This window comes from Microcoleus sp. Pol1C5 (genome assembly GCF_036701115.1).
In the GTDB taxonomy this organism is placed as follows: Bacteria; Cyanobacteriota; Cyanobacteriia; order Cyanobacteriales; family Microcoleaceae; genus Microcoleus.
On sequence record NZ_JAUBQE010000051.1, the window covers coordinates 1 to 57,671 of the forward strand.

Annotated in this window: 51 protein-coding genes, 1 tRNA gene and 3 pseudogenes; 25 read left to right on the forward strand and 30 right to left on the reverse strand. The window is 46.2% G+C overall.

Going from position 1 to position 57,671, the window contains the following annotated elements; genetic code table 11:
* Positions 1 to 62: 62 nt before the first annotated feature.
* The 3 genes and pseudogenes from QUA23_RS24120 to petB form a co-directional block, all read right to left on the reverse strand.
* Positions 63 to 725: pseudogene (locus QUA23_RS24120) on the reverse strand (transposase); the annotation flags it as partial.
* A gap of 256 nt (positions 726 to 981) precedes the next feature.
* Complete coding sequence (gene petD / locus QUA23_RS24125) at positions 982 to 1,464, reverse strand: cytochrome b6-f complex subunit IV (RefSeq protein ID WP_333074653.1); 483 nt, start codon at positions 1,462 to 1,464, stop codon at positions 982 to 984.
* Positions 1,465 to 1,646: 182 nt separating this feature from the next.
* A complete protein-coding gene (gene petB, locus QUA23_RS24130) occupies positions 1,647 to 2,315 on the reverse strand; it encodes a cytochrome b6 (protein WP_172190423.1) in 669 nt (222 codons plus the stop codon).
* Between the two features lie 585 nt (positions 2,316 to 2,900).
* Here petB and ctpA point away from each other — a divergent pair.
* Positions 2,901 to 4,139: a carboxyl-terminal processing protease CtpA gene (gene ctpA / locus QUA23_RS24135; RefSeq protein WP_333074857.1), complete on the forward strand. Its 1,239-nt coding sequence runs from the start codon at positions 2,901 to 2,903 to the stop codon at positions 4,137 to 4,139.
* A 224-nt stretch (positions 4,140 to 4,363) separates the two neighbouring features.
* On the opposite strand, the gene QUA23_RS24140 is transcribed toward ctpA, so the two are convergent.
* Entirely contained in the window at positions 4,364 to 4,780 is a 417-nt protein-coding gene (locus tag QUA23_RS24140) for a slr1601 family putative cell division protein (RefSeq protein ID WP_333074655.1), read from the reverse strand.
* Positions 4,781 to 5,065: 285 nt separating this feature from the next.
* Positions 5,066 to 5,161 carry a photosystem I reaction center subunit XII gene (psaM, locus tag QUA23_RS24145; protein ID WP_015174804.1) on the reverse strand — a complete coding sequence of 32 codons (96 nt, stop codon included), beginning with the start codon at positions 5,159 to 5,161 and terminating at the stop codon, positions 5,066 to 5,068.
* 337 nt (positions 5,162 to 5,498) lie between these two features.
* Between psaM and QUA23_RS24150 the strand changes: the two genes are divergently transcribed.
* Positions 5,499 to 6,269: a TerC family protein gene (locus QUA23_RS24150; RefSeq protein WP_333074657.1), complete on the forward strand. Its 771-nt coding sequence runs from the start codon at positions 5,499 to 5,501 to the stop codon at positions 6,267 to 6,269.
* Between the two features lie 148 nt (positions 6,270 to 6,417).
* Positions 6,418 to 6,525, forward strand: a pseudogene (locus QUA23_RS24155) (Uma2 family endonuclease); the annotation flags it as partial.
* A 230-nt stretch (positions 6,526 to 6,755) separates the two neighbouring features.
* On the opposite strand, the gene QUA23_RS24160 reads toward QUA23_RS24155, so the two are convergent.
* Positions 6,756 to 7,844: an ABC transporter ATP-binding protein gene (locus QUA23_RS24160; RefSeq protein WP_333074659.1), complete on the reverse strand. Its 1,089-nt coding sequence runs from the start codon at positions 7,842 to 7,844 to the stop codon at positions 6,756 to 6,758.
* 126 nt (positions 7,845 to 7,970) lie between these two features.
* On the opposite strand from QUA23_RS24160, the gene QUA23_RS24165 reads away from it, so the two are divergent.
* Both QUA23_RS24165 and QUA23_RS24170 read left to right on the forward strand, forming a co-directional pair.
* A complete protein-coding gene (locus QUA23_RS24165; protein ID WP_333074661.1) occupies positions 7,971 to 9,692 on the forward strand; it encodes an iron ABC transporter permease in 1,722 nt (573 codons plus the stop codon).
* Between the two features lie 29 nt (positions 9,693 to 9,721).
* A complete protein-coding gene (locus tag QUA23_RS24170; protein WP_333074663.1) occupies positions 9,722 to 10,243 on the forward strand; it encodes a pentapeptide repeat-containing protein in 522 nt (173 codons plus the stop codon).
* A gap of 65 nt (positions 10,244 to 10,308) precedes the next feature.
* On the opposite strand, the gene QUA23_RS24175 is transcribed toward QUA23_RS24170, so the two are convergent.
* Positions 10,309 to 11,418 carry a Fe(3+) ABC transporter substrate-binding protein gene (locus QUA23_RS24175; protein ID WP_333074664.1) on the reverse strand — a complete coding sequence of 370 codons (1,110 nt, stop codon included), beginning with the start codon at positions 11,416 to 11,418 and terminating at the stop codon, positions 10,309 to 10,311.
* A gap of 717 nt (positions 11,419 to 12,135) precedes the next feature.
* Complete coding sequence (gene glgA / locus QUA23_RS24180; protein WP_333074665.1) at positions 12,136 to 13,611, reverse strand: glycogen synthase GlgA; 1,476 nt, start codon at positions 13,609 to 13,611, stop codon at positions 12,136 to 12,138.
* 541 nt (positions 13,612 to 14,152) lie between these two features.
* On the opposite strand from glgA, the gene QUA23_RS24185 reads away from it, so the two are divergent.
* The 3 genes from QUA23_RS24185 to QUA23_RS24195 are packed head-to-tail and all read left to right on the forward strand — an operon-like array spanning position 14,153 to position 18,326.
* Positions 14,153 to 14,833 (forward strand): sigma-70 family RNA polymerase sigma factor, encoded by a 681-nt coding sequence (locus QUA23_RS24185; RefSeq protein WP_333074667.1) that lies wholly within the window; start codon positions 14,153 to 14,155, stop codon positions 14,831 to 14,833.
* A 51-nt stretch (positions 14,834 to 14,884) separates the two neighbouring features.
* Positions 14,885 to 15,877: a DUF1822 family protein gene (locus QUA23_RS24190; RefSeq protein ID WP_333074669.1), complete on the forward strand. Its 993-nt coding sequence runs from the start codon at positions 14,885 to 14,887 to the stop codon at positions 15,875 to 15,877.
* Positions 15,878 to 15,935: 58 nt separating this feature from the next.
* Positions 15,936 to 18,326, forward strand: coding sequence for a CHASE2 domain-containing protein (locus tag QUA23_RS24195; RefSeq protein WP_333074671.1), 2,391 nt, complete (start codon positions 15,936 to 15,938; stop codon positions 18,324 to 18,326).
* Between the two features lie 488 nt (positions 18,327 to 18,814).
* Here QUA23_RS24195 and QUA23_RS24200 read toward each other — a convergent pair whose 3' ends face one another.
* From QUA23_RS24200 to QUA23_RS24225, 6 genes are all read right to left on the reverse strand, one after another.
* Complete coding sequence (locus QUA23_RS24200; protein ID WP_333074673.1) at positions 18,815 to 19,558, reverse strand: hypothetical protein; 744 nt, start codon at positions 19,556 to 19,558, stop codon at positions 18,815 to 18,817.
* A 148-nt stretch (positions 19,559 to 19,706) separates the two neighbouring features.
* Positions 19,707 to 20,435 carry a response regulator transcription factor gene (locus QUA23_RS24205; RefSeq protein WP_333074675.1) on the reverse strand — a complete coding sequence of 243 codons (729 nt, stop codon included), beginning with the start codon at positions 20,433 to 20,435 and terminating at the stop codon, positions 19,707 to 19,709.
* Between the two features lie 234 nt (positions 20,436 to 20,669).
* Positions 20,670 to 21,398 (reverse strand): response regulator transcription factor, encoded by a 729-nt coding sequence (locus tag QUA23_RS24210; RefSeq protein WP_333074677.1) that lies wholly within the window; start codon positions 21,396 to 21,398, stop codon positions 20,670 to 20,672.
* Positions 21,399 to 21,675: 277 nt separating this feature from the next.
* Positions 21,676 to 25,038 (reverse strand): CHAT domain-containing protein, encoded by a 3,363-nt coding sequence (locus QUA23_RS24215; protein ID WP_333074679.1) that lies wholly within the window; start codon positions 25,036 to 25,038, stop codon positions 21,676 to 21,678.
* 113 nt (positions 25,039 to 25,151) lie between these two features.
* Complete coding sequence (locus QUA23_RS24220; protein WP_333074681.1) at positions 25,152 to 25,958, reverse strand: DUF928 domain-containing protein; 807 nt, start codon at positions 25,956 to 25,958, stop codon at positions 25,152 to 25,154.
* Between the two features lie 177 nt (positions 25,959 to 26,135).
* A complete protein-coding gene (locus QUA23_RS24225; protein WP_333074682.1) occupies positions 26,136 to 26,864 on the reverse strand; it encodes an AIM24 family protein in 729 nt (242 codons plus the stop codon).
* A gap of 180 nt (positions 26,865 to 27,044) precedes the next feature.
* Here QUA23_RS24225 and QUA23_RS24230 point away from each other — a divergent pair, with 180 nt between their 5' ends.
* Positions 27,045 to 28,541: a glycosyl hydrolase family 57 gene (locus QUA23_RS24230; protein WP_333074684.1), complete on the forward strand. Its 1,497-nt coding sequence runs from the start codon at positions 27,045 to 27,047 to the stop codon at positions 28,539 to 28,541.
* 143 nt (positions 28,542 to 28,684) lie between these two features.
* Here QUA23_RS24230 and QUA23_RS24235 read toward each other — a convergent pair whose 3' ends face one another.
* A complete protein-coding gene (locus tag QUA23_RS24235; protein WP_333050161.1) occupies positions 28,685 to 28,984 on the reverse strand; it encodes a hypothetical protein in 300 nt (99 codons plus the stop codon).
* Positions 28,985 to 29,033: 49 nt separating this feature from the next.
* A complete protein-coding gene (locus QUA23_RS24240; protein ID WP_333074685.1) occupies positions 29,034 to 29,645 on the reverse strand; it encodes a DNA-3-methyladenine glycosylase in 612 nt (203 codons plus the stop codon).
* A 20-nt stretch (positions 29,646 to 29,665) separates the two neighbouring features.
* Here QUA23_RS24240 and QUA23_RS24245 point away from each other — a divergent pair, with 20 nt between their 5' ends.
* On the forward strand, positions 29,666 to 29,788 hold the full coding sequence (locus QUA23_RS24245; protein WP_006633228.1) for a hypothetical protein: 123 nt from the start codon (positions 29,666 to 29,668) through the stop codon (positions 29,786 to 29,788).
* 100 nt (positions 29,789 to 29,888) lie between these two features.
* On the opposite strand, the gene QUA23_RS24250 is transcribed toward QUA23_RS24245, so the two are convergent.
* Positions 29,889 to 30,407: a pentapeptide repeat-containing protein gene (locus QUA23_RS24250; RefSeq protein ID WP_333074687.1), complete on the reverse strand. Its 519-nt coding sequence runs from the start codon at positions 30,405 to 30,407 to the stop codon at positions 29,889 to 29,891.
* A 503-nt stretch (positions 30,408 to 30,910) separates the two neighbouring features.
* Here QUA23_RS24250 and QUA23_RS24255 point away from each other — a divergent pair.
* Both QUA23_RS24255 and QUA23_RS24260 read left to right on the forward strand, forming a co-directional pair.
* On the forward strand, positions 30,911 to 31,414 hold the full coding sequence (locus tag QUA23_RS24255; RefSeq protein ID WP_333074689.1) for a hypothetical protein: 504 nt from the start codon (positions 30,911 to 30,913) through the stop codon (positions 31,412 to 31,414).
* A 108-nt stretch (positions 31,415 to 31,522) separates the two neighbouring features.
* Positions 31,523 to 31,960 (forward strand): translation initiation factor, encoded by a 438-nt coding sequence (locus tag QUA23_RS24260; protein ID WP_333074690.1) that lies wholly within the window; start codon positions 31,523 to 31,525, stop codon positions 31,958 to 31,960.
* Between the two features lie 88 nt (positions 31,961 to 32,048).
* Here the strand turns inward: QUA23_RS24260 and QUA23_RS24265 are convergent.
* Positions 32,049 to 32,133 (reverse strand) — tRNA-Ser (locus QUA23_RS24265).
* Between the two features lie 34 nt (positions 32,134 to 32,167).
* On the reverse strand, positions 32,168 to 33,085 hold the full coding sequence (locus QUA23_RS24270; RefSeq protein WP_333074692.1) for a TIGR04168 family protein: 918 nt from the start codon (positions 33,083 to 33,085) through the stop codon (positions 32,168 to 32,170).
* A gap of 211 nt (positions 33,086 to 33,296) precedes the next feature.
* Between QUA23_RS24270 and nadA the strand changes: the two genes are divergently transcribed.
* The 8 genes from nadA to QUA23_RS24310 all read left to right on the forward strand — a co-directional run bounded on the left by nadA (position 33,297) and on the right by QUA23_RS24310 (position 39,821).
* The gene (gene nadA / locus QUA23_RS24275; RefSeq protein WP_333074694.1) at positions 33,297 to 34,265 is read left to right on the forward strand and encodes a quinolinate synthase NadA; all 969 of its coding nucleotides are present in this window, start codon (positions 33,297 to 33,299) and stop codon (positions 34,263 to 34,265) included.
* A gap of 174 nt (positions 34,266 to 34,439) precedes the next feature.
* Entirely contained in the window at positions 34,440 to 35,057 is a 618-nt protein-coding gene (locus QUA23_RS24280) for a TIGR04282 family arsenosugar biosynthesis glycosyltransferase (RefSeq protein ID WP_333074695.1), read from the forward strand.
* 427 nt (positions 35,058 to 35,484) lie between these two features.
* Positions 35,485 to 36,201 carry a TIGR04283 family arsenosugar biosynthesis glycosyltransferase gene (locus QUA23_RS24285; protein ID WP_333074696.1) on the forward strand — a complete coding sequence of 239 codons (717 nt, stop codon included), beginning with the start codon at positions 35,485 to 35,487 and terminating at the stop codon, positions 36,199 to 36,201.
* A 114-nt stretch (positions 36,202 to 36,315) separates the two neighbouring features.
* Positions 36,316 to 36,825, forward strand: coding sequence for a photosystem I reaction center protein subunit XI (locus QUA23_RS24290; RefSeq protein WP_333050145.1), 510 nt, complete (start codon positions 36,316 to 36,318; stop codon positions 36,823 to 36,825).
* Positions 36,826 to 36,882: 57 nt separating this feature from the next.
* The gene (locus QUA23_RS24295; RefSeq protein WP_293127047.1) at positions 36,883 to 36,999 is read left to right on the forward strand and encodes a photosystem I reaction center subunit VIII; all 117 of its coding nucleotides are present in this window, start codon (positions 36,883 to 36,885) and stop codon (positions 36,997 to 36,999) included.
* 337 nt (positions 37,000 to 37,336) lie between these two features.
* Entirely contained in the window at positions 37,337 to 37,891 is a 555-nt protein-coding gene (locus QUA23_RS24300) for a hypothetical protein (protein WP_333074697.1), read from the forward strand.
* A 138-nt stretch (positions 37,892 to 38,029) separates the two neighbouring features.
* Positions 38,030 to 38,917 carry a hypothetical protein gene (locus tag QUA23_RS24305; RefSeq protein WP_333074698.1) on the forward strand — a complete coding sequence of 296 codons (888 nt, stop codon included), beginning with the start codon at positions 38,030 to 38,032 and terminating at the stop codon, positions 38,915 to 38,917.
* 187 nt (positions 38,918 to 39,104) lie between these two features.
* Positions 39,105 to 39,821, forward strand: coding sequence for a DUF2996 domain-containing protein (locus QUA23_RS24310; RefSeq protein WP_333074699.1), 717 nt, complete (start codon positions 39,105 to 39,107; stop codon positions 39,819 to 39,821).
* A gap of 180 nt (positions 39,822 to 40,001) precedes the next feature.
* Here QUA23_RS24310 and QUA23_RS24315 read toward each other — a convergent pair whose 3' ends face one another.
* Together QUA23_RS24315 and QUA23_RS24320 are read right to left on the reverse strand one after the other, a co-directional pair.
* Positions 40,002 to 40,823, reverse strand: coding sequence for an alpha/beta hydrolase (locus QUA23_RS24315; RefSeq protein WP_333074701.1), 822 nt, complete (start codon positions 40,821 to 40,823; stop codon positions 40,002 to 40,004).
* Between the two features lie 78 nt (positions 40,824 to 40,901).
* Positions 40,902 to 41,627, reverse strand: a complete 726-nt coding sequence (locus QUA23_RS24320) for a lysophospholipid acyltransferase family protein (RefSeq protein ID WP_333074702.1) — start codon at positions 41,625 to 41,627, stop codon at positions 40,902 to 40,904.
* Positions 41,628 to 42,044: 417 nt separating this feature from the next.
* On the opposite strand from QUA23_RS24320, the gene QUA23_RS24325 reads away from it, so the two are divergent.
* The 4 genes from QUA23_RS24325 (at position 42,045) to QUA23_RS24340 (ending at position 45,188) form a co-directional block, all read left to right on the forward strand.
* Complete coding sequence (locus tag QUA23_RS24325) at positions 42,045 to 42,359, forward strand: hypothetical protein (protein ID WP_333074703.1); 315 nt, start codon at positions 42,045 to 42,047, stop codon at positions 42,357 to 42,359.
* A gap of 129 nt (positions 42,360 to 42,488) precedes the next feature.
* Entirely contained in the window at positions 42,489 to 44,216 is a 1,728-nt protein-coding gene (locus QUA23_RS24330) for a succinate dehydrogenase/fumarate reductase flavoprotein subunit (RefSeq protein WP_333074704.1), read from the forward strand.
* Positions 44,217 to 44,682: 466 nt separating this feature from the next.
* Positions 44,683 to 44,907 (forward strand): hypothetical protein, encoded by a 225-nt coding sequence (locus tag QUA23_RS24335; RefSeq protein ID WP_096831014.1) that lies wholly within the window; start codon positions 44,683 to 44,685, stop codon positions 44,905 to 44,907.
* Complete coding sequence (locus tag QUA23_RS24340) at positions 44,907 to 45,188, forward strand: type II toxin-antitoxin system mRNA interferase toxin, RelE/StbE family (protein WP_333074705.1); 282 nt, start codon at positions 44,907 to 44,909, stop codon at positions 45,186 to 45,188. The genes QUA23_RS24335 and QUA23_RS24340 overlap by 1 nt, the downstream gene beginning before the upstream one ends.
* Positions 45,189 to 45,217: 29 nt before the next feature.
* On the opposite strand, the gene QUA23_RS24345 is transcribed toward QUA23_RS24340, so the two are convergent.
* Positions 45,218 to 46,108, reverse strand: a complete 891-nt coding sequence (locus QUA23_RS24345) for a Uma2 family endonuclease (RefSeq protein WP_333074707.1) — start codon at positions 46,106 to 46,108, stop codon at positions 45,218 to 45,220.
* A 257-nt stretch (positions 46,109 to 46,365) separates the two neighbouring features.
* A complete protein-coding gene (locus QUA23_RS24350; RefSeq protein ID WP_333074708.1) occupies positions 46,366 to 47,274 on the reverse strand; it encodes a tetratricopeptide repeat protein in 909 nt (302 codons plus the stop codon).
* A gap of 581 nt (positions 47,275 to 47,855) precedes the next feature.
* Here QUA23_RS24350 and QUA23_RS24355 point away from each other — a divergent pair.
* The gene (locus QUA23_RS24355; RefSeq protein ID WP_333074709.1) at positions 47,856 to 49,106 is read left to right on the forward strand and encodes a hypothetical protein; all 1,251 of its coding nucleotides are present in this window, start codon (positions 47,856 to 47,858) and stop codon (positions 49,104 to 49,106) included.
* Between the two features lie 59 nt (positions 49,107 to 49,165).
* On the opposite strand, the gene QUA23_RS24360 is transcribed toward QUA23_RS24355, so the two are convergent.
* The 7 genes and pseudogenes from QUA23_RS24360 to QUA23_RS24390 form a co-directional block, all read right to left on the reverse strand.
* On the reverse strand, positions 49,166 to 50,290 hold the full coding sequence (locus QUA23_RS24360) for a DNA cytosine methyltransferase (RefSeq protein WP_333074710.1): 1,125 nt from the start codon (positions 50,288 to 50,290) through the stop codon (positions 49,166 to 49,168).
* A complete protein-coding gene (locus tag QUA23_RS24365) occupies positions 50,287 to 51,012 on the reverse strand; it encodes an MAE_28990/MAE_18760 family HEPN-like nuclease (protein ID WP_333074711.1) in 726 nt (241 codons plus the stop codon). The genes QUA23_RS24360 and QUA23_RS24365 overlap by 4 nt, the downstream gene beginning before the upstream one ends.
* Before the next feature lie 2 nt (positions 51,013 to 51,014).
* Positions 51,015 to 52,085: a DUF262 domain-containing protein gene (locus QUA23_RS24370; RefSeq protein ID WP_333074713.1), complete on the reverse strand. Its 1,071-nt coding sequence runs from the start codon at positions 52,083 to 52,085 to the stop codon at positions 51,015 to 51,017.
* Positions 52,086 to 52,146: 61 nt separating this feature from the next.
* Complete coding sequence (locus tag QUA23_RS24375) at positions 52,147 to 52,293, reverse strand: hypothetical protein (RefSeq protein ID WP_445243521.1); 147 nt, start codon at positions 52,291 to 52,293, stop codon at positions 52,147 to 52,149.
* Positions 52,294 to 54,286: 1,993 nt separating this feature from the next.
* Complete coding sequence (locus QUA23_RS24380) at positions 54,287 to 54,538, reverse strand: hypothetical protein (RefSeq protein ID WP_333074714.1); 252 nt, start codon at positions 54,536 to 54,538, stop codon at positions 54,287 to 54,289.
* A complete protein-coding gene (locus tag QUA23_RS24385) occupies positions 54,525 to 55,676 on the reverse strand; it encodes a GTP-binding protein (RefSeq protein ID WP_333074715.1) in 1,152 nt (383 codons plus the stop codon). Before QUA23_RS24385 ends, QUA23_RS24380 begins: the two co-directional genes overlap by 14 nt.
* Positions 55,677 to 56,179: 503 nt before the next feature.
* Positions 56,180 to 56,341, reverse strand: a pseudogene (locus QUA23_RS24390) (transposase domain-containing protein); the annotation flags it as partial.
* Positions 56,342 to 57,671: the final 1,330 nt, after the last annotated feature.

The window sequence follows — 57,671 nt, forward strand, 5'->3', positions numbered from 1 at the left end:
TGCACGATCTGTTCGATCGCCCTATCCCCTAAGCCTTGCTGTATAAACCTTTTAGCTAATTATTCAGCAAGCCCTAAGTAGTCTTTTCTTGCTAGATTACGGTAGGTTATTGGTTTTTTATGGGTTTTTTCTTCGATTGGTTTATACACGATGTCTATGATTTTTTCTGTATGAACTCGGGCTTCGTTTAATATTCCTAACTCGGTTGGATAACTAATGTCGGCTGGGGCCGAGGGAGCATCTACGATCAACTTACCGCGATAAAGTGAGTCATTCTTGGCGTTCGAATCCTTTGTTTTTTCTGGTTTAATTGGGGTGAGGAGGCGAATTTTTTCAACCATTCGTTCGTTGACTTTATTAATCAAGTTCGGACTAATTATTTGCCGAAAATGAACTAATAGAGATGGGTCAAAGGGTAACTTGTTACTGTAGCTTTATTGACAAATAAAGTATTGTAAATAGGGGTTTTCCCGGATCTGTTCTACTGTGAGGCGATCGCTAATTCCCAGTTTTTCTTTAATGATTAATGCTCCCAATGCCATCCGAAATGATTTGGCCCTTAAGCTCTTTTCTGCGGGGAAGTTTTCAGCATATTCTGCTTAAAACTCTGACCACGGAATTAGTTCGGCCATTTTTATCCAACGGTTGTCTGATGACAACCTTCCTTCAAAGGGCCGTTCAAACTCGGATGGGAGACTTGAGGCAAGCTCAGCTTTTCTGTACACGATCGCACTGGGTGATGCAAGGGTTTTGTACTATTTTACCTATTTATCTTGCACACTTTTCTCGATCGCACGATCGATCGCATAACCAGGCCGTGTAACCTTTGTGCACTTATCCAGCAAGCCATAAATATAAAATCCCCAATCCCAACTCTAAAATCTAAAATCTCAAATAAAATGACGCCCGCTAAAGTTTCCCACCAGTACAAAAGCACTTTACAGGAAATCGGCAGGCGTCATAATCAAGCAAACTTAAATCTTAGAAAAGACCCAGTGTGAAAGATTTGTCGATCGGGAAAATAGCACCAATACCCAACCACAGAGTTACCGCAGTTCCCAACAGGAAAACTGTAGTAGCAACAGGGCGGCGGAACGGATTTTGAAACTTGTTAACGCTTTCGATGAACGGAATCAAAATCAAGCCAATGGGAACAGCAGCCATGCAAGCAATACCCAACAATTTGTTAGGCAAAACCCGCAGGAGTTGGAACACAGGCCACAAATACCATTCCGGCAGAATTTCCAGCGGAGTAGCAAAAGGATCAGCCGGTTCTCCAACCAAAGCCGGGTCGAGTACAGCCAAACCGACGCAAAGAGCAAACGTTCCCATGATTACTATAGGGAAAACGTAGAGCAAGTCATTAGGCCAAGCTGGTTCGCCGTAATAGTTGTGACCCATGCCCTTAGCGAGCTTAGCGCGGAGGTCTGGATCGCTCAAATCTGGTTTTTTGATAATAGACATAGTGAGAGTGTTCTCCTTTTAGTTTTACCCGGGCCTGGGATTCCGCTGTATTCGTTAGTCTGCATCAGCGGCGCGATCGCAGGAAGTATTGACCGTAAATAAATATCATGAGTGATGAATTCTGAATTTTCCACTCAAAATGCAGCGGGGGGCAAAAAAATACCGCCCCCACAACTCAAAACTTACAACGGGCCAGAGATACCTTGCTTGCGAATCATCAAGAAGTGAGCCAGCATGAATACTACAATCAGCCAAGGCAACACAAAAGTGTGCAAGCTGTAGTAGCGAGTCAAAGTGCCTTGACCGACGCTGACACCGCCACGCAGCAGTTCAACCATCAAAGAGCCGACAAACGGGATGGCTTCGGGGACGCCCGAAACGATTTTAACCGCCCAGTAACCGATTTGATCCCAAGGCAGCGAATAGCCGGTCACCCCGAAAGAAACAGTGATGACTGCCAAGATTACTCCTGTCACCCAGGTTAACTCGCGGGGCTTTTTGAAGCCGCCGGTCAGGTAAACCCGGAAGGTGTGCAAAATCATCATCAGTACCATCATGCTGGCAGACCAGCGGTGGATGGAGCGGATCAGCCAGCCAAAGTTGACTTCATTCATCAGGTATTGCACTGAAGAAAAAGCTTCTGCTACCGTGGGACGGTAATAGAAAGTCATGGCGAAGCCAGTAGCAAACTGGATCAGAAAGCAAACTAAAGTAATTCCCCCCAAGCAGTAGAAAATATTGACGTGCGGGGGTACGTACTTTGTAGTGATGTCATCGGCGAGCGCCTGAATTTCCAGGCGTTCCTCAAACCACTGGTAGGTTTTTGAGTCGGTGATTTGTTTAGAAAACATGGAGCCAGAATTCCTAAAAGAATATTGCTGTGGTTGAGGTTCAGGGCAGCAGCCACAAGGTTTTTTGTCGCCCCGCGCCGAGCAGCTTGCTTTTACTAGCAAATGCCTGAGGCTATTTTTTAAATTTGGAGCTGACGAAAGGAACTCTATTGTGCGATCGCCTGCAAGCCCTGGGAAACTAAGCGGTGGCTTGTCCCTACTCGCTGGCGTTGCCCGATCGAATTCCAGACTGTGATAAAAAATGTAACATAATTGCCGTGCAATTTTCACACGAGCGAAGCTTTTGCCGAGTCTCAAATACCATGTTCTGCAAGCTCAACATCCGCCCCTACCCGGCATACAGCCAAGAGCAGAGCTACAGACTAAAGTCCGAGCCTGCCGGCGGGTCGCTGGGGCATTAATTTTAATATTAATGATAAAACTTCACTCATTTTGCGATTAAATGTTACATTTAACTAATTTTTTGTTGGCGGACTTTTGACTGATCCCGAATGCCTTGGGGAGAGTTAAATGCCCAAAAGCTTAAAAGCCTACAAACTTAAAATACACGAGATGCAATACTTGCCTATCTTTTACAGAAAAATCATGCACAGACGAGTTTTCCAGATTGCTATTGTACTTTTCTTCCAAGTCGTCCTATTTCTAGGCGGGTGGACGCAGCCTGCGGCGGCGCTGACTCCTGAACAGCAGCTATTGAGCGAAGCTTGGCGAATTGTCAACCGCTCTTATGTAGACGACAGCTTCAACTCTCAAAACTGGTGGTCGGTTCGCCAAAAAGCTGTCAAGGAACCGCTTAACGACAGACAGCAGACTTATACGGCTATTCAGGGGATGCTGGCGAAACTCGACGACCCCTTCACTCGACTGCTGAAACCCGAACAGTACCGCAGCTTGCAGGTCAACACTTCGGGAGAATTGACGGGTGTGGGGCTGCAAATTGCGATCGACCCCCAGACAAATACCCTGACAGTGGTGGCTCCTTTGGCCGGCTCACCGGCCGATAAAGCTGGCATCCAACCCCTAGATCGGATTCTGAAAATTAATGGCACTCCTACCTCAGAATTGAGCCTAGACGAAGCAGCAACTCGAATGCGCGGCCGCATCGGCACTGCCGTTACCTTGACCTTGGGGCGCGAGGGAAGGGACGTTGCTGAGGAAATTGAGCTAGTGCGCGATCGCATTGCTCTGAATCCGGTTTACGCCCAATTGCAGTCGGGATCGGAAAATTTGCCGGTGGGCTACATTCGCTTGAGTCAATTCAGCGCTAACGCCACTGAGGAAGTCGCTCACGCGATCGACCGCTTGGAAAAACAAGGAGCCGCCGCCTACATTCTCGACCTGCGAAACAACCCGGGCGGACTGTTGCAAGCAGGGATTGAAATTGCCCGCCTGTGGCTCGATTCCGGGACGATCGTCTACACAGTCAACAGACAAGGCATTCTCGGCAGTTTTGAAGCCTCTGGACAAGCCCTAACTAACGATCCGCTGATTGTTTTGGTGAACAAGGGAACTGCCAGTGCTAGCGAAATTTTGGCGGGTGCGCTGCAAGATAACGGCAGAGCTCAACTGGTAGGAGAAAAGACTTTTGGCAAAGGACTGATTCAGTCGCTGTTTGATTTGTCTGACGGTTCCGGGTTGGCCGTGACTGTTGCTAAGTACGAAACACCTAACCATAAAGATATTAACAAGCTGGGGATTTCGCCCGATCGCGTAGTGCCTTTGGAACCTATCGCGCGCGATCAGATTGGCACCGAAGCAGACTTGCAATATCAAGCTGCACTGCAACTACTTAAAGAAAAAACCGTGCTGGCAAAGTCAGTATAACCCGGAGTTTGAAGTTTTGAGATTCCAACAGGTGACAATACGCAGGTCTGTCTGTCTCTGCGTTTCGTTCGCCCGGACAGGCAAGAATCATCCTAAAAACTCTTTTACTCAAAAGTGATATCACGTTCCGACAGATTCATCTGTCATTGTTCGCTGTGCGAACCAATGACATACAAGAATGATGCACATCGGACGTGATATCCAAACCCAAAACTGCTGTTCCCTTAAGGTTGCGGGGTTGATTCCTCGGCGTCGGGTACGTCGGCTTCTTGCAAAATCACCGGACGCTGCTGCGGGTCAGCTTGGTTGCTTTGCTCTTGCATCACAGTTTTAGCAAGACTAGGGTCAAAGTAGCGGTTAAAGTCGGCTCGCGACTGATTTACTCGCCCTTGGGTAAGATTGACTTCAGCTTGGATTTCGTGCAATTTTTCTTGCACCGCCCGGTAGTGAGGCCAAAGCTGAACCAAAGCAGAAGTGGCACAGACTGAAAGTACCATGTTGACTGCCAACTTGACGCCTGTTTCGGCCGCGAGGGTTTGGTGAGGGTAAGAACGCTGACGGCTGCTACTGCGACGATGAGTAACCCGAGGGGATTTTTTTACAGGACGCAGTGGGGTAACGGTGGGTTGAATCGCTTGCATAATGTTTTTTCAAATACCTGAGACTGACGTTTTAGAGTTCAAAAGAGCAAATTCTGAGCTTAACGCACACTCGCCGCTGTTTGTCAGGGTGCTGACAGCCAAAATTGTTGAAACAAAGGTGACGCGTGAAGACAGAATTTCCCCATAAAAATGCCTGCCCTTGCAGTCTCGTCTTGCTGAACACAAACAATCTACTGCACTGCGGCAGTAATTGTCTGTATCTGTAATGCGAGAGATTTAACTGGTCAGGCAGGCGTTTTGCGGTTCGCAACTGGTGTCTGGAAACTATTTGTACAGTTCAGTTGACAGCCGGAAAGCCAAGATTCCGGGAATCAAAGCAATTACGAGCGCTACGTAGACTTGGGTATCTGTTAAAGACATATTCGCAAAACTCCTTTTCGCGGGCACGAGCTTTCACCAATTTGAGACAAATTGGCACTTTTGGGAATCATTTGTTACAACTTGCAACACAAATGGTGCGTCCGGGGGGAGTGCCCCAGCGGTCCAGTGACCCAGTGGCGCAGTTTTTGAGTGTTGCAGGGGGAGAATTTTTCCTTGTTGCCTGGGACTGCTTGCTTGGGAAGTTGTTCGGACGATCGCCTCCCACAGAATTACCGCGTTAGGTTAAGATTTAAATGAAGGTGACACTAATTTTAGACAGAGCGGGTAATTTGCGCTGCGCTCGACCCTTGCCAATCTTAGGTTCACAAAATAGTTAATGCTAGATCAATTTCTCGACGCTTCACCCAATTTTGGAGTTGACGGCTTTTTATTATTGTTGGTTTTGGTGGCTTTGGAAGCTGTACTTTCGGCTGACAACGCGATCGCCCTGGCATCTATTTCTAAAGGTTTAGAAGATGCCAAGCAACAGCAAAATGCTCTCAACTTGGGTTTGATAATTGCTTTTGTACTGCGGATCTTACTAATTTTAACGGCTACTTGGGTGATCCAATACTGGCAGTTTGAACTGCTGGGTGCTCTCTACCTGCTGTGGCTGGTTTTCCAACATTTTACTTCAGATACAGATTCTGAAGGAGAACATCACGGGCCCAGATTTGCGTCTGTGTGGCAAGCAATTCCCATGATTGCTTTTACGGATTTAGCGTTTTCATTGGATAGCGTTACTACTGCGATCGCTGTTTCTGATAACACTTTTATCGTCGTAACAGGCGCTACTATTGGAATTATTGCCCTGCGATTCATGGCCGGGTTGTTCATCCGCTGGCTGGATGAGTTCGTTCACCTAGAAAGTGCTGGTTACATCACAGTTGGGTTCGTGGGACTGCGGTTGTTGGTGAAAGTAATTAATCCAGATTTAGTTCCTCCCCAATGGCTGCTAGTTTCCAGTATAGTCTTGATGTTTGTGTGGGGATTTTCTAAGCGCACTCTAGAGCCAGTCGAGATTGCAAAATCTCTAGAAATGGCTCTCAATCAGCCGGATTCAGAACTTGCTGTGCGAGAATCGCAAGGACAAAAGTCCGAAAATTAATAGACTTTCATTTGAATAAAATTAGCTTAAATCTGTCACACCAACAAGATTTAAGGCTGGTCAAAACCTGCCAAAGCTTTTCATCCCGCTGACTTGAGTCCGGGGATGAAAGGCTTTTATTTTGTAATATTGTTTCCTTCAGTAGCTTATCGAACGGAGAGGAGTACAATTGGGCCTATGGGAAGGCAGCGATCAAAATAATACTCAGCAATGGTTAGGCTGGTGGGATAGCGAGGGGAATTTGTTGCTGACGGGGTTGGCGGCATATTCGCGATCGATCCGGATCTGAATTGAGCCTTGGTGGTTGCTGTATTTTTTGAGGAGAAGGAAAGAGGGCGAGTGATGGGAAGGAGTTGGTGGCGATCGAATTTCACCTGTCGGTTAGAAATGTAACCTTCCTGTTGAGTGGCTGCAAATAACCTTTTCTACAGATGGCAACGGTTTTAAATTATTTTTGGGAGATGTCTATTAGCAATTAGCAATTAGCTATGGCTTAGGCTTACCAACAAAGAAAGCTAAGGGAGAATTGTCACCACAAGATAACCGAACTTTAGAACCAATGGGCAAAACATTTCCTGTGGTTGTAAGTGCATATAACTTTTCGCCAGACGGAGTTTTTAAACAATAACGATTTTCTCTGCCTAAAAATTGGCGATCGCAAATCACAACAGCCGAATTTTCATCTAAGAATAAACTTAAATCTTCCTGCCGGATCATCAATTCTCCTTCGGTAGAAGCATCACAAGGAACTTTTACAAATGAATCTCCTTTAACAGCAAAACAACCTACTTCTGTTTCCCAAAAATCCTGCTTTAGCGATGCAGAAACAAAATTAGCTTGCGTCACAAACTCCGCCACAAATCGAGATGCTGGTTCTTGATAAACTTCCTCTGGAGTGCCAAACTGTTCTACTTGACCTTGACGCATCACCGCTACCCAATCTGAAATCGAAAGTGCTTCTTCGCGATCGTGGGTGACAAATACACCAGAGGTTCCCGTTGCTTTGAGAATCTCGCGGACTTCCTGACGCAATCTTAACCGTACTTGTACATCTAAATTACTCAACGGTTCATCTAGTAAAATAATCGCAGGTCTTGGGGCTAAAGCACGGGCCAGCGCCACTCGCTGTTGCTGACCCCCGGATAATTCATGGGGATAACGGTTTTCCAATCCTTCTAATCCCACCAGCGCTAATGCTTCGGTAACACCTTTCTGAATATTATGCTTTGACTCTTTTCCTTGATGCGTTAAGCCAAAAGCTACATTTTTCGCGACTGTTAAATGGGGGAAGAGTGCATAGTCTTGAAATACCATACCAATGTCTCGCTGTTCCGGCGGGACTGACATATTAACACTTGCTACAGTTTTTCCTGCTAAAGCGATCGTTCCTGCTTGTAGCTGTTCAAAACCAGCAATTAACCGCAGCAACGTTGTTTTCCCACAACCCGATGGCCCCAACAACCCCAGTATATCTCCTTGATGTAAGGTCAGGGTGACAGATGCCACCGCAGGTGATGCTGCTTGGGAATACTGTTTTGTTACACCATCCAAATGCAGAATTATCGGTCGAGCCATTATTGCTATAAATAATCAACAACTTACTATTCTACAATATACCAGTTTAGTGAGATTAATTATCAGAAAGCCTTGACAAATGTTTACATCTACTGATAAACTAGCAAGCTAGATTTTTTACTAGAAATGAAAAATTCCCAAAAATCACTACACCAAACAGGAATCAGGACAATCCAATGGCTATCGACCTTACGCAGTTTATCCGCTAGTGGGTGGACACTTGCAGTTATCGCTTTAGCATTGCCGATCGCCATACCAGTCATCAGTGTCTTATCCAGTATCTTTTTTGAAGCTAAAGATACATGGCAACATTTAACCGATACAGTTTTAACCCGTTATATCGTCAACTCTTTATTGTTAATGATCGGCGTAGGCTTTGGTGTTGTCGTGATTGGCGTAGGATGTGCATGGTTAGTAACAATGTGTCGCTTTCGGGCGAGTCGCGTATTTGAATGGGCATTACTGTTACCCTTAGCTGCCCCAGCTTATGTCCTAGCATATACTTATACAGACTTTTTAGAATTTTCCGGTCCAGTTCAAACTGCTTTGCGTTATATTTTTGGCTGGAGTTATGGAGACTATTGGTTTCCTAACGTGCGATCGCTCCCAGGAGCAATCTTAATGCTAATCTTAGTTTTATATCCCTATGTCTACCTATTAACAAGAGTTGCCTTTTTGGAGCAATCCACTTGTACACTAGAAGCTAGTAGAATACTCGGATGTAGTCCTTGGCGGAGTTTTATTACAGTTGCCTTACCAATGGCTAGACCCGCAATTGTTGCAGGTTTAGCACTGGCTTTGATGGAAACTATCAACGATTATGGCACTGTTCAGTATTTTGGAGTTGATACATTCACCACAGGTATTTATCGGACTTGGTTTGGCATGGGAGAACGAATTGCAGCTAATCAATTAGCTGCCCTGTTATTATTATTTGTTTTGGGTTTAATTTTAGTAGAACGCTGGTCGCGCAGTCGGACTAAATATTATCAAGCTAGCAGTCGCTATCGCCAACTACAAACTTATCAACTTAAAGGAATCAGGGAAATTTTAGCGGTAACTGCTTGTTTGATTCCGCTATTTTTGGGTTTTTTATTGCCAGCGGGTCTTTTAGTCAAGTTGACCTTAGCTAACTGGCAACTCACTTTAGATGAACGCTTTTGGATCTTTGCCCGTCATAGTTTAATTTTGGCCACCCTGACAGCAATTTTAGCAGTAGTTATTGCCTTGATTATGGCTTATGGCTTACGGTTATATCCTAATTTAGGAGTGCAGTTTGGAACGAGAGTTGCGGCAATGGGCTATGCTGTACCTGGTTCTGTCATTGCAGTGGGGATTATGGTTCCCATTGGAAAATTTGACAATCTATTTGATAGTTGGATGCGCCAGCAATTCGGGATTTCTACAGGCTTGTTGTTAAGCGGTACGATCGCAGCTTTGGTATTTGCCTATATAGTTCGCTTCCTAGCTGTTTCTTTAAATGCGGTGGAGTCAAGTTTGAGCAAAATCAAGCCTAATTTAGATGATGCAGCGAGAAGTTTGGGTTATAGTCCGATGCAAACTTTAGTTACAGTTCATACACCAATGATGACCGGAGGTTTACTAACTGCCATGATGTTAGTATTCGTTGATGTAATGAAAGAGTTACCTGCTACTATAATTATTAGGCCTTTTAACTTTGATACTTTGGCGGTGCGAACTTATCAACTTGCCTCAGATGAACGATTGGCTGAAGCTTCTGGCCCGGCATTGGCAATTGTTTTAGTTGGGATGTTACCAGTAATTTTATTGAGTTGGAAAATTGCGCGATCGCGCAAGTCTTCAACACAGTTAACGGTTAACAGTTAAAGGTTAAAATTATCCCTTTACAAATCAAGATGATTAATAAAATTTCACCAATGTTTACCCGCACTACTGGCACAATCTCTTTCTTACTACTTACTATTTTGGTCACGTTTGGATGCCAAAAACAGGCAGCAAGCCCCCTCGAAACATTACAAAAAACTAAGCAATGTCCAGGATGTGACCTGACTGATACCAAGTTAAGTGACATTGATTTAACAAGCGCTAATCTCAATGGTGCTAAGTTGGAAGGTGCTGTGCTAGAAAAGGTCAAACTTAATGAAGCCTTACTCGATAGCGTCAATCTCAAAGGTGCAAATTTAAAAGGTGCTTCTCTGGAAAAAGCAGGTTTATTTTCTGCTGATCTCACAAATGCTGATTTGAGTAATGCAAATCTCAAGGGGGCTTTTTTGCGAGGGGCAAAACTGAATAATGCCAATCTCAGTAATGCCGATTTAAGTGAAACTGACTTAAATAGTGCTGATTTGACTGGGGCAAACCTGAAAGGGGCAAATCTGAAAGGCGCTATAATGCCTGATGGTAAAATTAAAAATTAAAGTTGATGTGATTCGGCGGTTTCAACCGCCGAATCACAAAGAGTAACTTTTTGTTCAAAAAGCCTCTATTTCCATCCTGCCCGATCGGCAATCTTTAAAGCTTCGGGGTTATTTTTCCCAAACACATCAGGGTTGAGAGGGTCAGATTTGAATGTACCAAAACTGGCAACCGTAGGATCGATCGCCACACCTGAAATCACAGGGTATTCATAATTACCCCTAGCAAAAATTTGTTGCGCTTCGCGACTGGCTAAGTGTTCCAAGAATTTGATCGCGCCTGCTTTGTTACGCGAGGTTTTGACTACACCGGCACCACAAATATTGACGTGAGTACCTCGATCGCGCTGGTTCGGGAAAAATACACCTACTTTCGCCGCGATCGCCTGTTCTGCTGGATCTTTCGATTTCATTAAGCGAGCTACATAATAGGTATTAACAAGGGCAATATCGCCTACCCCATCAGCAACCGCCTTGATTTGCGCTGTATCATTTCCCTCTGGAGGACGCGCAAAATTAGCCACCAATCCTCGCGCCCAAGCTTCTGTTTTTTGAGCTCCATGAGCGGCTAACATAGCCCCAACCAGAGACTGATTATAGATATTAGTGGACGATCGCACTAAAACTTTGCCTTTCCACCGAGGTTCTGTCAGCGCCTCATAAGTTGACAATTGGGCAGGGTTCACCTTGCTTTTGTTATAAACAATCACCCGTGCCCGGCGCGATAGACCAAACCAGAAACCTTGAGGATCTCGCAAACTTGCTGGAATTGCCGATGTCAGGACTGTTGAAGAAACAGGTTGCAGAATACCTGCTTGTTTTGCCCGCCACAAACGGCCACCATCCACCGTGATGAAAACATCAGCAGGGCTATTTGCACCTTCACTTTTAATCCGTTCAATTAGTTGGTCAGCCTCCGCTTCAACGAGGTTAACCTTGAGCCCAGTTTTTTTTGTGAAGCTTTGGTACAACTCATTATCAGTGTCGTAGTGACGTGCTGAATAAAGGTTGAGAGTGCCGGTTTGGGCTGCGACAGGGGCTTTTTTGCTTAGTTCCCCCAGTGCCACGACAGCCATTGCTGTACCGCTGGCAAGAAAAATACGCCGAGAAATGCTCATTGTTCTATAATAATAGATTTTTTCATCTGGTAATTGACACGATGGTGTATCTACAGCCATCTATAGTCATTGCTTTACTATATTAATGCAAGTAATTCTTATTTGATGATCGAGAGCGTAACTATTTTAGGGCTGACGCACTGCTGGTCAGAAATCCGGTCTCGGCTTCGCTCAACCGGCAATTTTTTTACTAATTTTTTTTACGAAAAGACTTTGTTATAGCCCGCAGATTAGGTAAACAATTTGGCGTTGCTCAATTTGAGGATGATTATTCTAGGGTGTCCGGTCTGCTGTGAAAATACACGCCTTCGGGCGAACAGAGCCCATCCCACAAAAAAAATCAAAATCATGCAACTATTATGCAGTCAAAAATTTGCAGATGAAGTTCTTGATGCCTCCAGGACTGTATTTATGACAGAGATTTTTGCTGATTTGGTATCACAACACTTGTTTGCAATAGATATCTCCAAAAACTCCCAAGCCCTATCTCCCGTAGTTTATGAGTGTCTGCTGTTTGAGGTCAGACAGTGCTTTTACTAATTGCGACCGACCACAACTTCCAGAGGTTTTATTAGATTTAGCCCCTAGGGTAAATTTAAAAAGATTCCTTAAACAACCTCGCACTCCAAAAAAAAAGCAAGAGCCATCTCCCAAGCGATTCGGGTCACCGCCATGTATCAACTGCCCGAATTATCGACCAGGCTCAAGAGCCACCAAGAGGCGGGCTAGCAGTGTACACCCTACAGTTAGTAAGTTGCACACTGCTAGCCCTACTGATTATTTGTGTCGAATTAGCTCGTAAATTTCCACATAGTCTTTAGCAGGATATTTCCACGAATTGTCACAATTCATGCCTTGAAGCATGAGTTTTTCAAATTCATCATGATAGTCATACCACAATCCGAGCGCCCGATCGAGCGCCGACTCCAAAGCGGCGTAGTCGGTTTGATAAAACACGTAACCGTTGCGTTCTTCCGGGAGGTGGCGAGTGTCGTAATCTCGATCGAACACAGTATTCACCAAACCACCAACTCCCCGCACCACAGGAACAGTACCGTACCTCAACCCAATCATCTGAGTCAGTCCACAGGGTTCGTAATTACTGGGAACCACAATTATATCCCCACCCGCATAAATTAAGTGCGACAGTTCCTCATTAAAACCTAGTTCTAAATGGCAGTCTGGATTGTCATTTAAAAAGTATTTTTCGTGCTGGAAATGAGCGTTAATTCCCGCTTCCGTCGCGGAACCCAAAAGCACGAATTGCGCTCCCTTACTCAGAGAGTAATAAATTGCATGGTGGACGAGATGAACGCCTTTTTGGTCGTCCAAACGACCGATAAAGGTAATAATAGGCTTGTCAGCATCGCGCAGGAACAGCCGATCGCGCAAAGCTTTTTTAGTTTTGGCTTTTCCTGCCAAATCATCCTTAGTGTAGTGGTGCGGAATGTAGCGATCGCTTTCGGGATTCCACACATCATAATCAATGCCGTTGAGCACCCCGCGAAACTTCTCTTGATACAAGTGCAAAGTGTGACCCAAACCGTAGCCAAACTCGCCGAGGTGAGCTTCCCAAGCGTGGTGTGGCGAAACCGTGGTGACAAAGTTTGAGTAAACAATACCACCTTTCATAAAGTTGATAGCAAAAGGGTTAAAGTTATCTCGGAGGCGATCGTAATCAAAATAATAATCCGGTCTGTGCAAACCCGTTGCTTCCAAAATATCGCTACCTCCCATGCCTTGATGTTTGAAATTGTGAATGGTATAGCAGACTCGCTGATATTCCATCCAATTGTATTTGTATATTTCAAACAGCAGGACTGGAACCAAACCAGTTTGCCAATCGTGACAGTGAATCACATCGGGACGCTTGTTGCTTCTGAGCAAAAATTCCAAAGCGGCTTTGCTGAAAAATGCAAACCGCATATTGTCGTCATTGCAGCCGTAATAACAGCCGCGATTAAAAAAGTTATCTTGAGAGCGAGGTTCGATGAAAAAACACAACTGCCCGTGCACCCAGCCGCACAAGACATCACAGAGGATTTCGCCGCCGTACCAGGGCACAGCCAGATCGCGGTAGGCTTCGTGAAGTCCCCAAATGTGGTCGTACCTCATGCAGTCGTACTTCGGTAGAATAATCTCGACGCAGTGGCCGGAATTCTGCAACTCCCGGCTCAAGCCGTAAACTACGTCGCCCAAACCTCCTGCTTTGATAACGGGGGCGCACTCCGAGGCAATTTGTACTATGTACATTTTTTTTTCTCGCTCCTGGATGAATCAAAAAAATATTTTCTTAACTTGACAAAGTATATGAGTTCTCGGCAAATAAGCAAGTCGGCCATTGGGAATACAGGGAAATACGCACAGGTAGGGGATGTTAGGGCAGATGCGGGCGATCGGTGATATCGTTTCCGCTCAGATCTGAATTATTTAAACCGCAGACGAGGCAGAGAACGCATCCGTGGGTTCAATCTCAAATCGATTTAATACCCCATTTGCTGGCATTTGTCAACTAAATATTTTTAAAATTTTTGCCTAATTTGCGCGAAATTTTCTCGCACGATGCTGATAACTGATTGGCACAGAGCACCTGTTCGGCTGCCAAACATCCACAGGACTTACGCATTCAAGGGAGGTGTTGCAAGGGTTTGAGATTCTTCATTTCACTTGCCAATGACACAATTACCTTGAAATGCGTCCAGGACTAATCAAATCAGGGATTCTATCTTGGAATTTAAACCAGCAAATGCCGTGTCCAGCATTCATCCAGAGACTCTTAAGGAGGCGCTCGCCGATGCCCGACACCAACGGTAAGGAAAACAATTTAAACCAACAACTGCAACAGCTAGTTGCTGAAGCCTGTTCGCATCCGCCCAAAAGCTTGATGCGGCGGGAAAAACTCAGCGAGATAGTGAGGCTGATTGTAAAATCCGGCAAACTTTGGCAAGAAGACACGCCTCATTACAACGATGCTTTACAGCAAACTTGGGTGTATTTTTGTCGCAATGTTTGCGAAGCGAACACCGCAAACAAACCTTACGATCGCAATCTGGGCAGCGTCATTACTTGGCTGGACAAATATCTCAAGATGCGGCTGAAAGACTTCACTATCGAACGAACACAGGAAAAAGTTAGACGTGATTTACCGTTGATGTCAGAAGACTCAGCAGAAATTAACCTGATCAATAATATCGAAAACCCGCCGACTTATTCTGACAGTCCGCTAGCCATCCTAGAAGAGACAAAAAAATGGGTGCGGGCAGATCCGGAGGGGGAATTGAGAAGCGTTCACATCAAAGAACGCCCCGATGTCACTTGCCAAACCTTAATTCTGAGGCGTCTTCCCCCAGAGACTCCCTGGAAAAACATTGCTCTTGAATTTAACTTGCCGCCGTCAACCGCCCCCAATTTTTATAAAAGAGAATGTCTGCCCCGCTTGCGAAATTTTGCCAAAAATCAAGGATATCTGGAATAAAGGCAGGACAAATCCTGTCCTAAAAAAAATCTGTCAAACAGGAAAACCGTGATGAATAACAGCACCGAAAATATCAGAGAAAAATCTATTACCCTGCCCATTACAGCCGCCGCCCTGCAAGTGGCACAGAAGTTTTCAAATCTTGACGGAGTGACATCCCCGGAAAAAAAAGAGCAAGTTTATTTCAACACTTTAGCTGTATGTGCAGTGAAAGATTACATGGAAATGATGGACATTCCCACAGACTTGAATGCCAGCGACAGTTGGAACGCGGCTATGCGCCTTTACACCGATGCAGCAGACTTGAAATTAACTCACCTAGGTCATTTGGAATGCCGACCTCTGAAGTCGGGCAAGTTTTGTTACATTCCGCTGGAAATACCGGACGACCGCATTGGTTTAGTAGCAGTTGAAATCGATATAAAGCGACAACAAGCTACTTTAGTGGGATTTATGAAAACTGCAAGAGCTGGAGACTTAGCGATTGAAAAATTGCAAAGTTTTGACAAACTTATCCAACATTTGGATTGTCTGGAACGCCGCAAAAAAACTGTACAACTGCGCCAGTGGCTGCACAGTATTTTTGAGGCTGGTTGGCAGTCTATAGAAGATATTTTAGTGCCAAAAGAACCTCATTTAGTTTTTCGTTACAGCAGCGCAGTCGTGCGGGGCAAGATAATCCATCTGACAGCAGATACCTCGGAAAAAGCATCCGCAACCATCGATGCTTTTCAAGAAAAACCTAATTTCTGGAGGGGTGTAATAGAACCAACCCCAGCGGTAGCTTTGCTGGTGGCGATCGAACCAACAACCGATACTGAAACTAATATTAAAGTACAGGTGCATCCCGCCGGCGGGGCAGACAGCTTGCCGCTCAATCTGACTCTGAAAGTCACCGACGACGAGGGAAAAACTGTCATGGAAGCTTGCGCCGGCAGCGGTAACGGCTACATGACTCTAGAATTTGCCGCCGATCGCGGAGAATGTTTTAGCGTTGTGGTAAAACTGAAAGAACTCTGTTTTGCAGAGAATTTTGCCGCCTAAAGCGGCTCGCTTGCCATAAGTTGTTGAGCATGGAAATTGAAACTTTCGGGCGGGCAGGATGCCCAGCCCGCAAGAATTTACTCGCGCCGTGACTGTAAAATTTAGATGCGCCTCGGCTTATCAGTTGTTAGCCATGCCGAAATTAATTGTTTTGAAGCTAGATGATAACTTGATAAAAGGGGTGCGAGTTTCTCTGGAAATCGGCGCGGAAGGAGCTCGCCCCGCAGTGGAAATCCAAGCCTTCCTGCCTCCGAAACCAGAAATAGCGGAACACTACGATCGCTGGCAGTCAACCTACCGCAGTTTGGGAGATTTTCGCATTAAGCCGATCGAAATTAGCATTATGGGCTCTCGTGCAGAACAGTTGTCCAAATGCCGCTTGTTGCGGGAACAGTTAAGCCAGCAAATCAATAGCTGGCTCAACTCCGAACCGTTTCGCAAACTCAAAGAAACATTGCTCGAACAATTAATGCCGTCGGACACGATTCGATTTTTAATCAAAACTGACGACATCGATTTGCGGCGGCTGCCTTGGTACTGTTGGGATATTTTTGAGCGCTACCCGAAAGCCGAAATTGCTTTGAGCCCCGCAACTTATAAAAAACCGGCTATAGCCAACAGAAATCCCGCTCAAGGCAGCGTAAAAATTTTAGCAATTTTGGGGAACAGTCAAAAAATTGATATTGAGCAAGATCGAATTATACTTGCAGGATTGCCCTCCGCAGAAGTTACTTTTTTAGTAGAACCAAGTCGCCGCCAAATCGGCGATCAGCTTTGGGAAAAAAGCTGGGATATCTTATTTTTTGCAGGACACAGTTCCACCCGCAGCGACGGCCGATCGGGTAAATTTTATATTAATCAAACTGAGAGTTTAACAGTAGAAGAACTGAAACACGGTTTCAAGCTAGCGGTTAGCAGCGGCTTGCAGTTAGCCATTTTGAATTCCTGCGATGGATTGGGAATAGCGCGACAGCTTGAAGATTTGGGCATCCCGCAAACGATCGTCATGCGGGAACCGGTGTGCGATCGAGCTGCCCAAGATTTTTTAAAGTATTTTATCCAAGCTTTTTGCACTGGGGAATCTTTGTATGTGGCAGTGCGTCTCGCGAGGCAAAGATTGGCAGAATTAGAGTCAGAAATTCCCGGCGCGGATTGGCTGCCGATAATTTGTCAAAATCCGGCATCCCAGCCGCCAACTTGGCAAGAGTTGCTGCACAAAGCTGAGCCGGAAACTGTCAGCAATCCGCCATCTTTATCTCGGCTGCGCCACTTTCAGATCGGGTTGTTGGCGATCGCAACTGCTGCTGTTTCTGTCATGGGAGCGCGATCGCTGGGCTTGCTCCAGATATGGGAATTGCAAGCTTTTGACCAACTGATGCGGCTGCGTCCTGCTGAAAGCTCAGACTCGCGTTTGCTGGTGGTGGAAGCCACGGAAATGGATATCAACAAATACGGCTTTCCACTGCCGGATGCGACGATCGCAAAAGCAGTGGGAAAATTGGCACAGTATGGGGCGCAAACGATCGCCCTGGATATCTTCCGCGATCGCCCTTTACAACCCGGTTATGCAGCATTATCCGCTCGCTTTCAGGGCGATCGAAATTTAATTGGTTTGTGCAGCGTCAAAGAAACCGGCAAACCCAACAAATACGGCATCAAACCGCCGCCCGCACTGCCAAAAGAACGCCTCGGGTTCAGCGATGTGGTGGCAGATCCCGACGGCATTCTCCGCCGCCACTTGCTGTTTATGCAGCCGCACAGCAGCGATCCTTGTACTACAGAGCACTCTTTGAGCGCGAGGGCTGCCCTCCATTACCTAGCAGCAAAAGGCATCCAACCGGAATCTCTTCCTAGAGATAAGATAAGGCTGGGCAATGCAGTTTTTGCACCGATTCACGGCAGTACAGGCGCTTATCACAACTTGGACGATCGCGGTTTTCAAATAATACTCAATTACCGACAACCAAAAAATTTTGTTCACCGAGTTATGCTGGCCGAACTGTTAGAACAAAAAGTTAATCCCAATTTGATAAAAGACAGAATTATCTTTATTGGCGTGACGGCGCCGATTTCCAATCCAGATTATTTTTTGACGCCCTACAGTGCGGGAGAATCGCCTTCCCAGAAAATGCCGGGGGTATTAATTCAAGCGCAAATGTCGAGTCAAATTATCAGCGCTGTTTTGGATCGGCGCCCGCTGCTGCAAATTGCTCCTGAATGGACCCAAGTGCTGTGGATTGTGGGTTGGGCAGCAGTTGGTAGCGCGATCGCGATTGTCAGCCGACGCAGGCTGCACGTGGTGTCGGGGGCGATCGCATCTGTGGGGATTTTGTGCGGGGTTTGCTGGTTTTTGCTAATCGGGGGCTGGTGGGTGCCTTTGGTACCCTCAGCTTTGGCAATGGTAGCAGCGGGTATAATTGCGATCGTTTTTACTTTTCGGCCGAAATGACAATATCAATTGGCAATCGTTAGATGACATCGCCAACAAATAATCTCAAGCCATTCGAGAGATGTAGAGGTCGAGCATTTGGGCGACAATTCCTGTTTCCCACCTTTGATTTTATGCCCAAATGCTTCACGCTCCCCAGGCTATTCATTTAGAAACTAAGTAGGTAAGCAAGATTAAACCGAATAATGTAACACTATGTAAACAGGTTTAAGTTAGCCAGTAGAGAGCATTTGGAGATTTTGCCCTCCTTTACATAGGGGCGTTTTTTGGCGCCGACTTAGAAGAGATTTTGGTGAAAAACCCGGTCTCTGCGTAAGTCCGCAACCTTGAGAAATCGCGTCGATCGCGAGGGAGCATCTCATATTTGTAAAAACACTTCTTCTGGCTCCTTCCTTCTTCCTCTTTCCTCCTAGCTCCTGGCTCCCAACTCGAATTTCTAGCTTGGCGGCAAAAGTGAGATGCTCGCGATCGCGATCGGCTATTTTTGGTTATTTGTGCTGGTGGAGATAGTTGTTAATCGCTTTAGCGATTTTTGCTTGCTGGTATGGGTTCATCGTGCGGGGTAGGGAGATGCGAGAGCCTCCACAAACTAACAGTCTAACTTCGTACCAAATGTCACGATCGCGATCTTTTGTTCGATCGACTTCCACGCCATAAATCTCGCCCAGAGAGTATTCCATTAGTTTACGTGCCAACAAACCCCGCTGTTTAACAGTCAAGGTGTTTAAAGTTTCATCGAAGCTGTAAGTTTCATTATTTCTCAAGACGATCGCTGCGATTCCTGCGAGCAAAAATATTCCTCCTGTCCATCCCAACCAGCGATCGTCTTGGCTTAAGCGCAGCAAGCGATCTTTGGCATTTTTAACAAAAAAATTTATGTCAGAAGCCACAGCGTCTTGGGTTCCCCAATTAGTGGAGTTAGCAGTGAAAGGAACATTGCCAACAGAAGTCAAAAGTACAACTCTGGTTTTATAGCCGCATCTTTCAACTTTAGCTCCCTGCAAAGAAGCAAGCTCAATTTCTTTGATGTTCGACCCCAGTAAATTCGATCGCACAATCTGGCAATTTCCTTGTTTTGCCTGCAATCGCTGGCAGCTTAGGGTTGCTGCATGATAGTCAAAAGTCAGCGATATCAGTCCAACTGCCATGAATAAACAACTAGGGAGCCAAAAATCAAATATGCTTTGAGTCTGAATTATTAATTCACTTGCTGTTTGCTGGATTATTTTCATTTATCTCACCCTTTTATTCCAAAAATGAGGCTAAGTAGGTAGGCGCTGTAAAACACAATTATGTAAACGATTGTAAAGTATTCAAATGCCGTAAGCGTGGCTAAGTTAGCCTGTTTACATACAGTTACATAGCTGTGTTTAATCCCGCTTACCTACTTACCTTGTTATTGCGATCGATCGGAGCGAAAGTGTAACCGTATCCGTGAGTAGCTTGAATAAAATTCGGAACAGCCGAATCGACTTTAGCCAGTTTCCTGCGAATCATACGGATATACACGTCCACCACTTGCTCGTCTCGTGCATCATTGCATTTCCATCCCCAAACTTTTTCGATTAGCTGTTGGCGGCTCCAAGCTTTACCTGGATAAGTTGCCAAAAAATACAAGAGTTGAAATTCTAAGGCCGTCAGAGCTAAAGTTTTCTCTTTCAATCTCACCTCCCTACTCATTAAATCGATCCCTAGTTCACCGAAGACAAGATTGCGCGGAGTGACGGTTTTCATCTCCCTCAACAAGGTTTCTATTCTGACTGCCAAGTCCTCAAGACTGAACGGTTGGCCGATAAAATCATCAACACCTGCTTTTATGATTTTAATTCGAGCTTCTCCGCCTGTAACGCTGCTGAAAATCACGAGTAAAAAAACATTCTTCCGTTTCTGCATTTCTTCGCAAAGTTTAACGCCGATATTATCGGGCAAATTCCCATCCAAGATTACGAGGACTGGGTTGAATTCCTCAAAGATTTCTAAAGCTGTTTTTCCGTCGGCAGCAGATTGTACTTGATATGTCTCATTCAGATAGCCGTCGATGAAATTACGGACGGGGGCGTCATTCTCTACAACCATAATTTTGGAATTTTGCTCGGTAGATATCGTCATAATGTTTGGCTCTCTTGTTAATGGTTCACACTTTAGAAAATCGAGTAAGTATGCTGTCTTTTGATTAGCCCCTCGATTCTCTATAAGGCGTGTTTTCTTTACTCGTAGATGCCCCCTTAGCTTGCCCCCTACTCAACCCCTACTCCCTTTAAAAAGGGGATTAGGGGTGGGACAATAGCGAATTAACTGGTTCGCGCGCTCTACCTAGGAACCAGTCATAATTATGATGATTGTTCAATTACCAACTACCCTGTCCCTGCGAGCGATCGGAGCGAAAGTATAACCGTATCCCCGAACAGTTTGAATAAAATTCGGAACAGCGGCATCAACTTTAGCCATTTTCCTGCGAATTTGGCCGATATGCACGTCCACCACTCGCTCTTCTGATCCATAATTGGATTTCCACCCCCAAACTTTTTCGATTAGCTGTTGGCGGCTGCAAGCTTTACCTGAATGAGTTGCCAAAAAACACAATATTTCAAATTCTAAGGCTGTTAGCGTTAGAATTTGCTCCTTGAATCTCACCTCCCTACTCACTAAATTGATCGCTAATTGGCCGAAGACAAGGTTCGGCGGGTTGACGGATCTCGACCGCCTCAACAAGACTTCTACTCTAACTGCCAATTCTTCAAGAGAGAACGGTTTGCACATAAAATCATCGGCACCTGCTTTCAGGATTTTAATTCGATCTTCTTGGGCGGTGCGGCTACTGAGAATCGCGACTAAAACATTTGTGCGCTTCTGCATTTCTTGGCAAAGTTTATAGCCAGTAATATCGGGCAAGTTCCAATCCAAAATGACAAGGACTGGGTTAAATTCTTCAAAAATTTCGAGAGCAGTTTGGCCGTCGGCGGCAAATTGTACTTGATATGTTTGATTCAGAAAGCGATAGATGAGAGTGCGAATGGGGGCGTCGTCCTCTACAACCAGAATTTTGGCTTTTCCATCGGCAGATATTGTCATAATCTTTGACTTTATTGTTAAGGGTGCAAAGTTAGGAAAGCGAGCAAGTGTATGAAAACAGTCTTTATTGTTTAGTCCGCTAGGAGTGGACTAAAGTTTGTGCAGTAGGGGCAATCCCCCCGTGGTTGCCGGGATTTCAATTGCAAGCGTGACTTTTTTGAAGAAATTAAATCGACACATGACTTATCGCTCCTGGCGCGATCGAGTTTATGTGGAGCTTTCAGCGAAAAAACTAATTTTTTCGCTGTTTTGGCAATTTTTTACAAAATTTAATCAATTATGTTTCGCCGATCAGTGTGAAAGCCGCCCAATCTCTGGGATTTGGATGCTGCTGCATTGTCTCCAGCATGGCGTTTCGCAAGGCTTGAGCTTTGTTGCCCGTTCGATCGAGATTTTGATAAAATTTCACCATCAAATCGGCTGTAGGAGCATCCGGCACGGCCCACAAAGACACAATCACACTGGGCGTACCAGCCGAAATTAAAGCGCGAGACAAACCGATAACGCCGTCGCCGGTAATCCGCCCCATGCCGGTATTGCACGCACTCAAAACTACCAGATCCGCGTTGAGGTGCAAGTTCAAAATTTCCTCAGCAGTCAGCAAACCGCTATCGGTGCGATCGGGTGCAAGGGCGATCGCACTGCCGAGCCCGCGAATGTTATCGAGCAATCCGTGGGTGGCAAAATGGACGATGCGGGCGTTTGGCAAGCGCTGAAGTACAGCGGCTTTGGTAGCGGATTTGCCAGTCAGGGCTTGAGTTTGGAACAATTGGGCGATCGCGTTAGCTTCGGTTTCTGAATGCGGCAAAGCAGATAACTGCTGCGGGGGTTTTCCCGGTACTAGAGCAACTTCGGGCATAGTGGGATTTCCTACTACTAAAATGTCCCCAACTAAATAAGAAATCTCTTGTCTTTTTTGGCTGGTTAATTCCAGAATTTGAATCGAAGGAGCAGTTAGAATAGTATGTTCTTCAATTAAGAAGTTACCCGCAGCATCTTGCAGGGCAGGAAAGGGAACGAAAAACAGTTCGCCTTGAGGAATAAAGATAATTCGAGCTTCGGGATTTGTCGGCAACAAATCAGCAATCGGTTCAATTAGCAGTTGATGGAGTTTTTGCAAGCGCGGGTGATTGGTGAGGCTTGATTGCACTTTAGCTATTACATCAATTGCAGGTCGGGGAATAGTCAATCCTTCGGGAAAACTGGATTGCCAGAGCGATAGAATGCTGTGACTTTCATCAACAGATATGACTTGCCAAGGTTCCCAATTAGGGGCATCGTCGTGGAGTTTAACTAAATCGCCTGGGTCAAATTTTAGGGTGGGATTGAAGTCGCGATTTCTGATGCCGATCAACTCGCGAGAGTCGGCAACCAGCTCTTTGAGCGGAGTATGTTGATAGTTGAGGTCAACTTGGCGAAATGCAATTTTACCCGTCGGCTTAATTACCCAAATAAAAAGTTTTTCTAAAAAAGAAATCGAATATTCTACAAAAGTTGCATTTTGTGCTTTAGCAATTTGTTTAATTTGCTCGATCGTAGGCGGCTTAATATCGGGTATCGCATTTAACTTGGCAGATAACCGAACACCCAGTAACTCCACAAAAGCCCGCGCCCGCCCCTGCTCCGAAATTTCCAGCGCCTGTTCTGTTTTTTTCTGGGCGAGGAGGGCTTTTTCCAGGTGGCGGTAAGTTGCTGCTTGGGTTTCAAAAATAGATACTTTAAAGTTATCGTTTTTGCCCAATCTTCCCCGAAGTGATTCCCAAATTTGAATCGCCCTGCGGAGGAATGTTTCAGCTTCTGCAAACTGTCCACAGTCAAATAAAGCCAGTCCTAAATTGTTGAGAGTTGCCCCTTCTGAGGCGTGTTCGCCGAGCCCACGCGCGATTTCTAAACTCTTCAGGCTATATTTGATCGCCCGCTGGCACTGCCCCAAACAGCGGTAAGCATTGCCCAGATTTCGCCAGGAAGCCACTTGCCCAGAGAGATCGCCCATTTCCTGTTGAATATCTAAAGACTGCTGGTAGTATTCGATCGCCCGCCAGTAATTCCCCAAATTACTGTAAGCATTGCCCAGAGTAACCAACGAATAGGCTTCCCCATAACGGTTGTTGATTTTCTGCGCCAGAGTAAGGGACTCTTGAGAGCATTCGATCGCCTGTTGATGTTGCCCTAGGGCAATGTATGTAAGGCCCAAAGCGCTCAAGGAGTTCGCTTCTCTATGCTGAGAGTTGATTTTTCGCGCCATATCTAGGGACTGCTGCTGGCACTCGATCGCCCGCTGGTATTCGCCCAGGGAATAATATGCACTCCCCAAATCGCGCCAGGAACTAGCTTCTCCGTGAGGATTGCCGATTTCTCCCTGAATATTTAGGCATTGCTGGTGGCACTCAATTGCTTGCACATATTCCCCCAAAGCATCGTAAATATTGCCTAAAGCGTTTAAAGAATCAGCTTCCCCACTGCGGTTGCCAATGTCTCGCTGAATATTTAGCGACTGCTGGTGATAGTCAATTGCTTGCGAGTATTCCCCCCGCAAACGGTAAAAATTGCCTATATTGTTCAGAGAGTTCGCTTCTCCGTAGCGGTTGCCGGTGTCTCTATGAATATTTAGCGACTGCTGATAGTATACGAGCGTCTGCGAGTATGTGTCCAGCAAACTTTTAGCACTATCTAAGAAGGAAGGTGCGGAGCGGAATTCGTACTGGCTTTCTGTAATTCTCCTAATTTTATAAGGTGCGTACTTGAGTTTTGGTGCTATGACCCTAACTAGACTTCCACTAGATGAAATCTCCCTAATTTGCTTACTAATAGGAGACTGAATCGATCGGTAAATCAACATCACATCTGCTGGCGATAGCGCCTGTTTGTAGAGTCGAACATCTCCTATATTGCCCTGAAAACTGTGCCCAAAATCGTCTGATTGGCCACCCATAGTTAAGGGGCTTCTATTGCTGATAGAACCCGGTTGATATGTTGGGTTGAACGGGAAACCTACTTCCTTGCCATCGACATACCAGCGCCCTCCATCCGGTCGATCGCGATCCACGACAACCGCAACGTGATGCCATTCGCTATCGTTAACAACTGGCAAAGACGGAAGCTCTTTTTCTTGGCGGTCGTCATAATAGTTTACCGAAATCCTCCCATCTGCTATTTGAAGGTTAATTCTGCCTCTATCAATAAAGAAAGACCAGCCCCGCAAAGGGCCGGAGTTTTTAATCCGCTGATCGATAATCTGGACAATACCGCAAGGGTCGTAGTATTTAATCCGCTTATTAATAGTATCGACAGCTTCCGTGCGAATCCACGCACAAATAGAAAAGTCTTCTTTGCCTATCTCCAGTAAAGGAGTGACTGGGAAAGTAACGCAACCTCCACTCAGCAGCAAACTTTCCTGCGGCCCGTTTGTGATAGTTCCATCGGTATGATGTGTTAGGGACTCTTTGTGGATATAGATATAGGATTCCGAATCACTCGGAAACGATATGAAGGGCTCAGTATCACGGCAAACGCTGTCAATTAGGCGTGCCGGAGGGAGTTCGGGGCGATCGCTCGCCAAGTTGCCTGCTTCATCAAATGACCAACGGGCGCTCGGCTCTGTATTGAAAGTATTGTAAACGCTTAATATGGGGTATTTCATCGCTTAGTTGACTTCATTTTTGTGGAACAGGCATCTTGCCTGTTCCTGATGGGCGGGCTAGCAGCAACAGCCCACAAAAAAACTTACTCTTTGTGGAACAGGCATCTTGCGTATTACGGTGGTGAAACTATCCCGTGCAGGCGCACAAAGGGATGCTGCAATAAAGCCTCCCAGTCAGCATCCAAAGTCGCCAGAGATGATATTTTTTCAAATCCAGATAGTTCTGCTAGCGCTTCATACCGCAAATCATTTTCAGCATAAATTAGCAGCCTCTCCTCTAAAGTAGCTGCCTGTAATTGGCTCAACAGTTTACCGCGTAGTGCAACTAATTCTGTGAGAGTTTCGTACCACAAACCGTGTTTAGCAAGCAAAAAAACGCGCTCCCTTAGAGATGCTGTTTCTAGCTGAACCAAAATTTCGGGTTTCATTGCCACCCGCTCAACCCACCCGTGGCGGGAGATATTCCCGCACAAAAAGCACCATTGATACTTCTTGCCAATTTCCAGAGGAGGGGAATTTTGCGGCAAAGAAAAACTCACAATTCCCGCTGCTTTTTTTAGCTCAAAAACTGTTCGGAAAACTTCCTCTTGCTGTTCGTCCCGCAGGACGAACTCAAAGGAAATGTCATCAGGCAATGAAGCCGGCAAGTACAGCCAAAAAGTTGGATGTGCGATCGCTGTCAACCCTAAATTTGTAGCGGGAATCAAAGCTAAGAAGTTGTGAGGATCGCGGCTGCCTGCGTCTTTGCGATCGCCCGGTGCGCCGCGCGCGGGGGGATCGTAGGCGAGTACCTGTGGCAGCAAATTCGGTTCCCCCGATGATGAATCAGCGAGCATCGCTGCCAATCCAGGTTGAACCATTGTTAAAGCAACAAGCACATTAAGCGTCGCCTGCTGTAGGAGCAGTTTTGTTACATTCATAAAATATCCGCCAAGTAGAGGTGTAAAATCTCAGTTCGATCCAACTGCACCCTGAAAATAATCTTGCCAGATTTTTTATGCTAGCGTCTATAGTTTCGCGTAATTTTTTTAGTATATTTAGCCAATAAAATTCCGCGAGCCATGCTCCAGCAACCTCTACTTTAAAAATGAAACAACTCAACCCAAACCCATAGCATCATTTTCACATACTAATAATTTACCTTTCCCCTGATAATACCAAACATAACCCTCTCCACCCCCTTTGCCAAAATGACCTAATTTTCGATAATCTTCTTCAATCCCCTTGGTATATCCTTTAACCAAATCGCAATCAGCTATCAAAGTTTCACCTTGTCTGAGTTCGACAATCTTACCCGGTGAATTTGTAGCTGCTACAACAGTAGCTTTTTGCTCGCGCAAAGCTGTAACAGCAATTCTCCACCTACCGTCATTAGAAGCAGCCACTTGTCGGAATTTCAGTTTTTTAGCACCGATAACTACATTGTCCGAACAAAACTGAAATATACCGTCATCAAACTCCCACTGCTCTGCATCCGAAAGCTCGATCTGCGTATAATGCAGAAAATGCCCTTTTTGTCTCGGTTCCAGTTTCACAGTACCAGTCCCTTGATATACGGGAGCGTTGTAGTCCATTTCCGTTGTCAAAGATACCCACATATCTTTCAAACGGTTATCCGTTTTATAAACACCGGAAGTTAATTTACCCATACACCAATGCAGCGCACCTTTTTGAATGATAACTCCCGAATTATTCAAGTTAATTTCCGCTTGCTGAACAAGGGGAATATTCTTAGTGGGATGGTAAAACTTATTGGTTTCAGGATTGATGTTATTTTGGATGTACCACAAATCCGTTGGTTCCAAAACCTTGATTTCGTATTTCATAATTTACCTCGCCTACTTACTTGAAATGTGTTAAACATTTGACCCGTGATTTGGAGATTCCGCGATCCCGGACTTATCCGGTGAAATTTCTCTTTTGCAGACATCCTCTGCTACTGTTAAATTATCAAGCTATATTAGCAATAGCAGACAGCGCCCCTCCACAATTGTTGAGAAAAATTTATGCCTGCGATCGCACAATCTCCCAATTTACCCATTTTACAAGAACTCAACTCAGGATTGCCCAATATTTGCGGCTCCGAAGCAGAAATCAGTGCCGCAGCCAATAGCAAGGAACCTGTCTTTCTACCTACCACAAATCTGCGCTTGGAAAATATTCAAGCCGGATTCGCCTGCGCCCTGCATATGCACCAACCGACAATTCCTGCGGGTGCAAACGGCGAACTGATCAGCAATCTCCAGAATATGTTTGAACATCCCAACCAAGGAGACAACCACAACGCCGCAGTCTTTGCTTGGTGCTATTCTCGCATGGGAGAATTCATTCCCCAACTGATTGCCGAAGGCTGCAACCCGCGAATTATGCTCGACTATTCGGGCAATTTATTGTGGGGATTGCGACAAATGGGACGCGACGATATCTTTGATAATCTCAAGCGGATTACCTGTGATCCTCAATATCAACCCCACGTAGAATGGCTGGGGACAATGTGGAGTCACGCGGTCATTCCCTCAACTCCCATTCCCGACATAAAACTTCAAATTCAAGCATGGCAACATCATTTTGCCGCCATTTTTGGCATAGATGCCCTGAAGCGCGTTAAAGGTTTTTCGCCCCCAGAAATGCACTTTCCCAATCACCCAGATACACTGTACGAATACATCAAAGCTTTGAAAGAATGCGGCTACCGCTGGCTGATGGTGCAGGAACATTCTGTAGAAAATCTAGACGGTTCGGGATTGTCGCAAGACCAAAAATATATTCCCAACCGTTTAGTTGCCCGCAATTCTCACGGGGAAACAATCAGCATCACTGCTTTGATTAAAACCCAAGGTTCAGATACGAAATTGGTCGGTCAAATGCAGCCGTATTACGAAGCCAAAGGACGCAATAAACAGCAAATTGGCAATGTCACAGTTCCTTCTTTAGTTACTCAGATTGCCGATGGCGAAAATGGCGGCGTCATGATGAATGAATTTCCCAGCGCCTTTGTCAAAGCTTGGCACGAAAACCGCGAACAAGGCGGAGGGAAATCCGGCGTTGTTGGTTTAAACGGCACTGAATATTTAGAGATAATTGAAGCGGCGGGGGTTAATCCTGATGATTATCCGATTTGTCAAGGGGTTAACCAGCATAAAATCTGGCAGCTAGTCGATACTGATAATGCGACGCCGGAAAAAGTGGAAAGTGCGATCGCCCAACTCAAGCAAACAGACCATAATTTTCACATGGATGGTGCTTCTTGGACTAACGATTTGAGTTGGGTGAAAGGTTACGAAAATGTCTTGGAACCGATGAATCTACTCAGCGCAGCATTCCACAAAAAATACGACCCGCTGTTGCAGCAAGATGCTTCAGTTACCAAGCAGTTTGAATACCAGCAAGCTTTGCTTTACAATTTGTTGGTGCAAACAAGCTGTTTCCGCTATTGGGGACAGGGAACTTGGACTGATTACGCGCGCGAACTTTACAACCGCGGCGCTGCTTTAATGAAGTAGCAGAATTTATTGTAGGGTGCCCAGGAAACAAACTGTTTGAGCCTCCTCAAATATCAGCGCTGACGCACCCTACATCTAGAAAATTTTATTGATAAAGAGAGGACTAAAGTCCTCACTACAAACACGGACTTACCAATTACTGTCTACATTTCCTGCATCAACCGCAAATAATTTTGCCGCATCTGCGTCATATTTTCCATCATTCTATTAGCCATATCTTTCTCAACATCGCTCATTTGCTGCCAAAATAAAGCCGATCGCCTCGCCATAATTGCCTCTTCCCACAGCATCTCCAAAAGTTGCGCCGCCATTGGGTTTTCAGCATCTATAATCCCACACAATTGTTGGAAAGCCCGATTGGCTTCGGTGTGACTACCAACATCCTGAGCCAGCGTCAGGCATTTTTTGAGTTGTACGATCGGATTTTCAGAAGAGTAAGCCATAATTTCACTAAGATAAGCGACAAAATTTACACTGATACCTTTGACATTACTAGAGTTGTGACACAGCCGTAGAGTTCCCTACATACCACCGCCAAGGCAAATCAATTCCTTGAGAAATCCCGATCCGCGTAGTTTGCACAAAATTTATTGTACCCTCCTCCACAGCTTGCTGAAAGTGCTCGCTCCGGTGTTCCAACCGCAGCGGTTGGCCTGCACCCAAGAAAAAACCGCTTAAAGTTCGATCGATCTGCAGTACCTTACACAGTTTCCCAGGCCCGGCGGCGAGGCGCGATCGCTTCTTCTCGGGAATTCCACCGTACCCCTTGAGAACCGCATCTACCTGCAAAGCTCGAATCAGCACAGCACTAGCAACTCCCTCTACATCGGTCACAACATTAAAACAGTGATACATCCCGTAGATTAAGTAAACGTAGCTCATACCCGCAGGCCCGAACATCACCTCATTGCGAGGAGTTCGCTGTCGGTAAGCATGACAAGCGGGGTCTCTAGGGCCGTAAGCTTCGGTTTCGACAATCATTCCCCGAATTGTCTCGCCGTCCGGAAATTGCCGCACCAGAGTACAGCCCAGCAAATCTGGCGCTACGCTGGTAGATGGCCGCGCCAGCCAAAAAGATTCTACAATCTGAGTATTTGCACTCACTCAACAACAGCAGGTAAATTATGGACGTTAAGTTAGTTTTAGCAGTCTTGACAGCAGTTTTCACCGTTTGCTGTCTGTTCTTCGGCACAAAAAACGGATTCTACGATACTGACAAGTATCACGGCAACGGTTCTGCTCACTAATTTTAAGCGTGCAGTTAGTTGCTGAAAAAAACCGTCGCCTGACTGACAGGCGGCGGTTTTCTTTCGATTTAATCGATTTAAAGATTATTTGCTAGTCTTACTAAGGATGAATTGTGCCATTTGGCATTTGAGCTTCTTGCAAGCTAGCATTCGAGAAGTCAGCGCACCCCATGAGATTGAAACGCATTGTCGCTCCTCTATCCGTTGCTTTCATTTTGAAACCAACTACTGAATTTTCTGGGTTATTCTGTTGTGGAACAGCGGTGACATTAAAATCCATATTTGCTTCTTTTTCATTAGCCTCAAGGTTGAAAGTGATGCCGGCACAACCCAAATCAGCTCCCGTGAGGTTGGCTCTATTTAAGTTGGCATTTTTGAGGTTGGCATTAGCCAATTTTGCTCCTGATAAGTTAGCACCTTCTAGGTTAGCTCCCTGCAAGTTGACTCCTTGCAAGTCTAATCCTTTTAGGTTGGCATTGCTGAAATTACATTCGGGACACTGTTTGGTTTGCAGCAATTCCTTGACTTGCTTTTGTTGACTTGAAAAAGTTAGATATTTGACCGCACTAAATACAACTGCGATGGACAATCCAGCAGTAAATAAATTATTTAATTTCATAAATATCCGAAAAGCTTCGGGGGCTTTCTCTGGCTGTTAATAGATTTCTACAATAGTGCGATCGACCTCTCCAGAATTTCTACAACAAAATTGCAGGCATCTCTGACAAGCAGTTCGGCGCGATTCAACACCGCCAAACTTAAACCTCCCGCCTGCTTTCCCTCCCCAGTGCTGCTTTGAGCTTCGCACTCGTCCTGTCCGTCTCCTTAGCAGTCCACAAACCGAATTTATTGTTAGCAGAAGGGGCGCATTTGCATATACCTCCAGACTGAAATAAAAGAAACTTTATTTATATCCCTAGAATGAGTAAATCATCGAGAGATTACACCATGATTAAATAGAAACGCAATACCGTACCTGCGCTGTTGATAAATTCTCAGCAACTACTTTGGTCAAAATTGCTTCGAGAAATTAATTTACTCTAAAAACTGTTGGCAGCAGCTCAGGTTCCTCAACCTCGCCAGAACACACCCTACCTATAATCCAGACAATTCGGAGCGGCAATGAACACAATCAAACCCGAACCCAAAAGATCGCGCTTCATGGCTCTGCTGCTGACAACGCTGCTGACCTTTCCCTTTGTGAGTGCTTGCGGTTCTAGCGAGCAAAATTCCGCTCCCCCGCCTCCTGTTGACAACACTCGCGCTGGAGGAGTGCAAACTAATCGCCGCCCCACTCCTTCCCCACAAGCGAAAAAAGGACTGAGCAATGCTCAAAAAGTAGGGATTACTTTAGCAGGAGCAGCCGCCCTTTACTACATCTACAATCAGTACAAAAATAAACAAGAAAAGGGGCCGCAGGGAAAACATTACCTTTCCAAAAACGGTCGCGTTTACTACCGCGATGCCCAGAATCGCGCGGTCTGGGTAACGCCCCCGCCTGAAGGAATTAAAGTTCCGGAGTCCGAAGCAGCGCGTTACCGCGAATTCCAGGGGTACAACAACCAAACTACCGGTCGAGACCTTACTACCTTGCCGGAAGCTACAGCTCCTGTTCCGGCACAGTAGCCTAACCATTTGAGATTTTAGATTGCAGGTTCCGTGACTTTCAATTAAATCTCGGATTCCCAATCTAAAACAGCAGTTTTTCACAACATAAAAAAGAGGAACTTTATCATGGTAGACGGATTTTTGCGGAAGTTAAAAGATGCGATCGTCGGACCAGACGGCGAGCAAGTCGATCCTGACGGTTATTACGAAGATCCCTCAAATCCCGGACAGTACGGCAACGTGACTCCAGCCAGCCAAGACCCCTACGGCGACCCGGCTGACGGAGAGTACGGCAACGTGACTCCAGCCAGCCAAGACCCCTACGGCGACCCCGCAGACTACGGAGAGTACGGCAACCTGACCCCGGCCAGCGAAGACCCCTACGGCGACCCCGCAGACTACGCCGGTACCGACTACGGACAGTTCGGCAACGTGAGTCCGGCCAGCGAAGACCCCTACGGCGACCCCGCAGACTACGTAGCGGATGCTGGAATGTTTGGCAATGTGATCCCCGCGAGCGAAGACCCCTACGGCGACCCGGCGGATGAGGAAGGGTTTAGTTAAGTCAGTTAGCTAGAAAAATTACCTGGTAAGCAACAGCACCCCTGCGGGGGTGTTTTTTTTGCCAGTTCTTTTTGCTAGTTCTCAAAAACGGAGAGGGTGGGATTTGAACCCACGGAACCTTGCGGTTCACCTGATTTCAAGTCAGGCGCATTCGACCACTCTGCCACCTCTCCGGGCGCATTCATTTTATCATACCAGCAATTGTCTCTAACTACAAATAGCCGCAGATTCAGCGCTCCGATAAAGAATTTGTTCTAAGGCCACCGCGAAATCTGCCCCCAGCCAAACCAGAGACACTTCCGACACTGCTCCATTTTCCAGCAGGACGATCGAGAAATTTCGCAGTTTCGAGCACTCTCTCTCCACAATCCGCGGTACGCTGGCGGCATTCAAATACACCGTACCCTCCGCACTCACCTCCAGCGACTTCCGCAGCTCGTGCTTCGTGTGCCGCAGTTTGTGGTGCATATGACCAAAAGTTACCAGAGGTATGTGCTTCCCAGAACTGCGAGTTCGATCGATCGCCTCCGCAAAATCCGGGTCGCCCCAATCCCCGCCCAGCGGCTTCCAATCTCGCCCGCAGGGGTCTTCAGGAGCCTCTCCTAACCCCGTCGGGCCCGTGTGACCCAAAAAAATCACATTTTCGCAATCGGCATCCGCCGCAGCCCTTGCTATCCGCCGCGCCGACTCCTCAAAACTTTCTACCCCAAACCACTCCGAGTAAAAATCCCCGTACTTCCACTCCGAGCCCCCCCAAGTAAACGGGCGGCTGCCCACCACAGTTATGCCCAATTCGGGAAAATCACGCTTCCCGTAACCGACGTGAGCTTCTCCCATTAAATCTAACTGCTGTTGTACCCAATTTTCTTGAGTGCGATCGTAAGGACACTGACTGCGGCCCCAGTCGGTGGCCGTGTACCAAGCGTCGTGGTTCCCAAACACCGCTGCTTTCGGAATATCCAATTGGGCGATCGCCCGCACCACCTCCACCGACTCATTGCCAAAATCCCCCACAAACAGCACCAAATCAACGCCCAGATGCTTCAGGGCCTCGCCGTCTTCAGGTTCCCAGCTATCGTGAACGTCCCCCACCACCGCAATTTTGATAGATTTAGCTTTATTCATGTGATTTGTCATCTGCGATCGATCCCTAGCCCCTTCTTACTCAGCATAAGAAACAGCGACCAATTTTTGCACTCTCCCCCAGCCTATTTTAGAGTTGAGATTTGAGATTTTAGATTGGCTCCACTGAACAGCCAGCACTTTTTGGTGAATTCAACTATAATTCAAAATACACTTTAGCTGTCTTCGCCACCTTCCCCGGAATATTCTAACTGTGTTTACCACCGCACCTGCTCCGAACTTTACTCAAACCCGACTGCCCCACGACTTGTTTGCAGCCATTAACGCCCTCAAACAAGAGTTAAACGCCGTCATACTCGCCCACTATTACCAAGACTCCGACATTCAAGACATCGCAGACTTCATTGGCGACTCCCTAGAACTTGCCCGCAAAGCCGCCAACACCAGCGCCGATGTCATAGTTTTTGCCGGAGTTCATTTCATGGCCGAAACCGCAAAAATTCTCAATCCCGACAAATTAGTATTGTTGCCAGACTTAAATGCTGGATGTTCCCTCGCCGACAGTTGCCCTCCCGAAGCCTTTGCAGCTTTCAAAGCGGCTCGACCAGGACATTTGGTAATTTCTTACATTAATTGTACCGCCGCAATTAAGGCAATGAGCGATATAATTTGCACCAGTTCTAACGCGGTTAAAATTGTCAACCAAATTCCTGAAAATCAGCCGATAATTTTTGGGCCCGATCGCAATCTCGGCCGGTACGTCATGGAACAAACCGGAAGAGACATGGAGATCTGGCAAGGAGCTTGCATCGTCCACGAAAACTTCTCAGAAAAAAAGATAGTTCAACTCAAAATCGAAAATCCCGAAGCCGAAATAATTGCCCACCCAGAATGCGAACCTCCCGTGCTGCGCCACGCGAATTACATCGGCTCCACCACCGCTTTGCTCAAATATTCTAAAGCTAGTTCCAGCCAAGCTTTTATTGTCGCGACTGAACCGGGAATCATTCACCAAATGGAAAAGCAAGCTCCGCACAAACGATTCATTCCCGCTCCTTCAACCAATAATAACTGCGCTTGCAACGAATGCCCGCACATGAGATTAAATACCTTGGAAAAATTGTATCTATCCCTAAAAAATCAAACCCCTGAAATTACCATGCCCTTAGATATTCAACTAGCAGCCTTGCAGCCCATCCAGCGAATGCTAGAAATGAGCTAACCGCTGGCTATTTTTAAGTAAATTTATTGTGTGGTGGGTGGGGTCCGGCGATTAAATTAAGTCATTGCCTCACCCACCCACATCGATCTGCAATCGGTGAATCAGTTGTTAGCTCTTTCTCTTCTCTTCCTCTGCGCCTCTGCGGTTCCTTCTTTTAAAACTCCTGAACGATAAATGATGTCCGAAAAACTGATTGTTTTCACTCGCTATCCCGAACCGGGAACAACCAAAACTAGACTAATTCCCGTGCTGGGAAAAGCAGGTGCTGCCAACCTTCACCGCTTGATGGCTCAACGAACGATCGCCTGCGCTCTCTCTCTCCAACAAGCCCGCCGATTATCCGTAGAAATTCACCGAGCCGGCGGCAGCCAACAACTGATGCAAGAGTGGTTGGGAAATGATATTATTTGTCAAAACCAAAGAGACGGTGATTTGGGCGCAAGAATGACAGCAGCGTTTCAAAAGTCTTTTAATTCAGGGGTTGAGAAAACTGCAATTATCGGCACTGATTGTCCTGGTTTGAAAGCAGAAATCATGGCACAAGCTTTTGATGAACTGAGCCAGCACGATTTAGTTTTGGGCCCAGCCAAAGACGGAGGTTATTATCTGATAGGGCTGCGGCGATCGATACCGGAATTGTTCGGTGGCATTCAGTGGGGAAGCAGTGAAGTATTGGCTTGTACGCGGGCGATCGCCCAAAAGCTAGACCTCAATATTGCTTATCTTCCCACTCTTGCAGATATCGATAGACCCGAAGATCTCCTCGGTTTAGATATTAATATATTGAAATAACTAAACTCTCTTTAAGGAAGCTACATTTTTAGAAAGTGTCATAAATATAATTTTAGAAAAATACTTGATTGTGAAGCAAAAAGTCATAATATAGTAATTGTATTTGTCTAACTAAATGCTGAATTTAAGTAGCAGTTAGACAGCGCTTGGGACAATAGTTTCAGGCCCGAGAAAACACCAAAAATTAGCAAATAAACTAGCAACTAATAGCTCAGATTTGTAGGAAACCCGCCCTGTCAGATGAAAGCCAAATGTAGGGGGCGATATCGGCGTAAAAAATGAGCAACTATACAGATAAGCTTTTTACAAAACTCGCCCTCCCACCTTAAGGCCAAATGTAGGGGCTATCCCGGCGTAAAAATTTGTCTCTCATAACAGATAAACTTTTTACAAAACCCACCCTCTCTCACGGGGTGCTTAATTCTGTATGTCGCTAGAAAATCCCTATCTCAAAATTTCCATTATCATTCCAGTCTTAAACGAAGCACCTACAATTGCCTCCGTCATCTCCAGCGCCCTTAAGGCCAAAAATGTCGAAATAATTGTCGCCGACGGCTGCAGTAGCGACGGTACAGCCGATATAGCAAAATCTTTGGGCGTCCGAGTTATCTCCACCGCCCCAGGCCGCGCCACCCAAATGAATGCAGGTGCTGCTGCTGCTACAGGAGACATATTGCTGTTTCTCCACGGAGACACTCTTTTGCCTCGCGGGTACGACGATAGCGCGCGTCGGGTACTAGCTAACCCGTCTGCTGTAGCAGGGGCCTTTGAACTCAAGATTGACGCCCGCAGGCTCAGCCTCCGGCTGGTAGAAAGAGGGGTAAAGTGCCGATCGAACTTTCTGCAAATGCCCTACGGCGATCAAGCGATTTTCCTCAACGCAGTTATCTTTGACAAAATCGGCGGTTTTCCCGACTTGCCCGTCATGGAAGACTTTGAATTCGTGCGGCGGTTGAAAAAACAAGGCCGCATTGAAATAGTAACCCAGCCAGTCCTGACCTCCGCCCGTCGCTGGCAGCAGCTTGGGGTCCTCAAAACCACCGCCATTAATCAAATAGTAATCATCGCTTATTTCCTGGGAGTGTCGCCCGATCGACTCGCTTTCTGGTATAAGAGGCAAAAGAAAAATTCTTCCAAAAACTAAAGAATAGTGAACTTTTCTAAAGCTTGCTGCCAATTATGCAAATAGGAAACACCTCCCTGCGTAAAATATGACTTGAACGCCTCAACTTTATTAAACTGCGAGGACAAACAGAATATGGCCGATCCCAGAGATGCAGAGCTTATTAAACCCTTTAACGGCGACCCCTTCACGGGTCATCTAGCCACCCCCATCAGTGCTTCTGATTTCACAAAAGCATTCATCGGCAACCTGCCTGCCTACCGCAAAGGACTCTCGCCCCTAATTCGAGGCTTAGAAATCGGTTTGGCACACGGTTATTTCCTCGTCGGCCCCCAAATCGTCTTCGGGCCCCTGCGGGATTATCCAGAAGCAGCTAATCTCGGAGGATTATATACAGCCCTCGTCTTAGTTCTGCTTGGCACACTAGGTATGTCTGCTTACGGTTTAGTCTCTTTCAAACAAGACAACACCAGCTACCCTAGCGCTAATCCCATGACCCCCGATGCCCTCAGAAATGCTGAAGGCTGGAGCCAGTTTACCGGTGGTTTCTTCATTGGCGGGATGGGCGGCGTCTTTGTTGCCTACTTCTTACTCGAAAACTTTAACGGCATCGATGCCATTTTCCGGGGTTTAGTCAACAATTAGGCTTCACTCCCAAATATCCCTGTTGGAACACACTAACTTTAGTTTGGAGAATTTGATATGACAGGTTCCTACGCTGCTTCTTTCTTGCCTTGGATTTTGATTCCGCTAATTACCTGGCTGATGCCGGTTGTGGTAATGGGTTTGTTGTTTATCTACATTGAAAGCGACGCCTGATCCTTACCCCTAAAGTAGGAGCTAAGTTGGAAAGCCGAAGTAAAATGATTGACGAACAATTGCTCTGAAATTTCTAGATAAATCTAGGGAAAATCAGCAAAAATTGTTTTGAGATTTCTGGCTATCAGAAAACTTAGTTTCTTTACGCCCATCCCCAGAATTTATCTGTGGAGCAATCTTTCAGTTTTCTTCCTTCAAAAATCGTAATTGCAAAAAAATCCTCTGCCTGCAGGTAGAGGATTTTTTTGCAAAGAAGACAAATAATCCGCTCAGACCACACAAATTGCCAAATTCTGAGCCACAATTGTTATGGAAACCTATTAATGAGGAGACAGCGATGCAATTTTCCCCCGCACGCCGCATCTTAGCTCCATTCCTGATCTCGGTACTGCTGTTAGTGACCGCCTGCGGTCAAACCCAAGCCCCCTCCCGCTGGGACAAAGCTCAGCAGGAAAGCACCCAAAAACCTGCTAAAGCCAAGCAGACAACTGCTGACAAATCAAGTGCTAGTAATCAAAACCTGCCCAAGAAGGCAGTTGCAGGCGGTAAGTTAAATAAATACTTCCCGTCTTCGGGCGGTGGATTCGATCGCGTTTTTGCTCAAGAAAAATCCGGTTTTGCTGAAGCTAAGTTGAACAAAGACGGTAAAAATGTCGCGGTGCTCTCGATTAACGACATCGCCGGCAACCCCAGCGCAGGTGCAAAATTCAAGCAAAGTACCAAGCAAATCAGTGGCTATCCCGCCGTTAATCAGGGTGCTAATGGTACCGCTGTTTTAGTGGCAAATCGCTATCAGGTGAAAGTTCAATCGCGGAGCCCCTCTTTTACCGCTAGCGAGCGCGAAGCTTGGCTGTCAAAATTTAACCTCGCCGGCCTCGCCCGCCTCAAGTAGCAACGTCTTTTGTCACACTCCGCGCCCGACTCCAGTCTGGCGCTATTAGAACTAAGTCTGCCAGAATGAGACTGTGAAGTTCTTGGCATCTGCCAAAAGTAATACCTTTGATTTTCGTTCCAGCAAAAGGAGTTTTTTGTGAGCAAAACAGTCTTTGAATTAGTCGATACACTGCCTCAAGACAACATGACTGTCAAAGCCCTGCGAGCGCTTGACTTTGTGGTTCCCGGTGAGTGGAACAATTTAGTTGGCTTTGAAAATACCATTCGCACCGTTACTGGCGAAACAGACGAAGAACTAATTCAGCAAATTGGCGAGCGCGCCATCTACCTCTTCAACGATAAGTCTCAGGGCTATCAACGCGCTCTCTGGCTTTACCAAACTATTGACAGTACCGACAAGGCTTTGGGCAGTGCGGCCCTCGCTAATAAAGTTGCGGAAAATGTCTCGTTTTTGTCGTTCCTCGGCAATATCACTCCCAAGGCTGAAAAAGCTCAAACGATCGATCTGTCTTTGAAATTAGTCACAGAGTTGCTAGCTTTTTGCCAAATAAACGGCCTTCCCGGCGACAGCATTGGCGATTTTGCTGCTTCCTTGGGCGACTACGGCGGCGAATCCCTGATGCGGATGGCTGCTTTGGTTTGTTTTGACGGTTTGATTCCCCTGGGCCCGGACTTTATCATGGCAACTCAGTCTTGGATTGAAAAGCTCTCCCCGAACGATTTGCAAGATAATTCGGCCTTTAAGTCGATCGGCGGCATGATTCCTGGGGGTTCTCCCGCCGGCCAGCTTGGCTTTATCGGCGAAAGCTTTAACTCGGTTTCTGGCTGGATGAGCTCTTTTGTGAGCGATCGAGGTTTGACTCCTCAAAACGTACTCGGCCACTTGCAGAATTTTGTAGACATTTCTGCCGACAAGGTGGACTACGTGGGCGCATTCCTCGATATGACTACCAACTACTACGAACACACCGGTGTTCAAACTCTCGCCCGCCGTTTGATTGAACGAGCTGTCGCTGAGATTTAGAATAACCAAAGGAGTTGTGATGTTTGCCGGCGATCGCCCTCTGAGAGTGTTTTGAGTTCAAATTTTTTGGAACGAGCAATTTTCTCTCGCTTGGTTTTCGATAAACAGTGGGCGCGATCGCAAAAGTCGATCGCCCTCACCTGCACTCACAACTCCTTTTACCGATCACTTTTAAAAGGAAGCGTTAATGCCAGAAGAACCGCAAAACCCTACCGCTGGAGAATCGGAAACTCCCAGTGCTTCGATCGAGAACGCCCCGAGTTCCGACGAACCCGAGACAAGCGACTTTCCCAGCACTGACAAGCCTCAGCCGACTGCTAAAAAGCCCGCAGCCAAGAAAGAACCGAAAAATCCTACCGCTGGCGAATCGGAAACTCCCAGTGCTGCGATCGAGAACGCCCCGAGTTCCGACGAACCCGAGACAACCGACTTACCCAGCACTGACAAGCCTCCAGCGGCTGCTAAAAAGCCCGCAGCCAAGGCCGAAGGCGACAAGCCCCCAGCTAAAGCTAAAAAGGAAAAAGCACCTGCAGTTGAAGACAAGCCATTTGCGGAATTTATTCAACAAGATTATTTGCCCGCTTTGCAAACTGCTTTGACTAAGCAGGGCGTTAAGGATTTAGAGGTGAGTTTGGCAAAGCAAAAACTCCCAGTTGCGGGCATGAGTTCCGCCGGGGATTGCTGGCAGGTAATTGGGAAATTCCAAGAAGGTCAGCGCCAATTTAACCTGTATTTTCCTCAAGAAAATATTCAAAGTCAAAGGGCGTTTTCCTGCGCTGAAACTAATACCAAAACTAGCACTTTAGAGCCTTTTTTGATAGATGAGCGCAAGGTAACACTAGACCTCATGGTGTTTGGCGTCGTCCAGCGACTTAACGCTCAAAAATGGCTAAATCTTAATTAGTTATTAGTTATTAGTCATTAGTTATTAGTCATTAGTGGCTGGTATTTAGGGAGTTACTAATGAGTGTCAGCACGGGTTAATTGGAATATAAATTTTACCGCTCGCCCAATCTCTAATTTTGCCCCGACTTACTCCTAAGTGAGAAGTGTTAGCTAATGACTATTAACTATTGACTAATAACTAATGACTGCTGACTAATGATCGATTTTCTTCGGATTTTGTCAAAAAATTGCGAGCTTGCATAATCGCAAAAAGGTCAACATCTGTTTCTAACAAACAAGCATGACCGCTGTTAGCTAGCAGCACCATTTGAGCCTTGGGAATTACCTTGACTAAAAGCTTGGCTTCTGCTAAAGAAGGCAGCAGCCGATCGGCACCGCTAGCAATTACTAGCGTTGGCTGTTTGATGCCGCGCAACTGATTTTCCTCAACATTAAACGATCGCACTAACGCCAATCTCCACACAGACGTGTTTTGCGGTACTGCTTGCATCGCTTCTAGCAAAGCGCGGCGATCGTCGCGCCCAATCTTTCCTAATGATGCTAATATCGGCAATAAACCGATTACCGACAGCGGATAAAGGTTGGCCGGCAGCCACTGAGTCAGGTACGAACCCCACTGCACCCAAGGCTGCTGTCGAAAGGAAGAAGCTGGATTTACTAAGATTAATCGATCGCACAATTGGGGAGCTTCTAACATCACTTTCATCGCTAAACAGCCCCCAAAAGACTCGCCGCACACATAAACCGGCCGCTTCGGCTTTCCGGCTTCCTTTTCGGCTTCAATTAAGGCAATTGTTTCCCCAACCAGTACATCCCAACTAGGCCTATCGTCCGCAGGTAAAGTTAAGCAACGAATGTCGAAATGATTGGCTAATTTAGGAATTTGGGAGCGCAGCAGCAAACCGCCCCCGTCCATACCGGGCAAAAATACAAATAAAGGGCGATCGGGTTTCGGAGGTCTGGGGGTTAGGAAACGAACCTTATTGTTAGCATTTGCCATGATTCAAGTCAATCGATTTTAGATTTTAGATTTTAGATTGGAAATCTGACACCAGCCAATAGTCAACAGTCAACAAACTTACAAACAACCTCGTTGGAGTAATTCTGCAATTTCGCCCTGACAGTGGTCTGTGAGTTCAGCCACAACTGCTTTGGCTTTTTTGCCTTGATATTGCTGCTGTCTCTCGGCAGTAATCCAGTAAGGCCGGCCGATTAAAACATTAACTCGCTGATAAATTATCACAGGATGCCACCCAGAGCGATCGAACAGCGGTTCCGAAGGATCAAACAAACTCAACAACTTGAGCGGTACACCCGATCGTACCGAATGTTCCTCAAATGAACTAATCGCCACCGGCAAAACCGCCAAATCCCGCACCGGCGCCCGTAAAGCCAAATGAGCAAATCCCCGCTGAAACTTCCCCACAGTATTCGGCCCAGTCAGCTTGACCATCGGTTCTGCACCCTCTGGAAACACCCCCACCATCTCCCCACCTTGCAGCAGCGCTGTGGCTTGAGAGAAAAAATGCTGCTGTCGGTGCTCCGGTGCTTCCAAGGGGAAAGCGCCGAAAGTCGTGACAACTTCTCTCATCACCGGAACTTGACCCATGTAATGATGACAAGCAAAGCGGATCGATCGACCCAAAGCCGCTGTCAGCAGCACAGGATCTAAGAAACTGCGGTGATTGCTCACCACCAGCACCGGACTCTCTTGGGGAATCCGGTCTTCGCGGTACACAAACGTCTGCGTTCCCAAACCAGCCAGGAAACAGCGCGAAATCAGCAATTTGGTCTCTGAAGACATGGGCGAAAAGACAGGTGCGACGCTATAAAGGTTGATTCCATTCCCACGCAGCTTAACATTACTTTACCAAGTGGGGGCTCCCTCAAAAAGTAGACTTTCCCCTTATGCCTTGGTTTGGTAATCCTGAACGCACCGGTGGCAATCACCTTGGTTTTTTCGCGCGTTTATTTCTAGTCAGCCGGTCAAAACCTTAAAAAACCGGGTTTCTAGGCCTCGGAGTGTGATCGCCAAGTGTTTCGGCAGAAATCCCCCCTCAGAAGCAAAAATTTATCAAGTGTTGTGGCAACTTATTAAAGAATGTTTACAACAACCCCAAAACCAAGTTGCCGCAGCTAAACTTAGAAATTTACAGTGGGCATTGACGCACTGTCAAAGTATTTTTGGACAAGTCGTAATAGCAATCTCGCGAGGCATCAAATGAATAACATCCAAAACTATCGCCTTAAATGTACCCTCACCTTTGGCGACATTTACGGTCAAATCATTGTTTGGCTGATAGTCATCTTCCTAAGTCTAGCGTCGGCACTCGCCTTGTGGAGTAGCGCCCGCCAAATTTACGCCTTGGCTACTGTCGGCTTGATTTTAGTGCTGTCTCTGCCCTTCTTGCTGTTTGCTTTCGTTACAACTCTGCTAAATAACATTGAAGTGCTTGCTGTAGAACCCGGTACGGAACCTCAACCTTCTGCAACGGGAAATCAGCCGCTTCAGAACCCTGCCGAAAGCGCCGGCTAGTCCAATTTGAGATTTTAACTTTTGATTTTCCATTCAAATCAAAAGTTAAAAAACTTCCTGCTCTTTTGGTAGGAAGTTTTTTTTTGCGTCACGATAAGTTGAGCAGAACACTCAAAATAATTCAAAAAAATGCTAGAACACGACGTAATCATTGTAGGCGGCGGTTTAGCAGGTTGCCGCGCCGCAGTAGAAATTGCCCGGACTGACCCCAGTTTAAAGGTAGCTGTCGTCGCCAAAACTCACCCGATTCGATCGCACTCCGTCGCAGCCCAAGGTGGCATGGCGTCCAGCCTGCAAAATGTCGATCCTGAAGATAGTTGGAAAGCCCACGCCTTCGACACAGTAAAAGGTTCAGACTATTTAGCCGACCAAGACGCGGTAGAAATCCTCACGCGGGAAGCCCCCGGTGTAGTTATAGATTTAGAACACATGGGAGTCCTCTTTTCCCGCCTCCCAGACGGCAGAATTGCCCAGCGCGCTTTCGGCGGACATTCCCACCGCCGCACCTGCTACGCCGCCGACAAAACCGGTCACGCCATCCTCCACGAATTAGTCAACAATCTGCGCCGTTACGGGGTTCACATCTATCAGGAGTGGTATGTCACGCGCCTGATTTTGGAAGAAGGTCAAGCCAAGGGGGTAGTTATGTACCGCCTTCTAGACGGTCAAATTGAGGTTGTCCGTGCTAAGGCGGTGATGTTTGCTACGGGGGGTTACGGTCGAGTTTACAATACCACGTCGAACGATTACGCCTCGACGGGAGACGGTTTGGCGATGACGGCTTTAGCTGGATTGCCGCTGGAAGATATGGAATTCGTGCAGTTTCACCCGACTGGTTTGTATCCCGTGGGAGTGCTGATTTCCGAGGCTGTGCGGGGCGAAGGCGCTTATTTGATTAATTCCGAGGGCGATCGATTTATGGCGAATTATGCCCCGTCGCGGATGGAATTAGCGCCCAGAGATATCACTTCGCGGTCAATTTCCATAGAAATTCGCGCCGGCCGAGGAATTAATGTTGATGGTAGTGCCGGCGGCCCCTTTATCTACCTCGATTTGCGGCACATGGGACGCGAAAAAATCATGAGCAAAATTCCTTTTGCTTGGGAAGAAGCCCACCGTTTGTTAGGAATTGATGCCGTAAATCAGCCGATGCCCGTGCGCCCTACCGTTCACTATTCAATGGGGGGAATTCCTACTAATGTTAGCGGGCAAGTTCGCAGCAGTCCTGAGGGTTTGGTAGACGGTTTCTTTGCAGCGGGGGAAGCAGCTTGCGTGTCAGTTCACGGCGCCAACCGTTTAGGCAGCAATTCGCTGTTGGAATGCGTAGTTTACGGCAAAGTTACTGGCGCAACTATAGCACAATTCGTACAAAATCGCAAGTTACCTGCCGTAGACGAACAGCGTTATATTACGGAAGCAAAAGAGCAAATTCAGGCACTTTTAGAACGTCCCGGAAAATACCGAATCAATCAAGTTCGGCAGCAGTATCAAGATACTATGACTGAGTATTGTGGCGTATTTCGGAGCGCCGAATTGATGCAGGAAGGTTTAAAAAAATTGGAAGATTTAGAGCGACAATATGAGGATGTTTACTTAGACGATAAAGGCAAATTGTGGAATACGGAAATTGTGGAAGCTTTGGAGTTGCGGAGTTTGATAATTGTCGGAAAAATGATTTTAACTTCTGCTTTAAACCGACAGGAAAGTCGGGGAGCTCATTCGCGGGAAGATTTTACTGAGCGCGATGACGGGAATTTCTTGAAACATACAATGGCGTATTATTCACCTGCGGGGATTGATTTGGCTTATATGCCGGTGGCAATTACGATGTTTGAGCCACAGGAACGAAAGTATTAAGTTTTAGGGTGGGCGATGCCCACCTTACTAATTAAACGGCAAAAAAAGGGGATAAAGAAAACAATGCGCGAACTTCGCGAAAAGGAATTTAAGAACGAAGAAGCCCAACGAACTTTAACAAGCGAGTAGCTAGTGGCTTTGATAGTTGATGCACTCATTGATGCAGGCATTATCGATAAACGAAGGGTTCCAGAAGCCATCCAAATCGCTGCTGAAGAAATCGAGGTTCGTAAAGCTCTAGGTGACTACTTACTGAGTGCTCTCGCCTTGTAGATTGCTTTAGGATGCACGGGTGAGAAGCGATTGTAGAAGATGCAAATGTGGTATTAATTTGTAGGGCGCACCTAATTTATTCATTTGGAAAGTCGTCTCAGGATTTCTGCACCTCACAACTAAAAAATGCTAGCTTAGGATAAGTCTTGCTAAAATAAATACAAAATATCGTGATTATAAGTAGAAAAGAAATATGAGTAAAACCACACAGACATCTCAATTCCAGCAAGCTCTTGAAGCTGTAGAAGTTTTATCATTAGAAGATCAAGCTATGCTTCTAGATATTCTTCAGAATCGTCTGCGACAACAGCGACGAAATGAATTACTCAAGGAAGTGGCAGAAGTTCGTCAAGAGTATGCTGAGGGCAATGTTAAATTTGGGTCGGTAGCCGATTTTATGGCGGAGTTGGATGATTGATGAAAATTGGTTGGACTCCCAAATCTATTCGTACTTTCAAAAAGTTAGTTCGTAAAAATCCTCAGCTTCGCCTTTTAATTGAAGCTACGCTTGAACTTTTGTCTGAAGACTGCTTTAACCCCAGCTTGCGAACTCACAAACTGACAGGAGATTTATCGGGTATTTGGTCGTGTTCAATAGATTATGATTATCGGATTTTATTTGAGTTTGTGACCAATCCCGAAAATGATGAGGAAGCTATTTTATTGCTCAAAATGGGATCTCATGATGAAGTCTATTAAGATTGATCGCCCTTTTCCCCAATTCTCTCTCACCCGCCAGCATTCTCCCTAACTTCCTCCACAGATAAACTTAACGCCTCCGCCACTTGTTCGACACTCAAACCCATTTCCAACAATCGGGGAATTGCCTCCCTTCTTGCCTGAAATTCAGCTTGTCGTGCCTGTTCTGCACTCTCGGCTCGCAATCTTTCTTGTTCAGCTCTTTCCCGCTGTTGTTCCCCTCGCAATCTCTCTAATTCTGCTCTTTCATCGCCAATCAACAGCAAATTACCTTCCTCGTCCCACCAGCGCAGCCAAAGCATGGTTTGATTTTGATAACTGCCTTGCCAAAGTCCCAATTCTATGCCTAAAGATGCAATGGGAAAATGACCGCGCTGATTGAGTTCTAACAGTTGATAATACCCGTCAATCAACCGATAAACTTCTAATCTGCCATTATTAACTTGGTAGATGCCGTAATAGGGAATTCGCATCACCCGCTCGTAAACCCAAAACTTTCCCGGTTTAGTGACTACCCCTTCATCGGTGCGAGATAAAGGAGTACGATCGCGCTCTTCATCTCCGTTCCCGCTGGCAAATTCCAAAGCAATTAACGGTGCTATGTGTTCCCGCCACAGCACGTAGGAACGCCGAATTTGACCGTCAATGTTAGGAGGTACATTCGGAACGTAAAACCAATCAGGAGCTTCTGCACCTTGTTCCGGCGGTTCAGTTTCTCGCCAGTAAATGCCACAGTCTTGACCGATCGCATATTGTCCGTCAGGATGCCGCTCCTGCAAAATTTGCCCGATCGAATCAGTTAAAATTAAACTCTGCGGATGCTCCTGAAAATTTTTCACAAAAGTACCGTCTGACTCTGGTAATTGAGTGTGGTCTGGAAAAGCAGGAGGTAGAACAACGCGGTTAACGCTAGTAGTCATAATTCCCTCCGAGGTCTTACATAATTGGTAATTAGTAATTGGTAGTCGGTAATAGGACGCTGGGGGCTAGGGCTGAGAAACCCGGTTTCGACCTGTATATGTCGTCGCTCAACCAAGATTTCTCGTAGAAACCGGATTTCTTCTCCTAAGCCCTGCGTAATTAAGAAGAAAGCGAGTAATTTTGAGTTTAAATTATTAAGTTTTTAACTTAAAACTTTTTCACTGACAACTCAAAACTCTTTCACTTAAAACTTTCCTTAAGGTTTTGGTAGCGCACCTTCTGGACTAGGAGAAGCAGCCGGTTCGGGAGTCGTCGTAGCCGCAGGAGAAGGCGAAGGAGTGCCACTAGCTAACTGATTTATTTGGTCTTTATAGTTAGGAGGAGCTAACTCAGTAGCTCGATCGAACAGCGTTTTTGACTCATCTGTTTTGCCCTGTTCCTTCAGCACGATCGCTTTTCCTAAAGTGGGGCGAAAATCTTTGGGATTAGCCTTAGCCGATTCGTCATAAATGGCGATCGCCTCCTCGTAGCGCTTCTGCACAGCATAAACCTGTCCCAAAATCAACTGCACTGAAGTTACATCAACACTTTCCGGTTTCGCCAGATTTGCAGCCGGAGCAGCCTTCAGCGTATCTTGCAGCAGTCCGATCGCAGCTTCTGGCCGCTGCTGCACCAGCAGCAAATTCACCAACCCCTGCAAAGCCTTAATTTCCCCAGGCTTAGACGCTAAAATTGACCTGTAAGCTTGAGCAGCCCCTTCGCGATCGCCCGTGCGTTCCTTAGCCTGAGCCAGCAAAATTCCGTATTCAGTAGTCTCAGGATTCAGCGAAGCCAACTTTTCCAAAGGAGCGATCGCATCCTTAATGTCCCCCACTCCTTGTCCGATCAACTCCAGCCGCACCTGCAACAATCCCCGCAAAGCCGTTACGTTGTCAGGTTCCCGCTGCAAAACCAATTCGTATCCCCTAGCTTGAGCTTGCAGCAACTCTGATTGCTTCTCCCCTGACTGCGCCGTCTGAGTAGGTGTTGGAGTTGACGTACTTTGGGCTTGGCTGGCCTTGAGAATACTGTCCAAAATGGGAACCAGAGAAAATCCCAAAAAAGCGATGAGCGACAGCACCACCACCACAGTAATCAACCCACGACGCTTATTTGCTTTTTCCATAATTCAACTATCCCAGCTTAAAACCTACTATTTTCTAAGAATTAACGCATCGCCCGGGGGCGTCTGCCATTTAACTAGATCCATGCAACCATAAAAGTTCTTAACTTCAAAGTCCGAACGGACAAAGCAGCCTTTTACTTGCAGCTAATATGGTAACAGACCCACAACTCCATGCTAGCTAAACAATTTTGGACACTCAGACCCGCAGCCCCAAGGACTGCGGTGTCTGTCCAATTTAGTCTGGTCAAGCTAAAAATTACCGAAAATATGGCGGATCAGGCCGTTAGGTAATTGGATTAAGTAAAATAGGCAAGCTGAATATCCTAAATGCTATTAGCCAGCAACTCCAGCTCAGCGCGATCGGCGATCGATCGGTCAGCAACTCCCAAAGTCCTTGCTCACAAGGATTTTAGCAGCCAGCGAACCGATCGGCACTCGTAGCGTTGAAAGTTGGCGTTGACGGGTCACAACCAGACCGCCGGGCGCCAGCCCCAAGTCAGGTGCTAGTAGTTTTTAAAGCAGTTTCTTCAGTTTATTCCTAATTTCCCTTAAGGGATGTGTCTCCGCTGCAAGGAGTTTTTATGAACCCCTCTCCCAACCGGTCTTCCAAATCGTCCAAATCTACTTCAACTCGCAAGGCTCAGCCCAGCGAACTGGCCGTCAATCCGCCTAAAGATACAGATTCCATTCCTGAGACACCAGACGAAAGTTCGGTGCCTTCGGCGTTGGCTGCACCTGTTGACCAAAATCAACCGGCAACGCCAACAGACGCCCCAGCGTCGAAGGATAGGCTGCAACGACCACGCTACAGTTCTGCCCTCGACAAGGACAAAACAAAGCCACAAGACCAGCCCAGCAATGCTCCTGCACCCCCGGCGCCTGCTGCGTCTTCGACACCTGTCAGCGATACTCCAGCCGTAGCAGTCGCACCGCCGGCAAGCGCCGATCCTGCTGCTAACGAAAGTCAGGCCACTGAGGACATACCCTCCGTCATGCGCCAACATCCCATTCCCCCCCCCAGCGAACCCAGACAGTACCGAGCTGTTGGTTTGGTGCGGGGCCGCTACACGCCATCAGAAGAGCAATTCACCCGGGGTATGTTGATAGCTGCTGACGGAACTGCCATCGATGCAGTTTTGCTGGGTAGAGTCATGAGTTTAGTTAAAAATCACCTGGAGCTCGAACAAGAACACCTGTGGGTGGTTTATCCGCGTACCAGACAAGAAGACGGCAACTTGCACGCCCAGATTATGGGGGTTTGGGAGCCGGAAACGCTCAAGAAACCTCCCGAACCGTCCTCTGATGAGGAGGAAAATCAGGAAGCAGCGGAGATTGAGGCTAGTGGCGAAGCATCGACCGCATCTTTGCCTCCCTCGGAACCTGATGTTGAAGATGGCTATTTTTCGATTAGAGGTGAGGTCATTTATCAATCCCAAGACGAAGAAAAGTATGTCATCGTCAAAATCAAGCAAGCTCCCCGCAAGAATGACGACAAGATGAAGTTTTTTAAACTGAAACTCAAGGGAGATTTAGCGACAAAAGCGATCGGGTTTTTTTGGGATTTCCATGTCAAATTGAAAGCTGACAGTCTGATGATTGAGCAGGCTAATAATATTGGGGCACTGCCGATTAAAAAGCGGAAATTCCCCCCTGGCAGCAAGCCGCCCGGTGGCTTCAAAGGAGGAGGGAAGCGTCCGTTTACTCCTAGGCCCAGCGGTGACGGTACTCCTGTAGGGCGTCCTACCATCAAGTCCGCAGCAGCAGCACCACCGCCTGTCCCGAAGGAACCTCTTCCTAAGCCGGTTAAGAAGCCTAAGCCGATCGAGGGATAAAAAATAGTCAAAGTAAAAATGCAAGATTAAAGGTTGTTTTAACCTTTAATCTTGCATTTTTACTTTAGTTGCTTATGGTACTTCTGTACATGAGCGAGTAGGCTCTGCGCTACCAGCTCGCCAATTTGGACAGGAACAGCGTTTCCGATTAAACGACCCAGTTTGCTGAAACAGACACGCTCGCCAGGAGCTAGGAAGCGGTAGTTTTCGGGAAAAGTCTGAAGGATAGCAGCCTCTCTTAGAGAGATTGCACGATCCTGTTCCGGATGTCCGAACCGACCATTTCCGTAGCCGAAGCATTGGGTTGTGATCGTTGGAGCCGGGGCGTCCCACTTCATACGACCATACACGCTAGCATAAGTTTGCCCGGATTTCTTACGATGACATGGTGCCAGCAGTGAATCATCCCAGTCATGCCATGTGCCTCCGGGTTTTGAGGCTCTGATTCGGCGGAGGTTCAGGTCACTTAGTGAGGATGCGGTATGAAGGGCGTCATTTGGATCGGAGCATCCGGCTGCTAAGGCGGGTAGATGGGAAATGGCCTCACGCACAGTTGTGCAGGATCGTCTAGAAAAGATTGGAGGTACTAATTCTACTGGCCCGAATCGGGACGCTAGCAGCACAAGCCGTTTACGAGTCTGTGGAACTCCATATTGAACACAATCTACAATACTGCAACTGGTCGCATAGCCTTCGAGGTCCTTCAAAAAATCCTTGAAAACTTCATGCTCTAAAAGCTGTGGCACATTCTCCATCGTTACGAAGTCGGGTTGAGTCTCCCGTACCAACCGACCGAAGTCGGATACGAGAACCCACTTAGTGTCCTGGCGTTTCTGGCGTCCCTTACGGCTGTAAGTCGAGAATGGTTGGCAGGGCGCGCAGCCGGCCAGCAAACGCAATGTCCCATCGCCAAAAATATCTGCAAGTTGGGAACCAGATAGCGAGCTGACATCCTGCTGGACGAAAAGGGCGTCGTTGTTGCTCTGGTATGGGAAGCGACATTGTGGATCGATGTCGATGCCCGCAACAACCTGAATACCTCCTCGGATCAGTCCATGCGTAAGACCACCCAAACCGCAAAACAAATCGATGCAGCTAATGGCTGTACTCCCCCGATCAGTATGAGGCTCTTTGCGTATGTCAGTGCCGACAATAGTCTCATCTTGATTCATGCCTGTGCTCATTTAGGTCGCTTCTCCGGCATTAGGAACTCATGTGCATCTATGGATAACTTGAAGCAATTTACAACCTCTCTCAGATACAATGCTGTTCGTTGAGTGAGCTCACGGAGATCGCTAACTGTAATATTATTGCCACTCTCTGCAAATGATAGATTACCGTGTGCTAGTTTGTTCCGAAAACTTCTGATCAGGGAAAGTGCGCCTTGCTCATCCCGAAATGGTTGTTTGACAGCACGATTAGCCTTAGAACTTATCTTTAAGGACAATCCTAGACGTTTACTAAGTTTGTAAATCTCCTCATAGTCCCAATTTCCACCTCCACCTTTTTCAACTTCAAAGGTTGATATGGGGAGTGCTTGCACTAGGTGATCGCAGAGGTTCAATGCAGATTCCAGGCGATTGTCGTAGTTGATATCAGTATGAGTGCGTGCGGTACATCGCACCCACTCACGGCGCAACTCAATAGACAAGTCGTTGGGCCGCCAGCTCTTATTAACCACTGCTTTAGATACGGCATCTACGCACCGAGTAATAGTTGACTCGACAAGATTGTAGAGCTGTAAGTAAACACTCGAATAGAGGATTTTCTGCTGTTTCGGAGTGATCGTAGCTTCCCCAATTTGTGGAGCTCCTCCCTGCACTTGTTTCTGTATGGACTCAAGCAGGTCAAGGTAAGTTTCGATTTCCTGTAAACGTTCTTCAAAAGCTTGGCTCAAATCCTCCATCCTCAATCTCCAAGTAAACGATCGCGAACGAAATTTATACGAGCCCTGAGTCTGCCTATGGCGTTCGCACCGTCAGCGCCGGTCACTTTTGTAAAGTCCTTGCTGTTCAACCATTGTTCAGCATTGATCGATTGGTTAGCTATATCAGGCCGTTGCTGAAGTGCCAGATAGCTTCCAATGGCTATAGCTTCAAAACGCGATCGGTATGTCGCCTGACCTTTAGGTGTTTTGCGGAAGCCCCACGGGAAGTTGTGTGATACAAATTCTATTATGTCTTTGAACCGTTGCTGGTAGACCTCAACTTCATCTGGGTGCTGTTTAAAATGCGCGTTCATCTTCTTCGTATACTCGAAAAGAAACTCTGACGGTTTGTCTCTATAGCCTTCAAGACCGTCGCTATAAGCGAAAAAGCGTGTCACGAGTTCTTCTCTCTCTCGCTCCTTAAGTTGCTTATCTGAGACCGGTGCAAGATGCACAAAGAGCGACTCTTGGGCAAGTGAAATAACAAGCTCTTGGAAAAGCCCTCCCAGTGCACCTCTACGCACCTCAGCCTTGTTCGCTATCTTGCTTCCTGTGTTAATTCGCTCAAAAAGATCAAATCGTGCTTGCTCATCGGCGTGCTCATTGAGCACGATCCCTCTGATGGAACGGTTCTTGATTTTTCGTTGCCGAGATTCGGGGAAATCTTTAAATCTAAATCCGGACAGCAGCGTCATTTCTTCTAAATTACCTAGAGCAAAATCCCCAAGAAGGAACGCCTCAATCGTCCTCAGGCGTTGTGATCCGTCAACAATTTCGAGCTTACCTGTTGCTGGGCTTTCCCAGAAGAAAAGGAAAGGGATCGGAAGCCCCATCAAAAGTGACTCAATGAAGCGGGACTTACGCCAATCCTCCCAAGTATCCTCGCGCTGATAATCTGGAACCTCGAAATCCCCATTTTTCATCTTTGAAGCCAGAAGCTCAACAGAAAATTCTGTTAGATAGAATTCAATTCTTTTCGACTGGTGAACGATTTGCTCTTCGGCAGCGGCAACCTCCTGATCGGTAAACTTAGACTGGTTCTCGTCGATCATCTTTGAATATCCTCTTGTGGTTCATTCAAGTTATAATCCGTCACTTTAGTCAAGGGACTGTCTATTCGAGCCTCACTTGGGCGCCCCACAAATCTTGCGGGAGAAATACTCTGTCAGTGGGTAGGGGAGCAACTGGGGCCGTGAGGGTAAATTGACCCGCTTCAATTTGCTGCTTCAATTCCAATGCTACTTGCCGGGAGAGAAACATACTCGCAACGGGGGCGGCCCGTACTGGTTTGCCATCGATGATGAGTTAGGTATGACGCCGGGAACCTCTCTGTACTTTCAAGGAATAAAAGTTAGAAAGGCCAAGCCGAGCGCCGGATTCGATGTCGCGTCCAAATGGAAACGTAACTATCAATGATGGACGGTTGACGAAGCCGGGTTTATCCTAACAAATCTAGGCCCTTTACCGCAAGCGATCGGTGCCTATAAACAACGGATGGGAATTGAAGAAATTTTTCTGGATTGTAAAACAGGAGGCTATAATTTAGAGCGAACAGGATTAACAGGAAACCGACTAATTAAGATAATTTTATTAATGACAATTTCCTATAGTCGCGACATCATTGAACGTACTATAGTCAAAAGAAAGCATTTACAAAAATATGTTTCTCGAACCAGGGAACCCCAAAGAACTTATCGCAGACGTAGTACATTCGGGAGTGGGAATGATAGCCCAGACGGGGTGAGAACTCCGTCAAAAGCCCCACCCGTGGCGGATTTAGCGAACTTGAGTTCTCAAAAGATGGGGTCAAAATTGTTAAGTAGCCCCACGAAGAAATAATGTTACCTCAATTTTACCAGCTCCATCTATAAAAACAACTCAAACCCACAGAATACCTGACCCTAAAAATTATGGTATATTTGTTACAGCTCCACAAACATGTGTAGTATTGAATTATTGGCTTCTGTCTGGCATTATCCGATTCAGTTTGAAAGTCGCAGGCGCAGCCTACAAAGATTTCTCAAATCGGACTGCCTTGACATAGAGCGCTTGTGGTTCCCGATCGTTCGAGCAATATTGAAGGAAAAATTTAAAAAGAACCAACCTTTAAAGGTAGCTATCGATCGCACACAGTGGCGAGCGAAAAATGTTTTTGTAATTAGTCTAATTTAGGACAAACGAGGTATTCCCTGGTACTGGCAACTATTGGATAAAAGGGGGAGTAGTAACCTGTCTGAACAGCAAGCTCTTATCAGTCCTATTTTAGAGCTATTACAAGATCAATACTCCGGACAGTTTTTGGAACGATACTACAAGCTTACGCGGGGCAAGAATCATAAAAAAGTCGAATTAAATGCCGCGTCAGGGGTGGAGCTGACATTGATTTAATTATCCGCAGTGGCTCAAAGTCAAGCGAGAATAAGCCATTGGGTCATATAAAAACTGTCCGGACTATTGACAAGATTATGAAATCATCATCATAGGCGATGCCTGAATTTGGCAGTGTCAAACTCGCGTGTAGGGCTTTGTGGGAAGGACACAAAGTTTGTTTTTAGGATTAAGCAGGAGCGTTACATCCAACAAGAAGAATCAGATTACACCCACTTATATGACTTGGGCTTACTGCCGGGTACTAGCTTTTACCTGACAGGAGTTAAAGTTACCAAACAGGCATGGTTTTGGTACATTCGATGTGGCGGCTTATTGGCGCCGTAAATATCGCAGCAACGGGGATGATGTTGTGTTGGTACTTCTTAACTAATTTAGGGAATTTGAAGAGAGCGATCGCTACTTTTAAATATCGTATTTGGTTTGAAGCGATGTTTAAGGACTGCAAGACAGGCGGTTATAATAAGCGAGAAGAGTCACGCCAACGACCGGCGTTTAAAAAATTTAATCTTAGTTATTCTTATTGCCTAAACTTGTGCAGTGATCCAAGGTCAAAAACATAAGCTGGGAGGAGCTTCTAAGTATATTGGTCGGTGGATTGAGTGCAGGCGGTCGGAACGCCGTCATAGTAGCTTTTCGATTGTTTATTGGCGTCAATCTTGGGTGATTAGAATGGATTTTGGTCAAGAAATAGTTGCTGAATTAATGAGAGCTAGACCTAACAAACTGCCTTTTTTTGAGAGGGGTTTGAGGGCTATGTCCTTGATTCAATCCGGGTTTTGACGGGATTGTCACCCTGTCGGGGTGCGAACAGCATAAAGGTGCAGAGATTAGGTAAAAACAACCCAACTCTGCACCGTTGAAATCACGGGCGATCGTGCTTTTGGGATCGGCGGACAGTATAAGTGTGCGACTCTGTTTTTGTTAGCAACAATAAAATAGGTCGATCGCTCTTTTTATTCGAGGGCGCTGTTTTTCTTGGATGGCACTCTTTTTCTTGGAGGGCGATCGCCCTTCCTTGTCCCCACCAAGATCCAAATCGCGATCGCGGAAACAATAAGACCGCGACGCTCTTTGGTTGAGGTGAAAAGAATATTTTACTGTTAGTTCTTCCCAAAACCTTTGCCACGATTGGTGGAAGGCATACAAAGACAGTTTTCGAGTTGCGATCGCAAAGTCTCGGTATCCAAACCCTGACCGATGAGAACAAGCTGGTTTTTCCGCTCGCCTTTCCACTGATCGTCATCCATCGTAAATCGCTTGCCACTCAAGTGGAAAATATGCCGTTTGGGACTTTCTTCAAACCACATAATCCCTTTCGCGCGAAACACGTTTGTGGGTAGTTGGTTGTCTAAGAAATATTGAAATTTTCTCAGAGAAAATGGCTTGTCGCTCTGGAAAGAAATTGAGGTAAATCCGTCATTTTCTAAATGGTCAGAGTGGTCGTGACCGTGATGGTTGTGATGGTCGTGATGTTCGTGATGTTCATGACCGTGATGGTCGTGATGTTCGTGATGTTCGTGACTGTGATGTTCGTGATGTTCGTGACTGTGATGGTCGTGATGTTCGTGACTGCTAGGAGTTTCCTCAGATTGGAAATATTTGTCAGATTCAAACAATCCGACGCTGAGGACCAGTGGTAGGGGAACTTGCGATTTTACCGTTCGCAGAATTCGAGCACCTTCCTTGACATCCCGAATCTTAACTTCCAACAAATCTAAATCTGCTTCTTCGACCAAATCAGTTTTGTTGAGGATAATTAGATCGCCGTAAGCTATTTGACTGTAAGCTGCTTGAGAGTTGAACAAATCTAAGCTGTAGTTGGCTGCATCTACTACTGTCACTATCGAATCGAGACGAGTTAGGTCGCGCAGTTCTGTGCCTAAAAAAGTCATTGCTACTGGCAGCGGGTCGGCGAGTCCGGTTGTTTCGACTACCAGATAATCGAGATTTTCTTGACGTTCCAGAACTTTGTAAACTGCATTAACTAAATCTTCATTAATTGTGCAGCAGATGCAGCCGTTGTTCAGCTCAACCATGTTGTCGTCGGTAGTGACAATCAGTTCGTTGTCGATACCGATTTCGCCAAATTCATTTACCAAAACTGCGGTTTTCAAACCCTGCTGGTTGGTCAGGATGTGGTTGAGCAGGGTTGTTTTGCCACTGCCGAGAAATCCTGTAATGATTGTAACGGGCAATCCGTGTTTGGGAGCGTCCATCGCCTGTTCTGTCTCCGACTGAGTTGTAGATTGCATAGCTTGACTGTCAAATAATGTCGATCGCACTTTCTTTGTGGTTCTTATTGTATCTTAATTAGGACAAGACCTCGTAAACCCAGTTTCTGGGAGAACTGTTGGGTTTGGTGCCATGGTATCTACACATCCACCGGCAATCAGCCCGAGAATGCAAAATAAGTGCGCCGCTAATTATCGGCAATTGCTAACGGGGTCGATCGCACTTTTTTATTTTTTTGATAATTTTTTTGTTCCGAGTACCTGTGGCAGTTTGCCTGCAACAAATTTTCCCGGTAAATTCAGCAGCGACAAATTTGTGACAGACTCAAGCTGAGTTGGATCGGCCAATTCCGGCTACTCTATAGCAATCTTCGCATCATTTGCGAATTTCTTACTCCCGATCGAGCGGGTTCTGGGAGGGTTGGGGTGGGGTAAAAAATTTACGACTCCTACAAACAATCAAACAATGAGTGGGGTGGGCGTCCCGCCCGCCCAGAATATGCAATTTAAATGCGCGACAGCTTAAGACCATCAATCAAATTTTTTAGTACATCCCGCATTGAATCTTTCGACCATAGACTCATTGCGATTACCAGACCCACTACCATTTGTGCTGGCAGAATGCGATAACGTTTCTCTTCAACATTAATTTTAGTAATTGCCTGTTCGATTGCAGATGCGGTCATCGCTATCTCTATTGCTTTGAGTATCTCGGTACTTGGGATTTGGGGAGATACTAATGAGAATTCTTTGAGATGCGCGCTAACTTGCTCTCCATTTTTGGACACAATACCTAATTTACCACGGTTTGATCCTTAAATGAACCGTATTGGGGCATATTCTACCCAATTTCTACAGCCGTATAGATTCCCGACATTTTTATAGCTAAGGTTGGTAATTTCTGTCATCACATACCAAGTAGAGTTTTGCGGTAAAGTTTCTGGGTCTGTGGTAACTTCCCAATATCTTCAATATTTTTTTTGCCCAAAATTATTTCTCTTATCAAGCGATTTTCTTGAGTCTTATTGCTAAAAATGCGATTGAATTTGTGCCATTTATTTGGCTTAACCCTCTGCCCTGGTCGTAACCCTACTTCATGATTGCTTCTAATCGCTACAATAAAATTGAGTTTTAATTGTTCTAAGTATCCTCAGAAAATTGTCTCACTTTCTGCATATAGGCCATCAGCTAATACTAGCTCTCTTTGAAATCCCCTGTGGTGAATCTGTTCGACTAACCTCGCTGCAATCTCAGGTTTAGAATAATAAATCTCCTGACTTGAGGCGTGATTTTGGTTTATAAGTTGCAAACATTAACAGAAAAATTATATTATCAGTTAGCTCGCCGGCTGGAAGCGCAACAATTCCATTATCTATCTTTCCGAGTTTCCCTAAATACTCCCGACTCACATGATGGGTACTTCTTCCTTTATGTTTTTCTCCGGCTTCATCAAAAATTACAAATATTTTTGTGATTTTTAATCTTTGTAAAGTAAAACATAGTCTTTGACTTATTAATTGTCAATTTTATTCTTGGATATTTAGTTAAAAAATGATGTAACGATTGTGCATTAGCTAATCCAACTACTTCGGCAATACCTGGTAAAGTTTTACGTTCGATTGGGGAGAAGATCCATACGTGTAGTTGCTTCAAAACCTCAAAAATCCTAACATTTGAAAACCAATTTATTGATGAAGCACAATATTTATCTATAAAATTGATGGTAGGTCGAGGTGGACGGGCTTTATCCATAGATAGCAACTCGGTTTGGAGGATTTTAGGCTATCATACTCCTCTCAGAGTGACAGAATAGCGATAGTTGTTAACAGGGGTGTTGGCAAAAAAGATCTGAGCGGGGGCCTCACAGTTAATTCTTTTTATCCAGAACATACAAATACTGACTTGTTTGTAGAGGCTAAAGTAGTTCAATACCTTAACCATTATAATTAAGGTATCTCTAACTGTGATATCTGTTCATGCCCCAGCCCGAGGTATTTATTACGTTTGGCGTCACTC

Coding starts and splice junctions, on each gene's coding strand:
- QUA23_RS24290 (WP_333050145.1), top strand. CDS start 36,316: ATGGCCGATCCCAGAGATGCAGAGCTTATTAAACCCTTTAACGGCGAC.
- QUA23_RS24220 (WP_333074681.1), bottom strand. CDS start 25,958: ATGAATGTAACAAAACTGCTCCTACAGCAGGCGACGCTTAATGTGCTT.
- QUA23_RS24315 (WP_333074701.1), bottom strand. CDS start 40,823: ATGGCAAATGCTAACAATAAGGTTCGTTTCCTAACCCCCAGACCTCCG.
- glgA (WP_333074665.1), bottom strand. CDS start 13,611: ATGTACATAGTACAAATTGCCTCGGAGTGCGCCCCCGTTATCAAAGCA.
- QUA23_RS24250 (WP_333074687.1), bottom strand. CDS start 30,407: ATGAAATTAAATAATTTATTTACTGCTGGATTGTCCATCGCAGTTGTA.
- QUA23_RS24205 (WP_333074675.1), bottom strand. CDS start 20,435: ATGACGATATCTACCGAGCAAAATTCCAAAATTATGGTTGTAGAGAAT.
- petB (WP_172190423.1), bottom strand. CDS start 2,315: ATGTTTTCTAAACAAATCACCGACTCAAAAACCTACCAGTGGTTTGAG.
- QUA23_RS24200 (WP_333074673.1), bottom strand. CDS start 19,558: ATGAAAATAATCCAGCAAACAGCAAGTGAATTAATAATTCAGACTCAA.
- QUA23_RS24225 (WP_333074682.1), bottom strand. CDS start 26,864: ATGAAATACGAAATCAAGGTTTTGGAACCAACGGATTTGTGGTACATC.
- QUA23_RS24340 (WP_333074705.1), top strand. CDS start 44,907: ATGAAAATTGGTTGGACTCCCAAATCTATTCGTACTTTCAAAAAGTTA.
- QUA23_RS24270 (WP_333074692.1), bottom strand. CDS start 33,085: ATGAATAAAGCTAAATCTATCAAAATTGCGGTGGTGGGGGACGTTCAC.
- QUA23_RS24235 (WP_333050161.1), bottom strand. CDS start 28,984: ATGGCTTACTCTTCTGAAAATCCGATCGTACAACTCAAAAAATGCCTG.
- petD (WP_333074653.1), bottom strand. CDS start 1,464: ATGTCTATTATCAAAAAACCAGATTTGAGCGATCCAGACCTCCGCGCT.
- QUA23_RS24245 (WP_006633228.1), top strand. CDS start 29,666: ATGGACGTTAAGTTAGTTTTAGCAGTCTTGACAGCAGTTTTCACCGTT.
- QUA23_RS24320 (WP_333074702.1), bottom strand. CDS start 41,627: ATGTCTTCAGAGACCAAATTGCTGATTTCGCGCTGTTTCCTGGCTGGT.
- QUA23_RS24330 (WP_333074704.1), top strand. CDS start 42,489: ATGCTAGAACACGACGTAATCATTGTAGGCGGCGGTTTAGCAGGTTGC.
- QUA23_RS24175 (WP_333074664.1), bottom strand. CDS start 11,418: ATGGCTGTAGATACACCATCGTGTCAATTACCAGATGAAAAAATCTAT.
- QUA23_RS24300 (WP_333074697.1), top strand. CDS start 37,337: ATGCAATTTTCCCCCGCACGCCGCATCTTAGCTCCATTCCTGATCTCG.
- QUA23_RS24360 (WP_333074710.1), bottom strand. CDS start 50,290: ATGAGCACAGGCATGAATCAAGATGAGACTATTGTCGGCACTGACATA.
- QUA23_RS24295 (WP_293127047.1), top strand. CDS start 36,883: ATGACAGGTTCCTACGCTGCTTCTTTCTTGCCTTGGATTTTGATTCCG.
- QUA23_RS24230 (WP_333074684.1), top strand. CDS start 27,045: ATGCCTGCGATCGCACAATCTCCCAATTTACCCATTTTACAAGAACTC.
- QUA23_RS24345 (WP_333074707.1), bottom strand. CDS start 46,108: ATGACTACTAGCGTTAACCGCGTTGTTCTACCTCCTGCTTTTCCAGAC.
- QUA23_RS24210 (WP_333074677.1), bottom strand. CDS start 21,398: ATGACAATATCTGCCGATGGAAAAGCCAAAATTCTGGTTGTAGAGGAC.
- QUA23_RS24335 (WP_096831014.1), top strand. CDS start 44,683: ATGAGTAAAACCACACAGACATCTCAATTCCAGCAAGCTCTTGAAGCT.
- QUA23_RS24150 (WP_333074657.1), top strand. CDS start 5,499: ATGCTAGATCAATTTCTCGACGCTTCACCCAATTTTGGAGTTGACGGC.
- QUA23_RS24385 (WP_333074715.1), bottom strand. CDS start 55,676: ATGCAATCTACAACTCAGTCGGAGACAGAACAGGCGATGGACGCTCCC.
- QUA23_RS24375 (WP_445243521.1), bottom strand. CDS start 52,293: ATGTTTCTCTCCCGGCAAGTAGCATTGGAATTGAAGCAGCAAATTGAA.
- QUA23_RS24140 (WP_333074655.1), bottom strand. CDS start 4,780: ATGCAAGCGATTCAACCCACCGTTACCCCACTGCGTCCTGTAAAAAAA.
- QUA23_RS24260 (WP_333074690.1), top strand. CDS start 31,523: ATGGTAGACGGATTTTTGCGGAAGTTAAAAGATGCGATCGTCGGACCA.
- QUA23_RS24170 (WP_333074663.1), top strand. CDS start 9,722: ATGATTAATAAAATTTCACCAATGTTTACCCGCACTACTGGCACAATC.
- psaM (WP_015174804.1), bottom strand. CDS start 5,161: ATGTCTTTAACAGATACCCAAGTCTACGTAGCGCTCGTAATTGCTTTG.
- QUA23_RS24255 (WP_333074689.1), top strand. CDS start 30,911: ATGAACACAATCAAACCCGAACCCAAAAGATCGCGCTTCATGGCTCTG.
- QUA23_RS24285 (WP_333074696.1), top strand. CDS start 35,485: ATGTCGCTAGAAAATCCCTATCTCAAAATTTCCATTATCATTCCAGTC.
- QUA23_RS24350 (WP_333074708.1), bottom strand. CDS start 47,274: ATGGAAAAAGCAAATAAGCGTCGTGGGTTGATTACTGTGGTGGTGGTG.
- QUA23_RS24365 (WP_333074711.1), bottom strand. CDS start 51,012: ATGGAGGATTTGAGCCAAGCTTTTGAAGAACGTTTACAGGAAATCGAA.
- QUA23_RS24215 (WP_333074679.1), bottom strand. CDS start 25,038: ATGAAATACCCCATATTAAGCGTTTACAATACTTTCAATACAGAGCCG.
- QUA23_RS24310 (WP_333074699.1), top strand. CDS start 39,105: ATGCCAGAAGAACCGCAAAACCCTACCGCTGGAGAATCGGAAACTCCC.
- QUA23_RS24325 (WP_333074703.1), top strand. CDS start 42,045: ATGAATAACATCCAAAACTATCGCCTTAAATGTACCCTCACCTTTGGC.
- QUA23_RS24355 (WP_333074709.1), top strand. CDS start 47,856: ATGAACCCCTCTCCCAACCGGTCTTCCAAATCGTCCAAATCTACTTCA.
- QUA23_RS24185 (WP_333074667.1), top strand. CDS start 14,153: ATGCCCGACACCAACGGTAAGGAAAACAATTTAAACCAACAACTGCAA.
- QUA23_RS24280 (WP_333074695.1), top strand. CDS start 34,440: ATGATGTCCGAAAAACTGATTGTTTTCACTCGCTATCCCGAACCGGGA.
- QUA23_RS24165 (WP_333074661.1), top strand. CDS start 7,971: ATGAAAAATTCCCAAAAATCACTACACCAAACAGGAATCAGGACAATC.
- ctpA (WP_333074857.1), top strand. CDS start 2,901: ATGCACAGACGAGTTTTCCAGATTGCTATTGTACTTTTCTTCCAAGTC.
- QUA23_RS24370 (WP_333074713.1), bottom strand. CDS start 52,085: ATGATCGACGAGAACCAGTCTAAGTTTACCGATCAGGAGGTTGCCGCT.
- QUA23_RS24195 (WP_333074671.1), top strand. CDS start 15,936: ATGCCCAGCCCGCAAGAATTTACTCGCGCCGTGACTGTAAAATTTAGA.
- QUA23_RS24190 (WP_333074669.1), top strand. CDS start 14,885: ATGAATAACAGCACCGAAAATATCAGAGAAAAATCTATTACCCTGCCC.
- QUA23_RS24160 (WP_333074659.1), bottom strand. CDS start 7,844: ATGGCTCGACCGATAATTCTGCATTTGGATGGTGTAACAAAACAGTAT.